The 55,954-nt window shown below is 60.5% G+C and carries 56 protein-coding genes and 1 other RNA gene (2 of these 57 cut by a window edge); 20 read left to right on the top strand and 37 right to left on the bottom strand.

The window, feature by feature from the left end; all coding sequences use genetic code 11:
* Both J3P89_RS01085 and J3P89_RS01080 read left to right on the top strand, forming a co-directional pair.
* Positions 1–835, top strand: the final stretch of a protein-coding gene (locus tag J3P89_RS01085; protein WP_434696490.1) for a penicillin acylase family protein. 1,574 nt of this gene lie to the left of the window's left edge; the window shows 835 of its 2,409 coding nt (coding positions 1,575–2,409); its start codon lies beyond the left edge, outside the window; the stop codon is at positions 833–835.
* Positions 836–925: 90 nt separating this feature from the next.
* Entirely contained in the window at positions 926–1,267 is a 342-nt protein-coding gene (locus tag J3P89_RS01080) for a carboxymuconolactone decarboxylase family protein (RefSeq protein ID WP_434696489.1), read from the top strand.
* 2 nt (positions 1,268–1,269) lie between these two features.
* Here the strand turns inward: J3P89_RS01080 and J3P89_RS01075 are convergent, their stop codons facing one another.
* Positions 1,270–2,235, bottom strand: a complete 966-nt coding sequence (locus tag J3P89_RS01075; protein WP_434696488.1) for a GlxA family transcriptional regulator — start codon at positions 2,233–2,235, stop codon at positions 1,270–1,272.
* A 186-nt stretch (positions 2,236–2,421) separates the two neighbouring features.
* Between J3P89_RS01075 and J3P89_RS01070 the strand changes: the two genes are divergently transcribed.
* Positions 2,422–3,060 (top strand): HD domain-containing protein, encoded by a 639-nt coding sequence (locus J3P89_RS01070; protein WP_434696487.1) that lies wholly within the window; start codon positions 2,422–2,424, stop codon positions 3,058–3,060.
* Positions 3,061–3,234: 174 nt separating this feature from the next.
* Here J3P89_RS01070 and J3P89_RS01065 read toward each other — a convergent pair whose 3' ends face one another.
* The 8 genes from J3P89_RS01065 to J3P89_RS01030 all read right to left on the bottom strand — a co-directional run bounded on the left by J3P89_RS01065 (position 3,235) and on the right by J3P89_RS01030 (position 12,425).
* Positions 3,235–4,122: an ABC transporter permease subunit gene (locus J3P89_RS01065; protein WP_305498066.1), complete on the bottom strand. Its 888-nt coding sequence runs from the start codon at positions 4,120–4,122 to the stop codon at positions 3,235–3,237.
* Complete coding sequence (locus J3P89_RS01060; RefSeq protein ID WP_434571068.1) at positions 4,119–5,039, bottom strand: ABC transporter permease subunit; 921 nt, start codon at positions 5,037–5,039, stop codon at positions 4,119–4,121. The genes J3P89_RS01065 and J3P89_RS01060 overlap by 4 nt, the downstream gene beginning before the upstream one ends.
* The gene (locus J3P89_RS01055; RefSeq protein ID WP_014340741.1) at positions 5,036–6,178 is read right to left on the bottom strand and encodes an ABC transporter ATP-binding protein; all 1,143 of its coding nucleotides are present in this window, start codon (positions 6,176–6,178) and stop codon (positions 5,036–5,038) included. Before J3P89_RS01055 ends, J3P89_RS01060 begins: the two co-directional genes overlap by 4 nt.
* 71 nt (positions 6,179–6,249) lie before the next feature.
* A complete protein-coding gene (locus J3P89_RS01050; protein ID WP_434696486.1) occupies positions 6,250–7,347 on the bottom strand; it encodes a polyamine ABC transporter substrate-binding protein in 1,098 nt (365 codons plus the stop codon).
* 184 nt (positions 7,348–7,531) lie between these two features.
* On the bottom strand, positions 7,532–8,629 hold the full coding sequence (locus tag J3P89_RS01045) for a polyamine ABC transporter substrate-binding protein (RefSeq protein ID WP_434697940.1): 1,098 nt from the start codon (positions 8,627–8,629) through the stop codon (positions 7,532–7,534).
* Between the two features lie 198 nt (positions 8,630–8,827).
* Entirely contained in the window at positions 8,828–10,192 is a 1,365-nt protein-coding gene (locus tag J3P89_RS01040; protein ID WP_434696485.1) for an aspartate aminotransferase family protein, read from the bottom strand.
* Positions 10,193–10,249: 57 nt separating this feature from the next.
* Positions 10,250–11,608, bottom strand: a complete 1,359-nt coding sequence (locus J3P89_RS01035) for a glutamine synthetase family protein (protein WP_434602179.1) — start codon at positions 11,606–11,608, stop codon at positions 10,250–10,252.
* A gap of 40 nt (positions 11,609–11,648) precedes the next feature.
* Complete coding sequence (locus J3P89_RS01030; protein ID WP_434602180.1) at positions 11,649–12,425, bottom strand: gamma-glutamyl-gamma-aminobutyrate hydrolase family protein; 777 nt, start codon at positions 12,423–12,425, stop codon at positions 11,649–11,651.
* A 278-nt stretch (positions 12,426–12,703) separates the two neighbouring features.
* On the opposite strand from J3P89_RS01030, the gene J3P89_RS01025 reads away from it, so the two are divergent.
* Both J3P89_RS01025 and J3P89_RS01020 read left to right on the top strand, forming a co-directional pair.
* The gene (locus J3P89_RS01025; protein WP_305498052.1) at positions 12,704–14,080 is read left to right on the top strand and encodes a glutamine synthetase family protein; all 1,377 of its coding nucleotides are present in this window, start codon (positions 12,704–12,706) and stop codon (positions 14,078–14,080) included.
* 227 nt (positions 14,081–14,307) lie between these two features.
* A complete protein-coding gene (locus J3P89_RS01020; RefSeq protein ID WP_434696484.1) occupies positions 14,308–14,940 on the top strand; it encodes a TetR/AcrR family transcriptional regulator in 633 nt (210 codons plus the stop codon).
* Between the two features lie 77 nt (positions 14,941–15,017).
* Here the strand turns inward: J3P89_RS01020 and J3P89_RS01015 are convergent, their stop codons facing one another.
* The 7 genes from J3P89_RS01015 to J3P89_RS00985 all read right to left on the bottom strand — a co-directional run bounded on the left by J3P89_RS01015 (position 15,018) and on the right by J3P89_RS00985 (position 20,624).
* Positions 15,018–15,233, bottom strand: a complete 216-nt coding sequence (locus J3P89_RS01015; RefSeq protein WP_003177394.1) for a TOBE domain-containing protein — start codon at positions 15,231–15,233, stop codon at positions 15,018–15,020.
* Positions 15,234–15,257: 24 nt separating this feature from the next.
* Complete coding sequence (gene ssuB / locus J3P89_RS01010) at positions 15,258–16,064, bottom strand: aliphatic sulfonates ABC transporter ATP-binding protein (RefSeq protein ID WP_434696483.1); 807 nt, start codon at positions 16,062–16,064, stop codon at positions 15,258–15,260.
* Positions 16,061–16,843: an aliphatic sulfonate ABC transporter permease SsuC gene (gene ssuC, locus J3P89_RS01005; protein WP_434696482.1), complete on the bottom strand. Its 783-nt coding sequence runs from the start codon at positions 16,841–16,843 to the stop codon at positions 16,061–16,063. The genes ssuB and ssuC overlap by 4 nt, the downstream gene beginning before the upstream one ends.
* 7 nt (positions 16,844–16,850) lie before the next feature.
* Positions 16,851–17,999, bottom strand: coding sequence for an FMNH2-dependent alkanesulfonate monooxygenase (gene ssuD, locus J3P89_RS01000; protein WP_434673077.1), 1,149 nt, complete (start codon positions 17,997–17,999; stop codon positions 16,851–16,853).
* A gap of 24 nt (positions 18,000–18,023) precedes the next feature.
* Positions 18,024–18,989 carry a sulfonate ABC transporter substrate-binding protein gene (locus tag J3P89_RS00995; RefSeq protein ID WP_434627240.1) on the bottom strand — a complete coding sequence of 322 codons (966 nt, stop codon included), beginning with the start codon at positions 18,987–18,989 and terminating at the stop codon, positions 18,024–18,026.
* 91 nt (positions 18,990–19,080) lie between these two features.
* Positions 19,081–19,674: an NADPH-dependent FMN reductase gene (ssuE, locus tag J3P89_RS00990; RefSeq protein ID WP_434696481.1), complete on the bottom strand. Its 594-nt coding sequence runs from the start codon at positions 19,672–19,674 to the stop codon at positions 19,081–19,083.
* 311 nt (positions 19,675–19,985) lie between these two features.
* Positions 19,986–20,624, bottom strand: coding sequence for a peroxiredoxin (locus tag J3P89_RS00985; RefSeq protein ID WP_434696480.1), 639 nt, complete (start codon positions 20,622–20,624; stop codon positions 19,986–19,988).
* Positions 20,625–20,959: 335 nt separating this feature from the next.
* Between J3P89_RS00985 and mntA the strand changes: the two genes are divergently transcribed.
* Together mntA and hepT are read left to right on the top strand one after the other, a co-directional pair.
* Entirely contained in the window at positions 20,960–21,355 is a 396-nt protein-coding gene (gene mntA / locus J3P89_RS00980) for a type VII toxin-antitoxin system MntA family adenylyltransferase antitoxin (RefSeq protein ID WP_305498043.1), read from the top strand.
* Positions 21,345–21,773 carry a type VII toxin-antitoxin system HepT family RNase toxin gene (gene hepT / locus J3P89_RS00975; protein ID WP_434627234.1) on the top strand — a complete coding sequence of 143 codons (429 nt, stop codon included), beginning with the start codon at positions 21,345–21,347 and terminating at the stop codon, positions 21,771–21,773. Before mntA ends, hepT begins: the two co-directional genes overlap by 11 nt.
* Before the next feature lie 84 nt (positions 21,774–21,857).
* Here hepT and J3P89_RS00970 read toward each other — a convergent pair whose 3' ends face one another.
* From J3P89_RS00970 to argE, 3 genes are all read right to left on the bottom strand, one after another.
* Positions 21,858–23,186: an OprD family outer membrane porin gene (locus J3P89_RS00970; RefSeq protein ID WP_434696479.1), complete on the bottom strand. Its 1,329-nt coding sequence runs from the start codon at positions 23,184–23,186 to the stop codon at positions 21,858–21,860.
* Positions 23,187–23,604: 418 nt separating this feature from the next.
* The gene (argA, locus tag J3P89_RS00965; RefSeq protein WP_434696478.1) at positions 23,605–24,903 is read right to left on the bottom strand and encodes an amino-acid N-acetyltransferase; all 1,299 of its coding nucleotides are present in this window, start codon (positions 24,901–24,903) and stop codon (positions 23,605–23,607) included.
* A 132-nt stretch (positions 24,904–25,035) separates the two neighbouring features.
* Positions 25,036–26,193, bottom strand: a complete 1,158-nt coding sequence (gene argE, locus J3P89_RS00960) for an acetylornithine deacetylase (protein WP_434627231.1) — start codon at positions 26,191–26,193, stop codon at positions 25,036–25,038.
* Between the two features lie 159 nt (positions 26,194–26,352).
* Between argE and J3P89_RS00955 the strand changes: the two genes are divergently transcribed.
* Positions 26,353–27,720 (top strand): inorganic triphosphatase, encoded by a 1,368-nt coding sequence (locus J3P89_RS00955; protein WP_434571045.1) that lies wholly within the window; start codon positions 26,353–26,355, stop codon positions 27,718–27,720.
* Between the two features lie 129 nt (positions 27,721–27,849).
* Here J3P89_RS00955 and J3P89_RS00950 read toward each other — a convergent pair whose 3' ends face one another.
* Positions 27,850–28,320: an Lrp/AsnC family transcriptional regulator gene (locus J3P89_RS00950; RefSeq protein ID WP_434571043.1), complete on the bottom strand. Its 471-nt coding sequence runs from the start codon at positions 28,318–28,320 to the stop codon at positions 27,850–27,852.
* A gap of 126 nt (positions 28,321–28,446) precedes the next feature.
* On the opposite strand from J3P89_RS00950, the gene J3P89_RS00945 reads away from it, so the two are divergent.
* The 3 genes from J3P89_RS00945 to J3P89_RS00935 all read left to right on the top strand — a co-directional run bounded on the left by J3P89_RS00945 (position 28,447) and on the right by J3P89_RS00935 (position 31,128).
* A complete protein-coding gene (locus tag J3P89_RS00945; protein ID WP_434602191.1) occupies positions 28,447–28,785 on the top strand; it encodes a hypothetical protein in 339 nt (112 codons plus the stop codon).
* Between the two features lie 151 nt (positions 28,786–28,936).
* Positions 28,937–30,721 (top strand): GspE/PulE family protein, encoded by a 1,785-nt coding sequence (locus J3P89_RS00940; RefSeq protein ID WP_305498037.1) that lies wholly within the window; start codon positions 28,937–28,939, stop codon positions 30,719–30,721.
* Between the two features lie 86 nt (positions 30,722–30,807).
* The gene (locus J3P89_RS00935; RefSeq protein WP_434697939.1) at positions 30,808–31,128 is read left to right on the top strand and encodes a DUF2388 domain-containing protein; all 321 of its coding nucleotides are present in this window, start codon (positions 30,808–30,810) and stop codon (positions 31,126–31,128) included.
* Between the two features lie 170 nt (positions 31,129–31,298).
* Here J3P89_RS00935 and gcvH read toward each other — a convergent pair whose 3' ends face one another.
* From gcvH to J3P89_RS00895, 8 genes are all read right to left on the bottom strand, one after another.
* On the bottom strand, positions 31,299–31,682 hold the full coding sequence (gene gcvH, locus J3P89_RS00930; protein WP_434696477.1) for a glycine cleavage system protein GcvH: 384 nt from the start codon (positions 31,680–31,682) through the stop codon (positions 31,299–31,301).
* Positions 31,683–31,734: 52 nt separating this feature from the next.
* Positions 31,735–32,817 (bottom strand): glycine cleavage system aminomethyltransferase GcvT, encoded by a 1,083-nt coding sequence (gene gcvT / locus J3P89_RS00925; RefSeq protein ID WP_305498035.1) that lies wholly within the window; start codon positions 32,815–32,817, stop codon positions 31,735–31,737.
* A 161-nt stretch (positions 32,818–32,978) separates the two neighbouring features.
* Positions 32,979–34,601: an ABC transporter permease gene (locus tag J3P89_RS00920; RefSeq protein ID WP_434696476.1), complete on the bottom strand. Its 1,623-nt coding sequence runs from the start codon at positions 34,599–34,601 to the stop codon at positions 32,979–32,981.
* A gap of 187 nt (positions 34,602–34,788) precedes the next feature.
* Entirely contained in the window at positions 34,789–35,793 is a 1,005-nt protein-coding gene (locus tag J3P89_RS00915; RefSeq protein ID WP_434696475.1) for an extracellular solute-binding protein, read from the bottom strand.
* A gap of 216 nt (positions 35,794–36,009) precedes the next feature.
* Positions 36,010–37,227: a 2-octaprenyl-3-methyl-6-methoxy-1,4-benzoquinol hydroxylase gene (locus J3P89_RS00910; protein WP_434697938.1), complete on the bottom strand. Its 1,218-nt coding sequence runs from the start codon at positions 37,225–37,227 to the stop codon at positions 36,010–36,012.
* A 61-nt stretch (positions 37,228–37,288) separates the two neighbouring features.
* Positions 37,289–38,476, bottom strand: coding sequence for a 2-octaprenyl-6-methoxyphenyl hydroxylase (gene ubiH, locus J3P89_RS00905; protein WP_434696474.1), 1,188 nt, complete (start codon positions 38,474–38,476; stop codon positions 37,289–37,291).
* On the bottom strand, positions 38,473–39,807 hold the full coding sequence (gene pepP / locus J3P89_RS00900; protein ID WP_434696473.1) for a Xaa-Pro aminopeptidase: 1,335 nt from the start codon (positions 39,805–39,807) through the stop codon (positions 38,473–38,475). Before pepP ends, ubiH begins: the two co-directional genes overlap by 4 nt.
* Before the next feature lie 27 nt (positions 39,808–39,834).
* Positions 39,835–40,389, bottom strand: coding sequence for a YecA family protein (locus J3P89_RS00895; RefSeq protein WP_047226083.1), 555 nt, complete (start codon positions 40,387–40,389; stop codon positions 39,835–39,837).
* Positions 40,390–40,519: 130 nt separating this feature from the next.
* On the opposite strand from J3P89_RS00895, the gene J3P89_RS00890 reads away from it, so the two are divergent.
* The 4 genes from J3P89_RS00890 (at position 40,520) to J3P89_RS00875 (ending at position 41,978) form a co-directional block, all read left to right on the top strand.
* The gene (locus J3P89_RS00890; protein ID WP_003177365.1) at positions 40,520–40,729 is read left to right on the top strand and encodes a TIGR02449 family protein; all 210 of its coding nucleotides are present in this window, start codon (positions 40,520–40,522) and stop codon (positions 40,727–40,729) included.
* On the top strand, positions 40,726–41,043 hold the full coding sequence (locus tag J3P89_RS00885) for a cell division protein ZapA (RefSeq protein ID WP_039590276.1): 318 nt from the start codon (positions 40,726–40,728) through the stop codon (positions 41,041–41,043). Before J3P89_RS00890 ends, J3P89_RS00885 begins: the two co-directional genes overlap by 4 nt.
* 30 nt (positions 41,044–41,073) lie before the next feature.
* Positions 41,074–41,253: non-coding RNA, 6S RNA (gene ssrS, locus J3P89_RS00880), on the top strand.
* Between the two features lie 119 nt (positions 41,254–41,372).
* A complete protein-coding gene (locus J3P89_RS00875) occupies positions 41,373–41,978 on the top strand; it encodes a 5-formyltetrahydrofolate cyclo-ligase (RefSeq protein ID WP_434696472.1) in 606 nt (201 codons plus the stop codon).
* Between the two features lie 32 nt (positions 41,979–42,010).
* Here J3P89_RS00875 and J3P89_RS00870 read toward each other — a convergent pair whose 3' ends face one another.
* Entirely contained in the window at positions 42,011–42,157 is a 147-nt protein-coding gene (locus J3P89_RS00870) for a hypothetical protein (RefSeq protein WP_434571028.1), read from the bottom strand.
* A gap of 195 nt (positions 42,158–42,352) precedes the next feature.
* On the opposite strand from J3P89_RS00870, the gene J3P89_RS00865 reads away from it, so the two are divergent.
* Positions 42,353–42,805: an EVE domain-containing protein gene (locus tag J3P89_RS00865; protein WP_434696470.1), complete on the top strand. Its 453-nt coding sequence runs from the start codon at positions 42,353–42,355 to the stop codon at positions 42,803–42,805.
* 119 nt (positions 42,806–42,924) lie between these two features.
* Here the strand turns inward: J3P89_RS00865 and J3P89_RS00860 are convergent, their stop codons facing one another.
* The gene (locus J3P89_RS00860; RefSeq protein WP_434571024.1) at positions 42,925–43,341 is read right to left on the bottom strand and encodes a flagellar basal body-associated protein FliL; all 417 of its coding nucleotides are present in this window, start codon (positions 43,339–43,341) and stop codon (positions 42,925–42,927) included.
* Between the two features lie 150 nt (positions 43,342–43,491).
* On the opposite strand from J3P89_RS00860, the gene J3P89_RS00855 reads away from it, so the two are divergent.
* From J3P89_RS00855 to J3P89_RS00845, 3 genes are all read left to right on the top strand, one after another.
* On the top strand, positions 43,492–44,469 hold the full coding sequence (locus J3P89_RS00855; protein WP_434571022.1) for an NADPH:quinone oxidoreductase family protein: 978 nt from the start codon (positions 43,492–43,494) through the stop codon (positions 44,467–44,469).
* A gap of 440 nt (positions 44,470–44,909) precedes the next feature.
* Positions 44,910–47,252: an S-type pyocin domain-containing protein gene (locus tag J3P89_RS00850; protein WP_434696469.1), complete on the top strand. Its 2,343-nt coding sequence runs from the start codon at positions 44,910–44,912 to the stop codon at positions 47,250–47,252.
* A complete protein-coding gene (locus J3P89_RS00845; protein WP_434696468.1) occupies positions 47,249–47,524 on the top strand; it encodes a bacteriocin immunity protein in 276 nt (91 codons plus the stop codon). Before J3P89_RS00850 ends, J3P89_RS00845 begins: the two co-directional genes overlap by 4 nt.
* 43 nt (positions 47,525–47,567) lie before the next feature.
* On the opposite strand, the gene J3P89_RS00840 is transcribed toward J3P89_RS00845, so the two are convergent.
* Positions 47,568–48,110: an energy transducer TonB gene (locus J3P89_RS00840; RefSeq protein WP_434696467.1), complete on the bottom strand. Its 543-nt coding sequence runs from the start codon at positions 48,108–48,110 to the stop codon at positions 47,568–47,570.
* Between the two features lie 368 nt (positions 48,111–48,478).
* On the opposite strand from J3P89_RS00840, the gene glpT reads away from it, so the two are divergent.
* On the top strand, positions 48,479–49,828 hold the full coding sequence (glpT, locus tag J3P89_RS00835) for a glycerol-3-phosphate transporter (protein ID WP_434627207.1): 1,350 nt from the start codon (positions 48,479–48,481) through the stop codon (positions 49,826–49,828).
* Here the strand turns inward: glpT and J3P89_RS00830 are convergent.
* From J3P89_RS00830 to J3P89_RS00805, 6 genes are all read right to left on the bottom strand, one after another.
* Positions 49,804–50,472 carry a gamma-glutamylcyclotransferase gene (locus tag J3P89_RS00830; RefSeq protein WP_434602199.1) on the bottom strand — a complete coding sequence of 223 codons (669 nt, stop codon included), beginning with the start codon at positions 50,470–50,472 and terminating at the stop codon, positions 49,804–49,806. The genes glpT and J3P89_RS00830 overlap by 25 nt on opposite strands.
* Positions 50,473–50,781: 309 nt before the next feature.
* A complete protein-coding gene (locus tag J3P89_RS00825) occupies positions 50,782–51,750 on the bottom strand; it encodes a CDP-6-deoxy-delta-3,4-glucoseen reductase (protein WP_434571016.1) in 969 nt (322 codons plus the stop codon).
* The gene (gene ubiD, locus J3P89_RS00820; RefSeq protein ID WP_434571014.1) at positions 51,750–53,216 is read right to left on the bottom strand and encodes a 4-hydroxy-3-polyprenylbenzoate decarboxylase; all 1,467 of its coding nucleotides are present in this window, start codon (positions 53,214–53,216) and stop codon (positions 51,750–51,752) included. Before ubiD ends, J3P89_RS00825 begins: the two co-directional genes overlap by 1 nt.
* A 119-nt stretch (positions 53,217–53,335) precedes the next feature.
* Positions 53,336–54,595, bottom strand: coding sequence for a transcription termination factor Rho (rho, locus tag J3P89_RS00815; protein WP_003206716.1), 1,260 nt, complete (start codon positions 54,593–54,595; stop codon positions 53,336–53,338).
* A gap of 241 nt (positions 54,596–54,836) precedes the next feature.
* Positions 54,837–55,166, bottom strand: coding sequence for a thioredoxin TrxA (gene trxA / locus J3P89_RS00810; protein ID WP_003206727.1), 330 nt, complete (start codon positions 55,164–55,166; stop codon positions 54,837–54,839).
* A 121-nt stretch (positions 55,167–55,287) separates the two neighbouring features.
* Positions 55,288–55,954, bottom strand: partial view of a FadR/GntR family transcriptional regulator gene (locus tag J3P89_RS00805; protein WP_434696465.1) — the 3' portion only. The gene runs 41 nt beyond the window's last position; 667 of the gene's 708 nt are visible here — the last part of the coding sequence; its start codon lies off the right edge, out of view; the stop codon is at positions 55,288–55,290.

The raw sequence follows: 55,954 nt of genomic DNA, 5'->3' as shown, positions 1-55,954 counted from the left end.
GAGCGAGAAACAGGCCAAATGGGATATCCAGACCACCCAGAAGCTGCAACTCGGCACCACCACTGCCTATGGCCCGCGCGTGCTTGCGCCGCTGTTGCCGATACTGCGCGAAGCGGTCAGCGACCCCCAGGAGCGCAAGTGGCTGGAACAACTGGCTGAATGGAAGGGCGACTACCCGCTGGACTCCATCAGCGCCACGCTGTTCAACCAGTTCCTGTTCGAGCTGGCCGACGCCGCCCTGGGCGATGAACTGGGCGACGGCTTTTTCGAAACGGCACTGTCGACCCGGGTGATCGACGCCGCGCTGCCACGCCTGGCCGCCGCAAAAGACTCGCCGTGGTGGGACGACCGCTCGACATTGGGCACCGAAACCCGTACCGATACGGTGATCAAGGCCTGGAACAAAAGCCTGGTGCACCTGAAAGCCACCTTGGGCGAGGACGCCAGCCAATGGCAATGGGGCAAGGCCCACACCCTGACCCACGGGCATCCTTTGGGCCAGCAAAAACCCCTGGACCGGGTCTTCAATGTCGGCCCGTTCGCCGCCCCCGGTACCCATGAAGTGCCCAACAACCTCTCGGCCAGGATCGGCCCGGCGCCCTGGCCGGTGACCTACGGCCCCTCCACTCGACGCATCATCGACTTCGCCGACCCGACCCACAGCGTCACCATCAATCCTGTCGGCCAGAGCGGCGTGCCGTTCGACAAGCACTATGAAGACCAGGCCGAAGCCTACATCGAAGGGCTGTATCACCAGGCCCACCTCGCGGAAGAGGAAGTCACGGCCAACACCCGCGGTACCTTGAAACTGTTGCCCGCCAGGGCGCAGCCCTGAATCCTTTCTTGACCGTCGGCAGGCTCGATCGCCATTGATGGTCAAGACTACAGGGGCCCAAACCCCGTTTACCTCAATGGAGTCCATGCAATGTTCAATAACTGGTCCGAGCTGCTGCCCACTATCAAGAGCGCCTTTGGCGCCCTGGGAAAAAGCAATCCGAAAATTGTCAAGGCCTACATGGCCTTGGATGAAGCAGCGGCCGAGAACAACGTGCTCGATGCCAAGACCCGCGAACTGATTTCCATCGCCGTGGCGATCACTACTCGCTGTGATGGTTGCATCGGCGTGCACACCGATGCCGCCATCAAGGCCGGCGCCACTCGCGAGGAAATCGCCGCGACCCTGGCGACGGCGGTGTCGCTGAACGCCGGCGCGGCTTACATTTACTCGTTGCGGGCGCTGGAGGCCCATGACGCGCTGAAGAAGTGAACTCAAACCATCGCGGCAAAATTCAGCCTGAACTGCTGCGGCGTCACGCCCAGCCTGCGATTGAATACGCTGCGCATGTGCTGGGCGTCGCGAAAGCCGCATTGGTACGCCACGGTCTTGAGCGGCGCCCGGGTGCTTTCCAGCATTACCCGCGCCGCGTCCACCCGGGCCTGCTCGACGAACTCCGCTGGCGTGACCTTCGCTTCCCGGGTGAACACCCTGGAGAAGTTGCGTTGGCTCATGTTCGCGGCGTTGGCGAGGTCGGCGATGCCCAGGTCACCGTTGAGGTTGGCCATCACGTATGACTGAACCTGAGCCACCGCGGAGGCAGGCTCGGCGTGCGGTACGAGGAACGGACTGAACTGCGACTGCCCGCCCGAACGCTGGGTGAACACCACCAGCCGCTTGGCGACATTCAGCGCCACGTCCGGCCCATGGTCCTGCGCCAGCAGGAACAGCGACAGATCAATCCCCGCCGTGACACCCGCCGAGGTGTAGAGCGCGCCGTCCTGCATGTACAGCCGATCGGCTTCGACCCGGGTCGAAGGACACATCCGCGCCAATGCCGACGCGTCGCCCCAATGGGTCGTGACGGTTCGCCCTTCGAGCAAGCCGGCCCGAGCCAGCATGAACGCGCCGTTGCAAATCGAACCGAAGCGTCGCGCACGGGCGCAGGCGTCGCGCAACCAGGCATTGAACGCCGGGCCAAATTCCATGAATGGCAACTGCGGACCACCCGCGACCAGCAACAGGTCATACGCACCTGACGCTTCGCTGAAATGTCGGTGCGGGTTGAGGGACATTCCGTTGGAGCAGGACATTGCGCCGGGCTCGATACCGATCACTTCCAAGCGATAGTGATCATGCGGGGCGAGAAAGCGATTGGCTTCGCAGAAGACATCCATGGGGCCGCTGATGTCCAGAGACTGGGCGCCTGTGAATACCACGATGGCGACGGTTTTTTCCATGGTCTGCGCTTACCTGTCCGGGTTGTCCAGCGAACCCTAGCCAATCCGGCGTGCAGAAGCCAGATGGCATGAAACCCGAGTTCATTGGCCGTAATCGCAGCCATGGCGCAATTGCCGCGTCGTACCCCGGCGAACAGACTGAAATTCTCAGCGCCGCCACGGCGCATCATCAAAGAGGAGAGCAGCATGAACAGCATCGCCGGCATCCGGATTCCCGACAGCGCCCTCGCCCGGGCCACCACCGAATATATCCGCGACATCGAATCAGACCTGCTTTATCACCATTCCCGCCGGGTGTTCCTGTTCGGCGCCTTGAGTGGCGAGCGCCGCCAATTGGCCTACGATCCGCAGCTGCTGTACGTCGGCGCGATGTTCCACGACCTCGGCCTGGTGGAAGGCTATCGCAGTGATGACGAGCGTTTCGAGGTGGACGGGGCAAACGCTGCCGCAGCATTTCTCAAACCCTACGGGCTGAGCGATGACGACATCGAACAGGTGTGGCTGTCGATTGCCCTGCACACCACCCCAGGCGTGCCGAAACACCTGCGCCCGACCGTCGCCCTGGTGACCGCCGGGGTGGAAATGGACGTGCTCGGCATGGACTACGCCGCGTTCCCCGCCGCGCAGCGCGAGGCCGTGGTGCATGCGCACCCGCGTGGAGAAGGTTTCAAGGAGTGCATCATCTGCGCCTTCGCCGACGGCTTGCGGCATCGTCCGCAGACCACTTTTGGCAACGTGAAGACCGATGTGCTGGTGGATCAGGAACCGGGGTTCAGGCCGATGAATTTCGTCGAGGTGATTCGCACGTCGCCCTGGGTTTCGTAGCCGGCAGGTGCTGTCGCCTTCGCGAGCAGGCTCGCTCCCACAGGTTTTTGTGGTGCTATCAATTCGCGACCTGGCTCGGACCCCCTGTGGGAGCGAGCCTGCTCGCGAACGCGGCCTGACAGTCACCCTTAAATCGACTGTCAAAGCGCTTTCGCGAGCAAGCCCGCTCCTGCATCAGGCCGAAGTGGTCTCGGGCCGGCGCACCTGCGGTTGTTTCCAGGAATCGGCGGCGCTTTCCTCGATGGCTTGCTGGATCGCTCGCTTGCGGTTTTCTTCGGCGCGGCGGCTGAAGTACCAGACCAGGAAGGTCACCAGCGACACCGCCAGCAGGATCAGGCTCGCCACCGCGTTGATTTCCGGCTTGACCCCCAGGCGTACCGCCGAGAAGACTTCCATCGGCAACGTCGTCGAGCCAGGACCGGAGACGAAACTTGCCAGCACCAGGTCGTCGAGGGACAACGCGAACGACATCATCGCGCCCGCCGCCAGCGATGGCGCGATCATCGGGATGGTGATCAAAAAGAATACCTTCCACGGCCGCGCACCGAGGTCCATGGCTGCCTCTTCGATGGACAGGTCCAGCTCACGCAAGCGCGCCGAGACCACCACCGCCACATAGGCCGCGCAGAACGTCGTATGGGCGATCCAGATCGTGACGATGCCACGCTCCTGTGGCCAGCCGATCATCTGCGCCATCGCCACGAACAACAGCAACAGCGACAGGCCGGTTATCACTTCCGGCATCACCAACGGCGCGGTGACCAGGCCGCCGAACAACGTGCGGCCCTTGAAGTGGGTGATGCGGGTCAACACGAAGGCCGCCAGCGTACCCAGCGCCACCGCGGCGATCGCGGTGTAGCAGGCGATCTCCAGCGAACGCACCACCGAGCCCATCAGTTGCGAGTTGTCCAGCAGGCCGACGTACCACTTGACCGACCAACCGCCCCACACCGTTACCAGTTTCGAGGCGTTGAACGAAAAGATCACCAGGATCAGCATCGGCGCATAGATGAACAACAGACCCAGCACCAGCATCAGGCTTGAAAAACTGAAGCGCTTCATTCCTTGCCCTCCATTTCCTTGGCCTGACTGCGGTTGAACAGGATGATGGGCACGATCAGGATCGCCAGCATCACTACCGCCAGGGCGGATGCCACCGGCCAGTCACGGTTATTGAAGAATTCCTGCCACAGCACCTTGCCGATCATCAGCGTTTCCGGACCGCCCAGCAGTTCCGGGATCACGAACTCACCCACTACCGGGATGAACACCAGCATGCAGCCTGCGACGATGCCGTTCTTGGACAGCGGCACGGTGATTTTCCAGAAGCTGTTGAACGTGCTCGAACCCAGGTCGGACGCGGCTTCCAACAGGCTCGGGTCGTGTTTGACCAGGTTGGCGTACAGCGGCAGGATCATGAACGGCAGGTAGGAATAAACCACGCCGATATAGACCGCCAGGTTGGTGTTGAGGATCTGCAAGGGCTCGCTGATCCAGCCCATGCTCATCAGGAAGCCATTGAGCAGGCCGTTGTTGCTGAGGATGCCCATCCACGCGTAGACGCGGATCAGGATCGCGGTCCAGGTCGGCATCATGATCAGCAATACCAGCACCGTCTGCATCTCTTTGCGGGCGTTGGCGATGCCGTAGGCCATCGGGTAGCCGATCAGCAGGCACAGCACGGTGCTGATCAAGGCCATCTTCAGCGAGCCGAGATAGGCGGCGATGTACAGTTCGTCCTCGCTGAGCATCGCGTAGTTGGCTAGGTTGAGCAGCACTTGCAGCTTCTGGTCGACGTAGCTATAGATCTCGGTGTACGGCGGAATGGCCACGTCGGCTTCGGCGAAGCTGATCTTCAGGACGATGAAGAACGGCAGCATGAAGAACAGGAACAGCCAGATGAAGGGCACCCCGATGACCAGCTGACGGCCACCGGGCGTTATTCGAGCGAGTCGGCGTTTGAGCTTGCGCATGTTCATGAGCGAAGCACCACGCCGCTGTCGTCTTCCCACCAGACGAACACCTGGTCGCCCCAGGTCGGGCGCTGGCCGCGGCGCTCGGCGTTGGCGACGAACGACTGCACCAGCTTGCCGCTTGGCAATTCGACGTAGAACACCGAGTGGCCGCCCAGGTAGGCAATGTCATGGACCTTGCCGCTGGACCAGTTGTGCTCGCAGGTTGGCTGCTCGGAGGTGACCAGCAGCTTCTCCGGGCGAATGGCGTAGGTCACGGACTTGTCCTGCACCGAAGTGCTGATGCCGTGGCCGACGTAGATATTGCGATCAAGGTCCTTGCAGGTCAGCACCGCGTGGCCCTCGGCGTCGTCCACCACTTCGGTCTCGAAGATGTTGACGTTGCCGATGAATTCGCAGACCAGGCGGCTGGTCGGGGTTTCGTAGATGTCGATCGGGCTGCCGATCTGGGCAATCCAGCCCAGGTGCATGATCGCGATGCGCTCGGCCATGGTCATGGCCTCTTCCTGGTCATGGGTCACCATTACACAGGTCACGCCGACCCGTTCGATGATCTCCACCAGCTCAAGCTGCATCTGCGAGCGCAGCTTCTTGTCCAGGGCGCCCATCGGCTCGTCGAGCAGCAGCAGCTTCGGCCGCTTGGCCAGGGAACGGGCCAGGGCGACGCGCTGGCGCTGGCCGCCGGAGAGCTGGTGCGGCTTGCGCTTGGCGTACTGGCTCATCTGCACGAGCTTGAGCATCTCGGCCACGCGGGCATCGACCTCGGCTTTCGGGATCTTGTCCTGTTGCAGGCCGAAGGCGATGTTCTGCGCCACCGTCATGTGGGGGAACAAGGCGTAGGACTGGAACATCATGTTGATCGGCCGCTCGTAGGGCGGCATGTCGGTGATGTCCACGCCATCGAGGAAGATCCGCCCCTCCGTGGGCCGCTCGAAACCTGCCAGCATGCGCAGCAAGGTGGATTTGCCTGATCCCGAACCGCCGAGCAAGGCGAAGATCTCGCCTTTCTTGATTTCCAGGGACACATCGTCCACGGCAATCGTCTCGTCGAACTTCTTCGTGACCCGGTCGATCTTGACCAGCACCTGCTTGGGTGTCTGGTCGCCCTCGAGGGCTTTCTTATAGGCGCCGGAGGCAACTGCCATTTACGAAACTCCCACAAAATTTGCAGCTCGCCCCAGGTGGGCGAACCTTGGAAAAGTTAGAGCGCTTGACGCTATTTACCCGACTTGACCTTGGTCCAGCTGCGGGTCATGAGTCGTTGGATCTTGGGCGGCAACTCGGAATTGACGTAGAGCTTGTCGACGACCGCTTGCGGTGGGTAGACCGCTTCGTCGGTGCGTACGTCCTGGCTCATCAGTTCGCCAGCCTTCGGGTTCGGGTTGGCGTAACCAACGACGTCGCTCACCTGGGCGATGACCTCAGGCTTGAGCAGGTAGTTGATGAACGCATGGGCCTGCTTGGCGTTGCTGGCGTCGCGCGGGATCGCCAGCATGTCGAACCAGAGGTTGCCGCCTTCCTTGGGAATCACGTAGGCGATATCGACGCCCTTGCCGGCCTCGCTGGCACGTTCGCGGGCCTGGAAAATGTCCCCGGAGAAACCGGCGGCCACGCAGATCTCGCCGTTGGCCAGATCCGAGATGTACTTGGAGGAATTGAAGTAGGTGACGTAAGGCCGGATCTTGAGGAGCTGGGCCTCGGCCTTCTTGTAGTCTTCGGGGTTCTGGCTGTTGGGGTCCAGGCCCAGGTAGTTGAGCATGGCCGGGATCATTTCGTCGCCCGAGTCGAGGAACGAAACGCCGCAGCTGGAGAGCTTCTTGATATTTTCCGGTTCGAACAGCATGGCCCACGAGTCGATTTTCTCGACGCCCAATACCGCCTTGACCTTCTCGACGTTGTAGCCGATGCCGTTGGTGCCCCACAGGTAAGGCACGGCATATTGGTTGCCCGGGTCGTTTTTCTCCAGGCGCTTGAGCAGCACGGGGTCGAGGTTGGCGTAGTTGGGCAATTGCGCCTTGTCGAGTTTCTGGAACGCACCGGCCTTGATCTGCTTGCCCAGGAAGTGGTTGGACGGCACAACCACGTCGTAACCGGTACGACCGGCCAACAACTTGCCTTCCAGGGTTTCGTTGGAATCGAACACGTCGTAGACCGGCTTGATCCCGGTGGCTTTCTCGAAGTCCGCCAGGGTGGTCTCGCCGATGTAGTCCGACCAGTTATAAATATGCACGGTGGAGGCGGCCTGGACACCGACGGCGAGCGTCAGGCCGGCACCGACCAGCAAAGCGTTGCGTAACAAAGAAAAGACAGGCACGTGGAGGTCCTCTTAAATAGTTGGGCCCAAGTTGCCCCCGTTACCGGGCAACGAAATGCCCTGCAACAAAACCGGCGCGCAACTTACCCTCGATAAACCGATCCAGCAAAACTTTTAGTTATTTAATTGCGCCTGTTGCCGCCGCCGTGACGACGCCGGCAACAGGAGATTGCTTCAAGCCGGCTTATTTACCGGATTTGATCTTGGTCCAGCTGCGGGTCAGGATCCGCTGGGTCGCGGCCGGCTGGTCGGCAATCGCGTAGAGCTTGGCCTTAACTTCGTCCGATGGATAAATGCTCGGGTCACCGGAAATTTCCTTGTCCACCAGTGGGGTGGCGGCCTTGTTGCCGTTAGGGAAGCGCACGTTGTCGGTGATCTCCGCCATGATTTCCGGCTGCATGATGAAGTTCATCCACTTGTAGGCGCCTTCGACGTTTTTGGCATCCTTGGGAATGGCGACCATGTCGTAGAACGAACCGGCACCTTCCTTCGGAATGGTGTAGGCCACTTTCACCTTGCCGCCAGCCTCGGCAGCACGGCTCTTGGATTGCTCGATATCACCCGAGTAACCCACGGCCACGCAGATGTTGCCGTTGGCCAGGTCCGAGATGTACTTGGAGGAGTGGAAGTAGCCGATCGATGGACGCAGCTTGAGGAACAACGCTTCGGCCTCGGCCAGTTGCTTCTTGTCCTGGCTGTCGGTCGGGTAGCCGAGGTAATGCAGGGCCACCGGAATCATTTCGGTCGGCGAATCGAGGAAGCTCACGCCGCAGCTCTTGAGCTTGGCGATGTTCTCCGGCTTGAGCAGGGTATCCCAGGAATCGATCTTGTCGACGCCCAATGCGGCCTTGACCTTCTCCGGGTTGTAACCGATGCCGATGGTGCCCCACATGTACGGGAAGGCGTGTTTGTTGCCCTGGTCGCTGGCATCACCAACGGCCTTGAGCAGGTCGGTATCGAGGTTTTTCCAGTTCGGCAGCTTGGACTTGTCCAGCTCCTGATAGACATCGGCCTTGATCTGCTTGGCGAGGAAATTGTTCGACGGCACCACGATGTCATAGCCGGATTTGCCCGCCAGCAGCTTGGCCTCCAGGGTCTCGTTGCTGTCGAAGACGTCGTAGACGACCTTGATCCCTGTCTCCTTCTCGAACTTGGCGACCGTGTCCGGCGCAATGTAGTCCGACCAGTTGTAGACGTGCAGCACTTTGTCGTCCGCCTGGACGGCGCCCGCCATCACACCCGCCAGGGACATGGCGAGGAGGGTCTTGCCAGCTATCTTCATACCTAATGTCTTCATGCCTATTGCCTTCATGAAAAAGTGCTCCAGTTATTCTTCTTGGCCACGGTTCAGTAGCCGGCTCTCTGGCAACTTGAACAGCAGGGGTAGTCTGGCAAGTTACAGGGCAGGCTTTCAACACAAGCCCAGCCTTTATTCACACCGGGCGAGGCCCATGTCGGCACCTCGCACAGAGCCTAGCACTCAGCCTTGCAGCGCACCGAGCGTCAGGTCCAGGCATTGCCGCGCCTTGGCCACCAATTCGTCGATCTCGGCCTTGCTGATCACCAGCGGCGGCGCAATGATCATGGTGTCGCCCACTGCGCGCATGATCAGCCCGTTATCGAAGCAGAACTGCCGGCAGATCATGCCCACGCCCTTGCCTTCGTAGCGCTTGCGCGTGGTCTTGTCCTGGACCAGTTCGATCGCCCCCAGCAAACCGACGCCGCGCACTTCACCCACCAGCGGATGGTCGTTCAGTTCCCGCAGGCGCTGCTGCAAATACGGTGCCGTTTCGCTGTGGACGCGCTCGATGATCTTTTCTTCGCGCAGGATACGGATATTTTCCAGGGCCACCGCAGCGGCCACCGGGTGACCGGAGTAGGTGAAGCCGTGGTTGAAGTCACCGCCTTCGTTGAGCACCGCGACCACATCGTCGCGCACGATCAGGCCGCCCATGGGGATGTAACCCGAGGTCAGGCCCTTGGCAATGGTCATCATGTGCGGTTTCAACCCGTAATGATCGGTACCGAACCACTCACCCGTGCGGCCAAAACCGCAGATGACCTCGTCGGCCACGAACAGGATGTCGTATTTGGCGAGGATTTCCTTCATGCGCGGCCAGTAGCTGTCCGGCGGCACGATCACGCCGCCGGCGCCCTGGATCGGCTCGGCAATGAACGCACCGACGTTGTCGACGCCGATCTCGAGGATCTTTTCTTCCAGCTGATTGGCGGCCCAGATGCCGAACTCTTCGGGGCTCATGTCGCCGCCTTCGCCAAACCAGTACGGTTGGGCGATGTGGACAATACCCGGGATCGGCAGGTCGCCCTGCTCATGCATGTAGGTCATGCCACCCAGGCTTGCGCCAGCCACGGTCGAACCGTGATAACCGTTCTTGCGGCTGATGATGACTTTCTTGTTCGGCTGCCCCTTGATCGCCCAGTAGTGGCGGACCATACGCAGCATGGTGTCGTTGCCTTCGGAGCCGGAGCCGGTGAAGAACACGTGGTTCATGCCTTCCGGGGCGATGTCGGCGATGGCCTTTGACAGTTCCAGCACCGGCGGGTGGGCGGTCTGGAAGAACAGGTTGTAGTACGGCAGCTCGCGCATCTGTTGGCTGGCGGCGTCCGCCAGCTCATCGCGGCCGTAGCCGACCGCCACGCACCAGAGGCCGGCCATGCCGTCGAGGATCTTGTTGCCTTCACTGTCCCAGAGGTACACGCCCTTGGCGTGGGTGATGATGCGCGGGCCTTTCTCTTTGAGCTGTTTGAAGTCGCTGAACGGTGCCAGATGGTGATCGCTGCTCAGGGCCTGCCATTCACGGGTTTGCGGGTTGTTGCGGGTCATGCGGATTCTCCTTTTATTCCATTGGGGGCGGGGCTTTCGGTGGCCCCGCCCGGCGCATCAGACGGCAAAGAGCAGGAATTCCCGCTCCCACGAACTGATGACGCGCTTGAAGTTTTCATGCTCGGCCCGCTTGACCGCGACGTAGCCCGTGATGAATTTCTTGCCCAGGTACTTCTCGATGGTGGAGCTGTTTTCCATGCGCTCCAGGGCATCTTCGATGGTCAGCGGCAAACGCAGGTTCCGGCGCTCATAACCACGGCCGACTACCGGCGCGCTCGGATCGATGCCCTCGACCATGCCGATGTAGCCGCACAGCAGGCTGGCGGCAATCGCCAGGTACGGGTTGGCGTCGGCGCCCGGCAAGCGATTTTCCACGCGACGGTTCTGCGGCCCGGCGTCCGGAACCCGCAAGCCCACGGTGCGGTTTTCTTCGCCCCATTCGACGTTCACCGGCGCCGAGGTGTCGGGCAGGAAGCGGCGGAACGAATTGACGTTGGGGGCGAACAGCGGCAGCAGCTCGGGGATGAATCTCTGCAGGCCACCGATGTGGTGCAGGAACAGTTCGCTCATGGTCCCGTCTTCGTTGGAGAAGACGTTCTTGCCGGTTTCCTTGTCGATGATGCTCTGGTGCAAGTGCATCGCACTGCCCGGCTCGCCGGTCATCGGTTTGGCCATGAAGGTGGCGGCCACATCGTGCTTGAGCGCCGCCTCGCGCATGGTGCGCTTGAACACCAGGATCTGGTCGGCCAGCGACAGTGCATCGCCATGACGGAAGTTGATTTCCATCTGCGCGGTGCCGTCTTCGTGAATCAGGGTATCGAGGTCCAGTTCCTGCAATTCGCACCAGTCATAGACGTCCTCGAACAACGGGTCGAATTCGTTCGCCGCTTCGATCGAGAAAGACTGGCGACCGGTTTCCGGGCGACCGGAACGGCCGATAGGCGGTTGCAGCGGAAAGTCCGGGTCGTCGCTGCGCTTGGTCAGGTAGAACTCCATCTCCGGCGCGACAATCGGCTGCCAGCCCTTGTCGGCGTACAGCTTGAGCACCTTCTTGAGCACGTTGCGCGGTGACAGCTCGATGGGGTTGCCTTGCTTGTCGTAGGAATCGTGGATCACCTGGGCGGTGGGCTCGATGGCCCAGGGCACCAGGAAGACTGCGTTTTCGTCCGGGCGGCAGATCATGTCGATGTCGGCGGGGTCGAGCAGTTCGTAATAGATGTCGTCTTCGACATAGTCGCCCGTTACGGTCTGGAGCAGAACGCTCTCGGGCAGGCGCATGCCTTTTTCGGCGATGAACTTGTTGGTCGGCGAGATCTTGCCCCGGGTAATGCCGGTCAGGTCGCCAATCATGCATTCGACTTCTGTGATCTTGTGGTCTTTCAACCAATCGGTGAGCTGGTCGAGGTTGTTACTCATAAATGCCTCTAGGCGTGAGTTTCCTGACTGCTATTAGTCGTCAGGCGTTGTTTGACGCATCGGCGTCGCGTTGTGTTGCCCTTGCTCGGCAGGCATCGCCAAATGCCTGGAAAATCGCAAGGTAGTGCGGGTTGGAGCCTACCGCCCATTCAGGGTGCCATTGCACTCCTAAAGCAAAAGCCTTGCCTTGTACCACCGAGACGGCTTCGATCAAGCCATCCGGCGCCAGCGCTTCGGCCCGCAGCCCCGAGGCCAGGCGCTCGATGCCCTGGCTGTGGATCGAGTTGACCTCGACCTGCGGCGGCAGCCCCAAAGACGCGAGGATACCGCCAGGCTGGACATGCACGGCATGGGCAGGACCATATTGGACCTCTACCGGCTGGGTGTCGTCTTCACGATGATCGATGAAGGTTCCGACTTCATGAACTTTCTGATGCAGGCTACCGCCAAAGGCAACGTTCATTTCCTGGAAACCGCGACAGATGCCCAACACCGGAACGCCCGCGTCGACCGCTGCGCGGATCAGCGGCAGGGTAATGGCGTCCCGTGCAGGATCATGAGCGGTGCCTGGCGCGCTGGCCGGGCCCTGGTAGTGAAAAGGTTCTACATTGGAAGGGGAGCCGGTAAAAAGAATACCGTCCAGGGCGTCCAGAATATCGGACGGGGAGAACAGATCCGCCAGGGACGGGATCAGCACCGGCAAGCCCTTGGCGGCCGTTGCGACAGCCCGCGCATATTTGTCGCCAGTGGTGTGATACGCATGCAGACCGATCTGCCTGGAGCAGGTGGTGATGCCGATTAACGGCAGGCGAGACATGAAGCACCCCGGTATTATTGCTGTTATGGGTTTGAATCGAGCTTAGCCTTGTTCATTTTTTTACACAACACCCCCGTAAAAAATACAACACGGCCCGCTCAAGCCTGCGGGGGACAAGCCCTTCAAAGGGAAAAAAACGCCCCAAATTGCCTCAAAAAAGCCCCGCAGGTGCTTTTTTAGGGCAAAAAAGGCCCTGCTTGACTTCGGCATGCCGTTCGGGTTGACTGGCTTTCGAAGAGATCAATGATTGATATTTTTAACAACAAAGGTGTTGCATCATGTCGGTACCCCCGCGTGCCGTTCAGCTTAACGAAGCGAACGCGTTCCTTAAGGAACATCCTGAGGTTCTGTACGTTGACCTTCTGATTGCGGATATGAATGGTGTGGTGCGCGGCAAGCGCATCGAACGCACCAGCCTCCACAAGGTTTACGAGAAAGGCATCAACCTGCCGGCCTCTCTATTTGCCCTGGATATCAATGGCTCGACGGTGGAAAGCACCGGGCTGGGCCTGGACATCGGCGATGCCGACCGCATCTGCTATCCAATCCCCGGCACTCTGAGCAACGAACCCTGGCAGAAGCGCCCCACCGCGCAACTGCTGATGACCATGCACGAGCTTGAAGGTGATCCGTTCTTCGCCGACCCTCGCGAAGTCCTGCGCCAGGTCGTGACCAAGTTCGATGAACTGGGCCTGACCATCTGCGCGGCATTCGAGCTGGAGTTCTACCTGATCGACCAGGAGAACGTGAACGGCCGTCCACAACCGCCCCGCTCGCCAATCTCCGGCAAACGCCCGCACTCGACACAGGTCTACCTGATCGATGACCTCGACGAATACGTCGACTGCCTCCAGGACATCCTGGAAGGGGCCAAGGAGCAAGGCATTCCCGCCGACGCCATCGTCAAGGAAAGTGCCCCGGCGCAGTTCGAAGTGAACCTGCACCATGTGGCCGACCCGATCAAGGCTTGCGACTACGCGGTACTGCTCAAGCGGCTGATCAAGAACATCGCCTACGACCATGAAATGGACACCACCTTCATGGCCAAGCCGTATCCAGGCCAGGCGGGCAACGGTCTGCACGTCCATATCTCGATCCTGGACAAAGAAGGCAAGAATATCTTTGCCAGCGAGGATCCCGAGCAGAACGCCGCGCTGCGTCACGCGATCGGCGGTGTGCTCGAGACCCTGCCCGCGCAGATGGCGTTCCTCTGCCCGAACGTCAACTCCTACCGTCGTTTCGGCGCACAGTTCTACGTGCCGAACTCGCCGACCTGGGGCCTGGACAACCGCACCGTGGCCTTGCGCGTGCCGACCGGCTCCGCCGATGCCGTACGCCTGGAACACCGTGTCGCCGGCGCCGATGCCAACCCGTACCTGTTGATGGCGGCGGTCCTGGCGGGCGTGCACCATGGCCTGACCAACAAGATCGAGCCCGGCGCGCCGGTCGAAGGCAACAGCTACGAGCAGAACGAGCAAAGCCTGCCGAACAACTTGCGCGATGCCCTGCGCGAACTGGACGACAGCGAAGTCATGGCCAAGTACATCGATCCCAAGTACATCGATATCTTCGTGGCCTGCAAGGAAAGCGAGCTGGAAGAGTTTGAACACTCCATCTCCGACCTTGAGTACAACTGGTACCTGCATACCGTTTAAGCGGTTGCGGTAGAAAGGAACGCCGCAGGCCTTCAGGGCTGCGGCGTTTTTTTATGGCCGCCTTCGGCGGATCGCGAGCAGGCTCGCTCCCACAATGAACAGTGCAACACATGGATGAGTTGATTGGCGCAAAATTTCTGTGGGAGCGAGTCTGCTCGCGAAGGCGTTCTGGCAGACAACACAAATCTCGACTCGTACAATGCCCGGCAGCCCCGCAGGAGAGCTTCATGACACGCAACGCCACCCCTCGCAAACCCCGCGCCCGCAGCCAGGCCCGGATCGACTCGATCCTCGATGCCGCCCGCACGCTGCTCGCCGCCGAAGGCGTGGCCAGCCTGTCGATCTACAGCGTCGCCGAGCGCGCCGGGATCCCGCCCTCCTCCGTCTATCACTTCTTCGCCAGCGTCCCGGCCCTGCTCGAAGCCCTGACCGCCGACGTCCATGCAGCCTTTCGTGCCTGCCTTCAAACACCGATCGATCATGCAGCGCTGAACCATTGGCACGATCTGTCGCGGCTGGTGGAGCAACGGATGCTGGTGATCTACAGCGAGGACGCCGCCGCTCGCCAACTGATCCTGGCCCAGCATGGCCTGACTGAAGTCACCCAGGCCGACCGCCAGCATGACCTGGAACTGAGCGAGCTGATGCACACCGTCTTCGCCCGCCATTTCCAACTGCCGCCCTTGCCTGCCGATGTCGACGTGTTCGCCTTGGCCATGGAACTGGGCGACCGCGTCTACGCCCGCTCGGTACACCAGCACGGCCAGATAACCCCGCGCATGGCCGAGGAAGGCATGCGTGTGTTCGATGCGTACCTGGGGCTCTATCTCCCTCCGTTTCTGCCCAAGCGCTCTGATTGAGTCGTTCCCACGCAGAGCGTGGGAACGAAAAAGCCCCGAAGGGCTCAAGCCATCCGGGGCTGCAGGTCAAGCATCGTTCACAACTTGGCGATAGACACCTCGGTGGATTTGACGAAGGCAATCACTTCGCTGCCAATCGCCAGTTCCAGCTCCTTGACCGAGCGGGTGGTGATGACCGAGGTAACGATGCCCGAGGCGGTCTGCACGTCGATTTCCGACAGCACGTCGCCTTCGACGATTTCCTTGATGGTGCCTTTGAACTGGTTGCGTACGTTGATGGCTTTGATAGTCATGATGTCGTTCCTGTCTGGATGAAGTTATTGCGCCCAACGCAGTTGCGTGGGCAAGGGTGAAACGGGTTCGGGTTCCGGCGGTTGGCCGGGCAAGGACAGCACGCGGTTGAGGACTTCGGTTTCCAGGCTCGCCAGGCGATGCGAGCCGCGGGCACGAGGGCGCGGCAAGTCGATGGCCAGGTCGAGGCCGATCTGGCCGTCTTCGATCAGGATCACCCGGTCGGCGATCGCCACCGCCTCGCTGACGTCGTGGGTCACCAACAGCACGGTGAAGCCGTGTTGCTGCCAGAGACGCCCGATCAGTTGCTGCATTTCGATCCGGGTCAGCGCATCGAGCGCGCCCAGAGGTTCGTCCAGCAACAGCAGGCGCGGTTGATGAATCAGCGCCCGGGCCAGGGCCACCCGCTGTTTCTGTCCGCCGGACAACGCCGCCGGCCACTCGTGTGCACGATCAGCCAGGCCCACGGCATCCAGCGCCTGCAACGCTTGTGGTCGCCAGTCGCCCTTGAGTCCGAGGCCAACGTTGTCGATGACTCTTTTCCAGGGCAGCAAACGCGCCTCCTGAAACATCAGGCGCGTGTCTTCCCGCGCAGCGCTCAACGATGCCGAACCGGCCAGCAACTCACCGCCCGAAGGCTGATCGAGGCCGGCCAGCAAGCGCAGCAAGGTACTTTTGCCGCAGCCGCTGCGACCGACCACCGCGACGAACTGCCCGGCCGGGATATGCAAGTCGATGTCACGCAACACCTGGCGCGAACCAAAGGTCTTCTGCAGATTGCGCACCGCCAGCGGGATACCTCGCAGCAGGCGCGGCGGTTGTTGGGCGGTCATGCGACACCTCCCTTGTTCACCTGATAGGCCGGATGCCAGCGCAGCCAGACGCGTTCAAGCCCGCGAGCAGCAAGGTCGGCCAGTTTGCCGAGCACGGCGTACAGCAGAATCGCCAGCACCACCACGTCGGTCTGCAGGAATTCCCGGGCATTCATCGCCAGATAACCGATACCGGAGCTGGCCGAGATGGTTTCCGCGACGATCAGCGTCAACCACATGAAACCCAGGGCAAAACGCACGCCCATCAGGATCGAAGGCAAGGCGCCCGGCAGGATCACCTGGCGAAACAGGCTGAAGCCGGATAAACCGTAGCTGCGGGACATCTCCACCAGCGCCGGGTCGACATTGCGAATCCCGTGGTAGGTGTTGAGGTAGATCGGAAACAGCGTGCCCAGCGCCACCAGGAAAATCTTCGCCGACTCGTCGATACCGAACCAGAGGATCACCAGTGGAATCAGCGCCAGGTGAGGCACGTTACGCACCATCTGCACGGAGCTGTCCAACAGCCGTTCGCCCCACTTCGACAGGCCGGTGATAAAGCCCAGGGCCAGGCCGATGCCGCCGCCAATCAGGAAGCCGACCGCCGCGCGCCAACCGCTGATAGCCAGGTGCGTCCAGATTTCACCGCTGCGCACCAGGTTCACTCCGGCCTCGATCACCGCCACCGGCGCCGGCAGGATCCGCGTGGATAACCAGCCGGCCGATACCGACAATTGCCACACCGCCAACAACAGCAGGGGCACCGCCCACGGCGCGAGGTTGTGGATAAGTTTTTTCATCGCCGCCTCAGCTCTGCGAAGCAGCTTTGGGCAGGATATCGTTGGCGACCATTTCACCGAACGGGCTCACATAGCCCTGGCTTTTCGGCAGTTCCGGGCGCTCCACATCGAGGTGCGGGAACAACAGTTCCGCCACCCGATAGGATTCTTCCAGGTGTGGATAACCCGAGAAAATGAACGTGTCGATACCCAGGTCGGCGTATTCCTTGACCCGCTCAGCCACGGTCGGGCCATCGCCCACCAGCGCCGTTCCGGCACCGCCGCGCACCAGGCCGACACCGGCCCAGAGGTTGGGGCTGACTTCCAGCTTGTCGCGCCGACCGCCGTGCAACGCGGCCATGCGTTGTTGGCCCACCGAGTCGAAACGCGCCAGGGACGCCTGGGCGCGAGCGATGGTTTCGTCGTCCAGGTGGGAGATCAAGCGGTCGGCCGCTTGCCAGGCTTCGGCGTTGGTTTCCCGCACGATCACATGCAGGCGAATGCCGAAACGCACGGTGCGCCCAAGCTTCTCGGCCTTGGCCCGCACCTGGGCGATTTTTTCCGCGACGGCGGCGGGCGGTTCGCCCCAGGTCAAAACCATTTCCACCTGCTCGGCGGCGAGATCCTGGGCAGCTTCCGACGAGCCGCCGAAGTACAATGCCGGACGCGGTTGCTGGATCGGCGGATAGAGCAGCTTGGCGCCCTTCACACTGATGTGTTCACCGTCGTAATCAACCGTCTCGCCTTCCAGCACCCGACGCCAGATCCGGGTGAATTCCACCGATGCCTGGTAGCGTTGCTCGTGGTCCAGAAACAGCCCGTCACCGGCCAGCTCGTCCGGATCGCCACCCGTCACCAGGTTGAACAGCGCCCGCCCGCCGGACAGCCGATCCAGCGTCGCGGCCTGACGCGCCGCCACCGTCGGGGAAATGATCCCGGGGCGCAGGGCAACCAGGAACTTCAGGCGCTGGGTCACCGGAATCAACGAAGCGGCTACCAGCCAGGAGTCTTCGCAGGAACGCCCGGTAGGAATCAACACCCCGCCAAAACCCAGCCGATCGGCAGCCTGGGCAATCTGTTGCAGGTAACCATGATCGACGGCGCGAGCGCCTTCAGCGGTGCCAAGGTAATGGCCGTCGCCGTGGGTGGGCAGGAACCAGAAAATATTGAGGCTCATGGAGTGGTCTCCTAAGGGATCGAATTACTGCGCGTTCGCAACGGCCGCCGGCGGCGTCCAGATCACGTCCTTGATGCTCAAGGGCTTGGGAATCAATTTGAGCTGATAGAAGCTGTCGGCGATTTTCTGCTGCGCCGCGACCACCTCCGGCGTCAGGAACAGAGCCCCATAGCCTTGGCGTTTCACCGACGTCAGGGTGATGTCCGCCGGCAGGCCGAGCAGCGGCGAGACCTGCCGGGTCACGTCTTCAGGGTTGGCCTTGGACCACTCCCCTACCGCACGGACCTCTTCCACCAGCGTCGTGATCACTTGCGGATTTTTTTGCGCGTAAGGTTTGGTGGCGAGGTAGAACTGGTGGTTATCGACGATGCCTTTGCCGTCACGCAGGGTGCGTGCCTGCAACTGTTGTTCGGCGGCTGCCTGGTACGGGTCCCAGATTACCCAGGCGTCCACGCTGCCGCGCTCGAACGCGGCACGGGCATCCGCCGGCGGCAGGAAAACCGTCTGGATGTCGGAATATTCGAGGCCGGCATCTTCCAGCGCGCGTACCAGCAGGTAGTGAACGTTAGAGCCTTTGTTCAGCGCGACTTTTTTGCCCTTGAGCTCCTGCACCGACTGGATCGGCGAGCCCTTGGGCACCAGGATCGCCTCGCTGTTCGGCGCCGGTGGCTCGTAGGCGACATAAAGCAAATCCGCGCCTGCCGCTTGGGCAAACACCGGCGGGGTTTCGCCAGTCACGCCAAAATCGATCGAGCCTACGTTCAGGCCTTCCAGCAGCTGCGGGCCGCCGGGAAATTCGGTCCATTGCACGTCGACGCCTTGGGCGGCGAGGCGTTTTTCCAAGGTGCCCTTGGCCTTGAGCAGCACCAGCGTGCCGTACTTCTGATAGCCGATCCGCAAGGTTTCGGCCTGAGCCTGGGTGATGGCGCCGAAGGACACAGCCGCAGCAAACAGAGCGACCAGCCCGCGACGCAAAATGACAGTGCGCATGGCGCCTCTCCTTTTTGCTGTGGGGTTTTGGCTGCACCTGCTTGGCCGTTGACGGCTGAGTAAGGTGGAGTTGAATCAGGGATGTAGCGAGTCAGATGCTCCAGCGAGCACTCAACAGACGTTCGTTCAATACGCTGGGATCTAGCGGCTTGGGCCGCCGGGCCATGGCGCTGTAGAACTGTCCAAGCGCCTCGTCCAGACGCTGCTGCAGGGCCGGCGCCAATTGCGCCTGGGCGCTGCCTTCGCCGTAAGCGATCTGGTTGTCCTCGGCGAAAATCCCATGCAGCATTTCCTGGGCCTTGAGCGCCGACAACACCGGCTTCAGGGCGTAGTCCACCGCCAGCATGTGGGCGATGCTGCCGCCTGTCGCCATGGGCAACACTACCTTATGGGCCAGCGCGCGTTCGGGCAGCAGGTCCAGTACCGTTTTCAACGCGCCGGAGAAAGACGCCTTGTAGACAGGCGTAGCGATCACCAGGCCGTCGACGTTTTCGATCTGGGCCAGCAGGTCCAGTACCTTGGGGCTATCGAAGCGGGCATGGAGCAGATCCTCGGCGGGAAAATCACGCACCTGATAGCTCACCACTTCCACACCTTGCTGCTGCAACCAACGTTGCGAGCGCTCCAGCAGCACTCCTGATCGGGAGCGCTGGCTGGGACTGCCGCCGAGCGAGACAACCAACATGCCAACCATTCCTTGAATTCACGTGCGATTCGCGGTGGGCGATCTCGCTGTATGGAGCAAACCATAACAGGGCATTCATATATCTTTAAATCATATTTGTTCATTTGGTCATGCATTTTGGATATATAAGATCAGCTTTCCTTGAGGCAATAAAAAAGGCCGTCGAAACGGCCAAAACCCTTGGTGCACAGAAGATCAACTGTGGGAGCGAGCCTGCTCGCGATAGCGGTGTGTCACTCGACCTCAATACTGGCTGATCGACCGCCTTCGCGAGCAGGCTCGCTCCCACAGGTTCTGGTTCTGGTTTTGCCTCAGCGATTGGGCTGCGGAGTCAGGCGCAGGTAAGGTTTGACGGCGCGATAGCCTTTGGGAAAGCGCTGCTTGAGTTCCTCCTCATCCTTGAGCGACGGCACGATCACCACTTCATCGCCATCCTGCCAGTTGGCCGGCGTGGCGACCTTGTGGTTGTCGGTCAGCTGCAAGGAATCGATCACCCGCAGGATTTCATTGAAGTTGCGTCCGGTGCTCGCCGGGTAGGTGATGGTCAGGCGGATCTTCTTGTTCGGGTCAATCACGAACAGGGAACGCACGGTCAACGTGTCGCTGGCGTTGGGGTGGATCAGGTCGTAGAGGTCGGATACCTTGCGGTCAGCGTCGGCCAGGATCGGAAAATTGACCACGGCATTCTGGGTTTCGTTGATGTCCTCGATCCACTTGTGATGCGAGTCCACCGGGTCTACCGAAAGGGCAATGGCCTTGACGCCGCGCTTGGCGAATTCATCCTTGAGCTTGGCGGTAAGGCCCAGCTCGGTGGTGCACACCGGGGTGAAATCCGCTGGATGAGAGAACAACACACCCCAGCTATCACCGAGCCATTCATGGAAGCGAATCTTGCCGGCGCTGGAATCCTGTTCGAAATCGGGGGCGATGTCGCCGAGTCTGAGGCTCATGGTGCAGCTCCTGGTTGAGTAGTTGTGGCCCAACTGTGCACCGCTTTTCATTGCTTGAAAAAGAATGAATACCCATTTGGCTAGATCTTGATGGAATATAAAAAACTGTTCATTGGCGCCTTGGCGTATATCGGACCAAGATCATTGTCGAGGTTTCGAGAAGGCCTCGAGTTGCTGGAAAGAGGAGAAACTTCGGGGAAGGCTACAGGGGTGGGCCAGACCCGAAACGCAAAAGCCCCCGCCCGGCGTGCTGCCGGGCGGGGCTTTTTTTGTTCTGCATCTGCACTCCGCAAATTATTGCGGCGATTTCAGAATGAGCGGCTAGGATAGGCAGCATGAACACTCAAGCCTTGTTGTCTTATCTGCATCACCATCTCCCTGGGCTGCTGGCGGTTTACCTGTTCGGTAGCCATGCACAGGGCACCGCGGGACCTGACAGCGACGTCGATCTGGCGGTGCTCTTGTCCGGCGAGGTCGATCCTGTTTCGCTGTGGCAGCTCTCAGGAGAGTTGGCCGATATCGCTGGCAGTCCCGTCGATCTGATCGATCTACGCGCGGCAACGACCGTCATGCAATACCAGATCGTGACCCGAGGCCAGCGGCTCTGGGCCAGAGACGTACAGGCGGGTTTGTATGAATGTTTCATTCTCAGCGAAAAAACCGCTCTGGATGAGGCTCGGGCAGGCTTGCTCAAGGATATTCAGGAAGAAGGCAGCGTGTATGGCCGATGATGTTTTGATCAACAAGGCAGCAAGTATCGAGCGTTGCGTCGCCAGGGTGCGGGAAGAATACGAGAAAGATCCCGCTACGTTTGCCACCGATTTCACTCGCCAGGACTCGGCAGTCCTGAACATCCAACGGGCGTGTGAAGCGGCACTGGACATGGGACAGCACTTGATTCGACGTGAGCGGCTGGGTGTTCCGCAAAGTGCTCGCGATACATTCGAGCTGCTTTTGCAAGGTGGCTGGCTGGAGGAAGGCCTGGTGAAAAACCTGAAGAACATGGTGGGCTTCAGGAACATCGCCGTGCATGACTATCAAGCCCTGCAACTGCCGATCATGATCGCAATCATTACCGGGCACTTGGACGATTTCCTCGGGTTCAGCGCGTACATCTTGCGCAAGGACGCGGCGCAGTCCAAGGGATAAAGACTCTATCCGGCTCGCTGAGCCAAAAACGCAAAAGCCCCGCCCGGCGTGCTGCCGGGCGGGGCTTTTTTACTTCGCTACGTCTTACATGAAGTTGTAAGTGTAGTTGAAGATCAGGCGGGTCTGATCCTGGTCGGCGATACCGGTGCTGCTGCCACGGTAGGAGCCATGACGCAGGGTGGTGCCGAAGCCCTTGAGCGGGCCCTGCTGGACGACGTAATCCAGGCGCATGTCGCGTTCCCACTCGGAAGTTTCGCTTCCGCCGGTAGCAGACTTGATGTCGTCACCGTGCAGGTAGGCAATCGCTGCCTTCAGGCCAGGAACGCCCAGGCCAGTGAAGTCGTACGAGTATTGACCGAAGGTGGTGTTCTCACCCGCACGAACGAACTGATGGATCATGCTATCGGTGAACAGGTAGAAGCTCGAGCCACCGGCGCCTTCGTTGCGGCCGCTGTCATTGAGCAGGTTGCCCTGGTTCAGGTAGACGAAACCACCGTCATCGCCGACTTGCTGATGACCCAACAGGAACGCGCTGCCACCCAGGGTGTAGGTGAACATGGCGCTCCAGGTCTTGTTATCGACCTCGCCCGGGGTCTTGGCGTAACCACCGTTGTTGTTGAAGAAATGGGTGGAATCGCCGTTACGGCCGTCCGAGCTGCTGTCGAAGTAACGCAGGTCAGTCTTGAACGACTGGCCTTCGGTGATCGGGAAAACGTGTACCGCACCCAGGAAGTGCTGTTTGTAGTAATCCTGCAGGTTGGCGTAGTAGTACTGCAGGGTCAGGTCCTTGGTGACCTTCCAGTCAGCACCGGCGTAACGGAACTGGTTGCTGTCTTCGGTACCACCTGCCACTGCCAAGCCAGTACTGTTGGTACCGGCACGGCCTACGGCGCGCTCCAGTTGACCGGCGTTGAACGTCACGTTGTCCAGGTCCTTGGAGGTGATAGTGCCACCTTCGAAGGTTTGCGGCAGCAGACGGCCATCATTGGCGACCAGGATCGGCAGGTTAGGCTGCAGAGCACCACCCAGGTGGGCCTCGGTCTTGGAGAAAAGCGCCTTCACGTTGGCCGACCCACGGCTCCAGCTGTGCTCCGCGGACCCGTCGGAGTCACTTGGCGAGAAGGAGTTATTGGCGTCTGGACGCTGACCTTTACCACCATCAAGGTGAAGACCAACCATTGCCTGGGCGTCGATACCAAAACCAACGACACCTTGAGTGAAGCCGGACTTGTAGTCGAACTTCAGGCCGGTCGCCGCTTCACGCTGGTCTTCAGCGCCTTCACGGTTGTCGTTGTCAAAGTACATGGTGCGAGAACTGACGGACGCCTTGCTGTCCTCGATGAAACCGGCGGCGCCTGCCTGCTGCGCCATTACCCCAACGGCCACAGCCAGGGCCAAGGTGGACTTCTTCATGTATCGCTCCTCTCGTTTTCTAATTCTTGTGTGTCTTTGGTTCCGGTTCGAACGCCCGGAATCCGCGGATGCGCGATTAGCGCCAGACCGTGACTGGCAAGTCAACCGTAACCCTTTCGGACTACGACCATGGTCTAACCCCGCGACACCGGCCGGAAGAATAATGGATTCTTTATAAATCCAAAAAGAATTGTTTCACTAGTTTTCAGCTCGTTTCGACATATGCTTGCCATCAAAGCGTCATCAAGCCCTGACTCGGCTTATCGGCGACGCCGCGGATTCCTGAATGGTGTTTCGTCGGGGCTCGCGCGCGACATGCCAATGCGTGCGCATGCCGCGATCTTGAGGCTCTCCAGACTAGTCGCTGATTGTCTGAAATCAAGAAAGTCGCGGCAGCGTGATTGGATAGGCGGGTCGTTTACAGCGATTTTTCGAAGATTTTCGAATTACGCTGATAGTTGTACAACGAAGCCCGCGCCGCCGGCAGGCGGTCGACACTGCTGGGCTCGAAACCGCGCTCGCGGAACCAGTGGGCGGTCCGGGTCGTCAGCACGAACAGAGTCTTGAGTCCCTGGGCGCGGGCCCGGGTTTCGATCCGCTCCAGCAGCTCATCGCCCCGGCCACCGTGGCGGTATTCCGGGTTCACCGCCAGGCAGGCGAGTTCCCCGGCATCCGAATCGGCGATCTGGTACAGCGCCGCGCAGGCGATGATCATGCCTTCGCGCTCGACCACGCTGAATTGCTCGATCTCGCGCTCCAGCACCTCGCGGGAACGCCGTACCAGAATGCCCTGTTCCTCCAAAGGACTGATCAGGTCCAGCAAGCCGCCGACATCCTCGATGGCGGCTTCGCGCACCACCTCGAATTGTTCCTGGGCCACGAGCGTGCCGCTGCCATCGCGGGTGAACAGTTCGGCCAGCAGCGCACCGTCCTCGGCATAGCTGACGATGTGGCTACGCGCCACGCCGCCCCGGCAGGCCTGCGCCGCCGCATCGAGCAGCTCGGCCTGGTAATCGCTGCCCAGGCGTTGCATATGAGCCGGGACCTGTTGCGGACGCAGCTCGCGAACCAGCCCCCCATCCTCGCCGATCAGGCCCTGCTCGGCGCCGAACAACAGGAGTTTGTCGGCGGCCAGATCGATGGCCGCCCGGGTCGCGACGTCTTCACACGCCAGGTTGAAAATCTCCCCGGTCGGTGAATAGCCCAACGGCGACAGCAGAACGATCGAGCGCTCATCCAACAGTCGGTTGATGCCCTTGCGGTCAACCCGACGCACTTCCCCGGTGTGGTGATAGTCCACGCCTTCGAGCACGCCGATCGGCCGCGCGGTAACCAGGTTGCCGCTGGCCACGCGCAACCGCGAGCCTTGCATCGGCGAAGAAGCCATGTCCATCGACAGGCGCGCCTCGATGGCAATGCGCAACTGACCGACCGCGTCGATCACGCACTCCAGGGTCGCGGCATCGGTGATGCGCATGCCATGGTGATAGTGCGGCGTCAGGCCGCGGGCAGCGAGGCGGGTCTCGATTTGCGGACGCGAACCGTGCACCAGCACCAGCCGCACGCCGAGGCTGTGCAGCAACACCAGGTCATGGACGATGTTGCCGAAGTTGGGGTGCTCCACCCCGTCGCCAGGCAGCATGACGATGAAGGTGCAATCGCGGTGGGCGTTGATATAGGGCGAAGCGTGACGAAGCCAATTGACGTATTCGGGCATGAACCTGGGCCTGTAATAAATAACAGCCTAAAAAAGACGAAGCGGAACGCACAGCGGGCTGGTGGTTATCGTCGGAACAGGCTTGGCGACACGCGCGCTCTCCTCATGAATACGGGTCCGCAAGCGGACAATTTAACCGGCGCTGGCCGGTGTCAGGCAGTAATGGCCGATCAACTGTCGCAACAGCTGCACGGTAGGCTGCAAACGTGACATTTCAAGGTATTCGCCAGGCTGGTGGGCGCAGGCGATATCGCCAGGCCCCAATACCACGGTTTCGCAACCGAGGCGCTGAAGATAAGGCGCTTCGGTGCCGAACGCCACTGCTTCGGCACGATGCCCGGTGAGCCGTTCGGCCACCCGCACCAGCTCGGCGTCCTCGGCCTGCTCGAACGGGGGCGCTTCGGGGAATAGCGGTGCGTAGTCGATCTTCACCTGATGGCGTTCGGCGATGGGGTCGAGCTTCTGCCGGATCGCCGCCCGCAGCACCTCTGGATCCATGCCTGGCAGTGGGCGCAGGTCGAACTCCATGGAGCATTGGCCGCAGATCCGGTTGGGATTGTCGCCGCCATGAATACAACCGAAATTCAGGGTCGGCTGCGGCACGGTGAACTGTGGATTGCGGAACTCACGCTGCCATTGCAGGCGCAGGCCACGCAGCTCGCCCATGGCGTCGTGCATCGCTTCGAGCGCGCTGCGGCCCAGGCTCGGGTCGGAGGAATGGCCGCTGCGCCCGAGGATGTCGATACGCTCCATCATCACGCCCTTGTGCATGCGGATCGGCTTCAGCCCCGTCGGTTCGCCTATCACCGCCGCGCGTCCGAGCGGCCGCCCGGCCTCGGCCAGGGCACGGGCGCCCGCCATGGAGCTTTCTTCATCGCAGGTGGCGAGGATCAGCAACGGCTGCTTGAACGGCTGGTCCAGCAACGGCCGCACCGCTTCGATGGCCAGGGCGAAAAAACCTTTCATGTCACAACTGCCCAGGCCCACCCAGCGCCCGCCGACCTCGGTGAGCTTGAGCGGGTCGGTCTGCCACAACGCGCCATCGAACGGCACCGTGTCGCTGTGCCCGGCCAGCACCAGCCCGCCGGGCCCCGTGCCGAAGCTGGCGAGAAGGTTGAACTTGCCGGGGCTGACCTGCTGGATATCACAGGAGAATCCGAGTTCCGACAGCCAGCCTGCCAGCAGCTCGATCACGGCGCTGTTGGACTGGTCCAGCTTGGGCTGGGTACAACTGACCGAAGGCGCGGCGATCAGGGCAGCGAACTGATCTTTCATGGACGGCAAAGGCATCGCTGGCTCCCGGGGCTTACAAAATGGGGTCCATCATAGAACCATCGAGAGCAAGGATGGAACCGTTCGGCGCGGAGGACCGACGAGTCCTGTACACTGCACGACCCTGGCAGCCACATCTTCCCCCGGCTGCGCACCCGATTCCTGGATTTTCCGGCCATGCAGAAAGAAACCGAAATCAAACTCCGCGTCAGCCGCGAGACCCTGGCAGCCTTGCGCGAGCATCCGCTGTTGAAAAAACGCAACAAGAGTGGCTGGGAACGCCACGAATTGATGAACCAGTACTTCGACACGCCGGAACGTGACCTCGCCCGGGCCAAGGTTGCCCTGCGCCTGCGCCGCGACGGCGAAGAAGTCATCCAGACCCTCAAGACCCGTGGCCAGAGCGTTGCCGGCCTGTCCGAGCGCAACGAATACGACTGGCACCTGCCCAAGGCCAAGCTCGACCTGAAGAAGCTCGACGGCGAATGCTGGCCCGAGGCACTGGCGGACCTGGACAAAAAAACCCTCAAGGCGATTTTCACCACCGATTTCGTTCGCGAGCGCGCCGAAATTGCCTGGGGCCGCGGCAAAGCCAAGGTGGTCATCGAGGCCGCCCTGGACCTGGGCCACGTGGTGGTCGGCAAGCAGAAGGAAGAAATCTGCGAGCTGGAACTGGAACTGCGCGAAGGCGAACCCGCCGCCCTGCTGGAACTGGCCGCCGAACTGGCCGCGACCCTGCCCTTGATGCCTTGCGACATCAGCAAGGCTGAACGTGGCTATCGCCTGCATGATGCGAGCAGTTACGCCCTGAGCCTGCCGGCTCCGCAACTGACGGCCGAAACGCCGCTGGACGATGCTTTTGGCGCATTGAGCTGGCATTTGCTGGGCAGCAGCCAGCGCCTGGCCGAACAATATCGTTTCAACGGCCACTGGCGCCTGTTGCAGGACTGGGTGGAAAACCTCGCCGAACTGCGCGCGTTGCTCAGCAGCCTCGGCCAGGCCGCGCCGCGCCAATCGACCCATGATCTGCGCGTCGCTCTGGATGCGCTGCTGGAAGACTGGCGTCCGCTGGTCCAGGCCGGCCTCGACGACGAAGACGTGCGCAAGGCGGCGCCGGAGCAATTCCTCGAAGAGCTGCAGGACCCGCGCTGGGGCCTCTTCTCCCTTGAAGCTTCGCGTTGGTTGCTCGCCCGCAGCTGGACCGCCGACCGCAACACCCGCGGCAATCGCCAGGGCGCGGCGCAACTGGGCAGCTGGCTGCCGCGCCTGCTCAGCGAAGAAGCTTCGTCGCTGCAACTGCAACGCTACCAGCAACAGCCGGAAGACCTGGCCGAGCAACTGCCGCGCATCGAACGTATCCAGGCCTGGCTGCATCATGCCCGCCAGGTGCTGGAAATTCCTGAGATGGACCGGCTCTACGGCGAATTGAACAAGCTGGCGCAACTGGCCAACGAACCGATCACCGACGAACTCCTGGATGCGCGCAAGCAGCAGGCGATTGCGGTTTACCAGAATCGGGCCTGGAAGACTTTGCTGCGCCTGTAAGATCGCCATCGCGAGCAAGCTCGCTCCCACAGGGTCCAGCGTTGCACACAGATTTTGTGGCCGCTGAAGATCAACTGTGGGAGCGAGCTTGCTCGCGATGAGGCCAGCCCAAACATCGCAAAAACAAGCTCAGCGCACCACCGGCAAACTCGTCGTCGACTTGATCTCCGACAGCGCCACGATCGAGTTCACCTCCTGAATCCCCGGCACCATCGACAGCTTTTCGAAAAAGAATCGCTCATACGCCTCGATGTCCGCCGTGACGATGCGCAGCAGAAAATCCACCGACCCCATCAGCACGTAGCACTCCAGCACCTCGGGAAACCCGCGGATCGCCTCGGTGAACTCGGTGAAATTCGAGCGACCGTGGGCGTTGAGCTTGATTTCGGCGAAGATCTGCGTGTTCAGGCCGATTTTCTTGCGGTCCAGCAGCGTCACCTGTCCCCGAATGATCCCCTCCTCCTTCATCCGCTGAATCCGACGCCAACAGGGCGACTGGGACAAGCCAACCTGCTCGGCGATCTGCGCGCTGGACAGCGAAGCATCTTCTTGCAGCAACGCCAGTATCCTGCGGTCGAAGCTATCCAGCTCATTGTGCATAAATAAACCTGTAGTTTTCCGATATGCGAATCAGTTTATTCAACATAGGTTCGAAATAGCTCATCTTAGGTAAGAAATACCCTCCGGCGCATGTAAATATTTCTCCCGACCTCCAGGAGACCGAACATGCACTCACTCGCAACCGTATCCACCGCCCCGACCCGCGCCGACGCCTGGCACGCCGCCAACGCCCATTGCCGCGTGCATTATCAGATGCAGGCCGAAGCCGAGCCGGACGTGCTGTGTCGAGCATTGAATCTGTTCGCCTTGCAGGGCCTGACGCCACAGCAGGTCCACGTCGAGCGTCAAGACGATCTGCTGACGCTGGACATTGTCCTGGATGGGCTGAGCTGGCACCGCGCCCAGGTCATTGCTGAAAAATTACGTAACCTGATCAGCATGTGCTCTGTGGACCTGCAGGACGCCGATATCACGCGGGCCGGACGGGTTCTGGCGGCCGGTTGAGGGGGGCGCAGGCAAGAATTGGAAACGCATTGGTCGGGTAGTGGCCCAACGGTCCATAAGGTCGGGACTATTCTTTTGCACAACAAGCCGGGACGCCGAAGCGTCTGCATCGCGGCTTTGCTGCAACTGTCCAATAGGAACCCGAACGCCCATGTCCACCAAACACGCCACTCAGGACCGCTGGCTGGACCTTAACGATCTGCTCCGCCAACTGGTCGCCCAGGGCCTCATCAGCCAGGATTCAGCCGAAACCGCGCTCAACGCCCGGCGGCGGCATAACGCCAACAGCCAGTTGCACCCGCTGGAGTTCATCGCCAACCAGCACCTGGACGACCTCAGCCGACCCGGCAAGCGCCTGGACCTTGAGAACCTGACGCTGTGGCTGGCCCAGCAGGCCGACCAACCCTACATGCGCATCGACCCGTTGAAGATCAACGTGGCGGCCGTTACGCCGCTGATGTCCTATGCCTTTGCGCAACGTCACAAGATTCTCGCAGTGGCGGTTGACCGTGACGCCGTCACCGTCGCCAGTGCCCAGCCTTACGTCAGCAGTTGGGAAGCCGACCTGACCCACGTGCTCAAGCTGCCGGTCAGGCGGGTGGTTGCCAACCCGGTGGATATCCAGCGCCTGAGCGTGGAATTCTATCGCCTGGCCAAATCCGTCAGCGGCGCTACTACCGTCGATCAGCAACCGAGCAACCTGACCAACTTCGAACAACTGCTCAACCTCGGCGCCAGCGACCAGGAGCCGGACGCCAACGACGCCCATATCGTCAACATCGTCGATTGGCTGTTCCAGTACGCCTTCCAGCAGCGGGCCAGCGATATCCACATCGAACCGCGCCGGGAGCAGGGCACCGTACGCTTTCGCATCGACGGGGTGCTGCACACCGTCTATCAGTTCCCGCCGCAGGTGACGATGGCGATCATCAGTCGCCTGAAAAGCCTGGGGCGCATGAACGTCGCGGAAAAGCGCAAGCCCCAGGATGGTCGCGTCAAAACCAAGACTCCCGACGGCAACGAAGTGGAGTTGCGCTTGTCGACCTTGCCGACCGCGTTCGGCGAAAAAATGGTGATGCGGATCTTCGATCCGGAAGTATTGCTCAAGGATTTCGACCAGCTGGGCTTCTCCGCCGATGACCTGCGTCGCTGGCAGGACATGACCCGCCAGCCCAACGGCATCATTCTGGTCACGGGCCCCACCGGGTCCGGCAAGACCACGACGCTCTACACGACGTTGAAAAAACTGGCGACGCCGGAAGTGAACCTCTGCACCATCGAGGATCCGATCGAGATGGTCGAGGCCTCGTTCAACCAGATGCAGGTCCAGCACAACATCGAGCTGTCTTTCGCGGCGGGCGTACGTGCGTTGATGCGGCAGGACCCGGACATCATCATGATCGGCGAGATCCGTGACCTGGAAACCGCCGAAATGGCAATCCAGGCAGCACTCACCGGACACCTCGTCCTCTCGACCCTGCACACCAACGACGCGCCGAGCGCCATCAGCCGCCTGCTGGAGCTCGGCGTGCCGCATTACCTGATCAAGGCCACAGTGCTCGGAGTCATGGCCCAGCGCCTGGTGCGTACGTTGTGCCCACATTGCAAGGCGCCCATCACCCTGGATGAAGACGACTGGCAAACCCTGACGAGGCCCTGGCAGGCCCCGCTGCCGACCAACGCCCAGCAGGCTGTCGGCTGCTCGGAATGCCGCGATACCGGCTATCGGGGGCGGGCCGGGGTGTACGAGATCATGCAGTTGAGCGACAGCGTCAAAGGCCTGATCCACCCAGACACCGACCTGCTCGCCGTGCGCCGCCAGGCCTTCAAGGAAGGCATGCGCAGCCTGCGGCTCTCGGGCGCACAAAAGGTAGCGGCGGGCCTGACCACGGTCGAAGAAGTGCTGCGGGTGACGCCACAGAGTGAACAGAAGTAGCGTGTGGCGAGGGCTGACTGACGGGTCATGGAACTGAATCAAGGCTGCGGCAATCCAAAGTCATAGTTAACCCTGTGGAGTCACCTATCATGCGTCTCAAACTTGCTGTCGCGACCCTGGCCTTGCTTTCTCTTCCTGTTGGCTCGGCAATGGCCGACACGTTTTGGCGTAACGTCATCTCATCCGGTGCGACCACCGGTTCTACCTACCTGACCTTCAAGGACAACAAGCTGATCGTCGCCGCCCAGGACGACGCCGGCAGCTTCGTCGCCAGTGACGGCGGCATCCGTGGCCCCTACCTGGAAGCCGCGATGCAGAAAGTCCGTGCCGACAACCCAAGCCTGCAAGCCACCGACATGGAACTGGCCAACGCGATCCTGGCGAAAAACGCCGTCGCCCAGGAATGATTTCCGGCCGATAAAAAATGCCGCTCGATTGAGCGGCATTTTTTTGCCCGACGGACATCTCACAAACCAACGTGGGAGCGAGCCTGCTCGCGAAAGCGGTGTGTCAGCCAACCTCGATGTTGCTGATTTATCGCCTTCGCGAGCAGGCTCGCTCCCACAGGTATAAAGTATTACTCGCCGATAGCAGTCTTGTAGCCGGCAGCATCGAGCAACTTGTCCAACTCGGCCTTGTCGCTTGGCTTGAGCTTGAAGATCCAGGCGCCGTACGGATCGGAGTTCAGTAACTCCGGCGAGCCGCTCAACTCTTCATTGATCGCAATCACTTCGCCGGAAATGGGGGCGTAGATGTCGGAAGCGGCCTTGACCGACTCCACCACTCCAGCCTGATCACCAGCAGCAAAAACCTTACCGACCTCGGTCAGCTCGACAAACACCACATCGCCCAAAGCTTCCTGCGCATGGTCGCTGATGCCTACGGTGACGGTACCGTCGGCTTCCAGGCGGGCCCACTCGTGGCTTTCGGCAAAACGCAGTTCGGCGGGGATATCACTCATATTCTGTGTCCTCAAGAGAAAGTGTCAGCGGCCGGCGGCCCGCCGCAAAAGGTTAGATCAGGGTTTTGCCATGGCGGACGAAGGTCGGCTTGACCACCCGTACCGGGTACCACTTGCCACGAATTTCCACCTCGGCACGGTCGGCGGTAGCCATCGGAACACGTGCCAAGGCAATCGACTTGCTAAGCGTAGGAGAAAAACTACCACTGGTGATCTCTCCTTCGCCAACATTGGCGATGCGGACCACCTGATGAGCGCGCAGAACACCGCGCTCCTCAAGTACCAGCCCGACCAGTTTGTGCTGCACGCCAGCCGCCAGTTCGGCTTCCAGCGCCGAGCGGCCGATGAACTGGCGACTCGCAGGTTCCCAGGCGATGCTCCAGGCCATGTTGGAGGCCAGCGGCGAAACATCCTGGTGAATGTCCTGGCCATAGAGATTCATGCCCGCCTCCAGGCGCAAGGTATCGCGAGCCCCAAGGCCGATGGGAGGAATGCCAGCGCCCACCAGATCGTTGAAAAAGCTCGGGGCTTCATGGGCCGGCAGGACGATTTCCAAACCATCTTCACCGGTGTAGCCGGTACGGGCAATGAACCAGTCACCGTCGGCACGACCTTCGAAGGGCTTGAGCTGCTGGATCAATTGGCCGCGTGATTGCGTGACCAGTTCGGCAATCTTGTGCCGGGCCTGCGGCCCCTGGATGGCCAGCATCGCCAGTTCGGGACGCTCGTGCAGTTGCACATCATATTCACCGAGCTGTGCCTGCATCCAAGCCAGGTCCTGGTCGCGGGTCGAGGCATTGAACACCAGCCGGTAACCGTACTCGACCCGGTAGATGATCATGTCATCGACGATGCCACCGCGCTCATTGAGCATCGTGCTGTATAGCGCACGGCCGGTGTCCTGGAGGCGATCGACGTCATTGGCCAGCAAGCGCTGCAGCCAGGCCTTGGCCTGGGGGCCGGCAACGTCGATCACGGTCATGTGGGACACATCGAACACACCGCAATCGCGGCGCACCTGGTGGTGTTCCTCGACCTGCGAGCCGTAGTGCAAAGGCATATCCCAACCGCCAAAATCGACCATCTTCGCGCCAAGGGCGAGATGCAGGTCATACAGAGGCGTACGCTGTCCCATGGGTTTCTCCTTCCGGGCGTGGCGAAGGTGCGGACGGGTACTGCACAGCACGAACGCCTGAAAAAAAGCGCCCTCAGCTACCCGGTCCGACGGACGGACCGCACCGAATGCCGCGCATTGTATCCGCATGCCATGGCACTGGCACCTGGAGCCGCTCTCAATTAATTCAGAACGCGTCGATGAGCCGAGCGCCGTATCAATCCGATGACCGGCAACAGCCCGACCAGCACCAGGGTCAGCGCCGGCAATGCAGCCCGTGCCCACTCCCCCTCGCTGGTCATCTCAAAGACCCGCACTGCCAGCGTGTCCCAGCCGAACGGGCGCATCAGCAGGGTGGCGGGCATTTCCTTGAGCACATCGACAAACACCAGCAACGCCGCGCTCAACGTGCCAGGGAGTAGCAACGGCAGATACACTTTGAAAAACAGTCGTGGCCCACTGACGCCAAGGCTTCGTGCGGCCTCGGGCAATGACGGACGAATCCGCGCCAGGCTGCTTTCCAGCGGACCGTAGGCCACGGCCAGGAAACGTATCAGGTAGGCCAGCAGCAACGCCGACAAACTGCCCAACAGTAACGGCTTGCCCGCCCCGCCGAGCAAGGTCGATAGCGGAATGACCAACTCACGGTCCAGATAGCTGAACGCAAGCATGATCGACACCGCCAGCACTGAACCCGGCAAGGCATAACCCAGGTTCGCCAGGCCGACACCGGCGCGGATCGGGCGGGTCGGCGCCAAGCGACGGGCGAACGCCAGCAGCAAGGCCACGCAGACGGTGACCAGGGCCGCCAGGCCGCCCAGATAGAGGGTATGGATGATCAACCCGGCATAACGCTCGTCCAAGTCAAACCGACCGCGCTGCCAGAACCACACCACCAGTTGCAGCACCGGAATGACGAACGCGCACGCGAAAACCAACAGGCACCAGCTGCTGGCCGCCGCCGCCTTGAAACCGCGCAAATGGTAAAGCGCCTTGACCCGGGGCCGTTCGTTGCTGGCCCGCTGTGCTCCTCGGGCACGGCGTTCACCGTAGAGCACCACCATCACCGCCAGCAGCAAGAGACTGGCCAGTTGGGCGGCGCTGGAAAGACTGAAGAAGCCGTACCAGGTTTTATAGATGGCGGTGGTAAAGGTGTCGAAGTTGAACACCGACACCGCGCCAAAATCCGCCAGGGTTTCCATCAGCGCCAGCGCCACGCCCGCGCCAATGGCCGGTCGGGCCATCGGCAGTGCCACCCGCCAGAACGCCTGCCAGGGCGATTGGCCGAGTACCCGGGCCGCTTCCATCAATCCCTTGCCTTGGGCCAGGAAGGCGCTACGCGCGAGCAGATAGACATACGGATAGAACACCAGCACCAACACCAGGATAACCCCACCGGTCGACCGCACCCGGGGCAGGCGCAAGCCGCTGCCGAACCATTCGCGCATCAGGGTCTGCACCGGGCCGGCAAAATCCAGCAGGCCGACGAAAACAAACGCCAGCACATAGGCGGGAATCGCGAACGGCAACATCAACGCCCAATCGAGCCAGCGCCGACCGGGGAATTCGCAAAGGCTGGTAAGCCACGCCAGACTGACCCCCAACAACGTCACGCCGACACCCACACCCAGGATCAGCGTCAGGGTATTACCCAGCAGGCGCGGCATCTGGGTCTCCCACAAGTGGGACCAGATCTGCGCGTCGATGCTCTGCCAGGACAGCAACAGCACGCTCAACGGCAACAGGACCAGCGCAGCGACGGCGAAGACCAGGGGATACCAGCGGCGTTGGGCGGGGTGGGTCAAGGAAAACTCTCGTAAGACAAACGGTCATGTGGCGAGGGAGCTTGCTCCCGCTGGAGGGCGAAGCCCTCCCGGGATATCTGCCAGGACCTATATGCCGGGGCATGATCTGGGGCTTTGGGGCTACTGCGTAGCCCAGCGGGAGCAAGCTCCCTCGCCACGGGTCGTCAATGAGCTGAAAGGGATCGTCTCAGTTCCAGCCGGCACGATCCATCAGGCGAATGGCTTCGGCCTGGCGTTTGCCCGCGACTTCCACCGGCAGCGTATCGGCCTTGAACTGGCCCCAGGCGGCGACTTCCTTGGACGGCTGGACTTTCGGGTTGGCCGGGAATTCCTGGTTCACGTCGGCGAAGATGCTTTGCGCTTCAGGCGTGGTCATCCATTCCACCAGTTTTTTCGCGGCGTCCGGGTGCGGCGCGTGCTTGGTCAGGCCGATACCCGAGAGGTTGATGTGCACGCCACGGTCCGCCTGGTTCGGCCAGAACAGCTTGACCTTCAAGTCTGGCTTCTGCTGGTGCAGGCGGCCGTAGTAATAGGTGTTGACGATGCCAACGTCGCACTGGCCGGCATTGATCGCCTCAAGCAGCGCGGTGTCGTCGGAGAATACGTCGGTGGACAGGTTCCTGACCCAGCCTTTGAGGATCTCCTCGGTTTTTTCAGCACCATGGGTTTCGATCAGGGTCGCGGTCAGCGACTGGTTGTAGACCTTTTTCGAGGTCCGCAGGCACAAGCGGCCTTCCCATTCCTTGCCGGCCAGCGCTTCGTAAGTAGTCAGCTCACCCGGTTTGACCCGGTCAGTCGAGTAGGCAATGGTCCGCGCACGCAGGCTCAGGCCGGTCCAGGCGTGGGACGACGCCCGATACTGAGGGGGAATGTTGGCATCGATTATCGGCGAGGTGAACGGCTGCAGAATGCCCATCTGCTCGGCTTGCCAGAGGTTGCCGGCGTCGACGGTCAGCAGCAGGTCGGCGGTGGCATTTTTGTCTTCGGCCTTGATCCGCTGCATCAGGGGCGCTTCCTTGTCGGTGATGAACTTCACCGCGACGCCGGTCTTCTTGGTGTAGGCATCGAAAACCGGTTTGATCAGCTCATCGATGCGCGACGAATAGACCACCACCTCATCGGCAGCCTGGGCGACGGAAGTGCCGATCAGGGTCAGTGCGAGGGCGGACAGCAGGCGTTTGGTGGCCGACATGGTAGCGGTCTCTAGATTGTGAACAGAGCGCAAATGATAAGGACTCACATTTAGCACCACAATCGAACAGTGGGTAGACACGTTTCCAAATGTTGCACAGGTGGAAGAGGTGGCTGTTCCGGCCCCATCGCGAGCAAGCTCGCTCCCACAGGACAGCACTGGACAAATGTGGGAGCGAGCTTGCTCGCGATGAGGCCATAAGCTCCAAAACAACTTTCAGATCTTGGCCAGATCCGGCAGATCCCCGGTCAGCCCCAACGCCTCGCGTACGAACAGCGCCTTGGCTTCCGGCATGCGGTCTACCAGCTTCAGACCGGTATTACGCAACCAGCGCACCGGCAATGGATCGGCCTGGAACAGCCGCTCGAAGCCTTCCATCGCCGCCATCAGCGCCAGGTTATGGGGCATGCGCCGCCGCTCATAGCGGCTCAACACCTTGAGATCGGCCAACCGCTCGCCACGCCCGGCGGACTGCAACAGCACCTCGGCCAACACCGCGGCATCCAGGAAACCCAGGTTGACGCCCTGCCCGGCCAGGGGATGGATGGTATGCGCCGCATCGCCGATCAGCGCCAGCCCTTCGGCCACGTAACGCTTGGCGTGGCGTTGGCGCAGCGGTACGCAGACGCGAGGATCGGCGCCGAGCACCGCGCCTAGCCGGCCCTCGAAAGCCCGCTCCAGTTCGGCGCAGAAAGCGCCGTCATCCAGTGTCATCAAGCGCTGCGCTTCGCCAGGCGTGGTCGACCAGACGATCGAGCACCAGTCCTGCTCGCCATCGCGCGCCAGAGGCAGGAATGCCAGCGGACCATTGTCGGTGAAGCGTTGCCAAGCGGTCTGGCGATGAGGTCCGGCGCAGCGCACGCTGGTGACGATCGCGTGATGCAGGTAGTCCCACTCGCGAGTGGCGACCCCCGTCAGTCGGCGCACGGCGGAGTTCGCCCCGTCGGCGGCAATCACCAGTGGCGCGCGCAAGGTGCGCCCGTCAGCCAGGGTCAGCAGCCAGTCGTCGCCGGAGCGGCGCATCTGCTCCAGGCGCGCATTGGCCAGCAGGCCCAGGTCGCAGTCATGCAACCGGTCCAGCAGTGCATCCTGAACGACGCGGTTCTCGACGATGTGGCCAAGCACTTCGGCATGCAGGCTGGCGGCGGAAAAATGAATCTGCCCCGTGCCGCTACCGTCCCAGACATGCATGTCGGTGTAGGGACTGGTGCGTCGGGCGACGATACCGTCCCAGACGCCCAGACGATCGAGAATCCGCTGGCTGGCCGCCGACAGGGCGCTGACCCGGGGTTCGAACGCTGCCAGGGAATCAAAGGGTTTGACGCTCAGCGGGCTGCCGTCGAGCAACAATACCTGCAATCCGCTGCCCTGCAACGCAAGCGCCAGGGCGCTGCCGACCATGCCGGCACCGACAATCAACAGATCTGCGCGCAATTCCATGCTTTAAGCCTGTGCTGCTGGCGACATGAGCCGCCGGTGAAAGGAATGAGCCGTATCAAGCATCGGGGCGAGTCCCCAAGCCCATGGCCTGGCGAGCGAACCAGCGCTTGGCCGGGGGCAGCAGGTCAAGGCCCAGCAGGCCGAGATTGCGGCCCACGGATACCAGCGGCAGATCGCTGCTGAACAGCCGCGTGACCTGGTCGGAGAAGCCGACGGTCAGGGCCTGGTCCATCCGCTGGCGCTCGCGATAGGCTTGCAATACAGAGAAGTCGCCAGGCGTGCTCTCACTCCCGAGCAACGCATCGGCCAACGCCTGCGCGTCACGCAAGGACAGGTTGAAGCCCTGGCCCGCTATCGGATGCAGGCTATGGGCAGCATTGCCGAGGATCGCCAGGTGCGGACGTACCTGCTCTTCGGCTTCTACCAGCGCCAGCGGATAAAGGTGTCGCGCACCCACCTGCTTCAACGTGCCGAGGCGATAGCCGAACACACTCTGCAGCTCACTGAGAAAACTACGCTCGTCGAGGGCCGCCAGCCGTTGCGCATCCATGCCCTGGCGAGTCCAGACCAACGCACAACGATTTTCCGGCAGCGGCAACAAGGCCATCGGGCCGTCGTCGGTAAAGCGTTCGAAAGCCACGCCGTTGTGGGCTTCGCTGGGTGTGAGGTTGGCAATCAACGCGCTCTGGTCGTAAGGGCGATTGCGCACACCGACGCCCAACTGCTCACGCAATCCGGAGCGCCCACCGTCGGCCAGTACGGCGAGGTCGCATTCCAGCGTGGTTTCGTCATCCAGCGTCAAACGATAACCACCGACTAGCGGCTCCATCCGGGTGACTTGCGCCGGGCAGCGCCAACTGACCACATCCTTGTCCAGCCCTTGCCACAGGCACTGGCCGAGCCAGGCATTTTCCACCACGTAGCCGAGGGCCGGCACGCCCTCCTCCATGGCGGACAACCGTGCGGTGGAAAACCGTCCGCGGTCGGAAACATGAATCTGTTTGATCGGTTCTGCGCGGCGGGAAATTTCCTGCCAGAGGCCCAGGCGCTGATAAATCTGTCGAGCACCGAAGGAGAGCGCCGATGAGCGCGCGTCATAGCTCGGCTGCCAAGTGTCGCCGGGGGCGAACGGCTCGATCAGCATGATCTTCCACCCCCTGGCCTTGGCGCCTGCCTGCAAGGCGAGCGCCAGGCTCGCGCCGACCAGGCCGCCACCTATGATCGCCACGTTGACCCGGCTCATGCCGCTTGAGTCCGTGCGGCGGCCATCAGGGCCTCGATCTCGGCGACCGTTTTCGGCACGCCGCGGGTCAGGATTTCACAACCGGTCTTGGTCACTACCACGTCATCCTCGATGCGCACGCCAATGCCGCGCCATCTCTTCGCTACGCTGCGATTGTCCGGAGCAATATAGATGCCCGGCTCCACGGTCAAGGCCATGCCAACCTCCAGCACGCGCCATTCGCCACCGACCCGGTATTCACCGACGTCGTGCACGTCCATGCCCAGCCAGTGACCGGCACGGTGCATGTAGAACGCCCGGTAGGCTTCGCTGGCGATCAACTGGTCCACCTCGCCGTCCAGCAGCCCGAGACGCACCAGCCCCTCGGTAATGACCCGGACCGTAGCTTCATGGGCCTGGTTCCAATGCTTGTTCGGGCCAATTTCAGCGAACGCCGCTTCCTGGGCCGCCAGCACGACCTCATAGATCGCCTTCTGCTCGGGCGAAAACTTGCCGCTGACCGGCCAGGTACGGGTGATATCGCTGGCATAGCAGTCGATTTCGCAACCGGCGTCGATCAGCACCAGGTCGCCATCCTTGAGCGGCGCGTCGTTCTGCTGGTAATGCAGGATGCAACTGTTACGCCCCGCCGCGACGATGGAGCCGTAGGCCGGCATCTTTGCGCCGCCCTTGCGAAATTCGTAGTCGAGCTCGGCTTCCAGGCTGTATTCGTAAAGCCCCGGACGTGCCGCTTGCATGGCGCGGATGTGCGCCTGGGCGGAAATCCGCGCCGCTTCGCGCATCACTTTCACTTCCGCCGCCGATTTATACAGGCGCATATCGTGCAGCAGATGATCCAGGGCAACAAATTCGTTCGGCGGCTGGGCACCAAGGTGGGCCTTGGAGCGAATCACGTTGATCCACTCCATCAGGTGCCGGTCGAATTCGGGGTTGCTGCCCATGGCCGAATAGACCCGGTCGCGACCTTCGATCAGGCCCGGCAGGATGTCGTCGATGTCGGTGATGGGAAACGCGTCGTCGGCGCCGTAGTCCCGGATCGCCCCTTCCTGGCCGGCGCGCAAGCCATCCCACAGTTCACGTTCGGCGTTGCGCTCGCGGCAAAACAGGATGTACTCGCCGTGAGCGCGACCGGGCATCAGCACCAGCACCGCTTGCGGCTCGGGGAAGCCGCTGAGGTACTGGAAGTCGCTGTCCTGGCGATAGACGTGCTCGACGTCGCGGTTGCGGATCGCAACGGCGGCGGCGGGCAGGATTGCGATGCTGTTGGGTTCCATCTGCGCCATCAAGGCCTTGCGGCGACGACTGTATTCCGACTTCGGGATATGAATCATGGGCAGACGGTGTTCCCTTTCAAGCGATCAGTGCAGGGACGGCTTGGCAGCCGGTTCAGCGGTTTTTTTGGTCTCGGTAAACAGCAGCAACGGCGCGACCCGCAGGTACTCCATCACTTCCATGTAGTCGCTCTCGCCGTCGTCGGATTCTTCCAGGGCGTCCTGCACCTGGGAGATGGCCGCCAGGTCTTGCAACACTTCCTTGGCTTCATCGCTCAAGGCGTATTCGCGGCGGGTCAGGCCGAAGCCTGCCAGGAAACCCTGGCACCACTGACCCAGCGCAGCGGCGCGTTCAGCCAGCGGCGCGTCATCGGTGGGCAGCAACAGGACGACGGTCATGTCGTCACTGGTCAATTCACCCTTGACCATTTCCTGCAGGCCGATGAGCGCGTTGCGCACGTTGTCCGCCGGCTCGCCTTCAAGCAGTTCGGCGGCGTCGGCCAACCAGCCGTCAGCATCAAAACCGGCGCCGGCACAGCTGCGGCCGAGCAGCAGGCCATGCAGCTCGGCGGGCGAGACAGGGTGGCCGCTGGTGCTCAGCAGGGTGGCAAAGGCTTGGTACGGAGAATTCTGAATGGGCATGGGCAGCTAGGCGCCAGACGGCGCTATGTCTAGAATGGAGGCCTTGTATCCTACATCGACAGACTCGCCAAGACCATTAAAGGCTGTGCGACCCAAATCCCTCCATCAGACACATTCTTCAGTGGACACAATGGAAGACACCGACCTGCAAGCGCTGATGGCCAGACTCGAGCTGCTAATTGACCGGGTCGAGCAACTTAAGAGCCAAAACGGACTCCTATTAGCTCAGGAAAAAACCTGGCGCGAGGAACGCGCGCACCTCATTGAAAAAAACGAAATCGCCCGGCGTAAGGTCGAATCGATGATTTCGCGCCTCAAGGCCCTGGAGCAAGACTCATGAGTTCAAGCAATAGCGTTACCGTGCAGATCCTCGATAAAGAGTATTCGATCATCTGCCCCCAGGAAGAGCGCAGCAACCTGGTGAGCGCCGCCCGTTACCTGGATGGCAAGATGCGCGAGATCCGCAGCAGCGGCAAAGTCATCGGCGCCGATCGCATCGCCGTGATGGCCGCCTTGAACATTACCCACGACCTGCTCCACCGCCAGGATACGCCGGACGTACAGGTCAGCGGCTCGACCCGCGAACAGGTCCGCGACCTGCTCGATCGGGTGGATCTGGTACTGGCTACTGATCCGGACGTCAGCAAGGGCTGATTCGCGAGGCAGCCTGGGGTATACTTGCGTCACTCCCTGGGGTGCTTGCCAGTTGGTGATGTCCCTGAGCCGATACGCACAACCACGGGGGTTGCACGTTGGGGCCGGTGTGCATGTCCGCTTGACGGAAAGCCTTAACGCCTCCTGCAACTTCCACCTTGAACTTTCGGGTTCAAGGGCTAAGCCGACAGCGGTTCATCCGGGGAGCCTGATTCTTGAAACAATGCCAGTCATCATGACTGGCATTGTCGTTTCTGGCGTTTGGCGTTTTCTGGTCCCGCCGTTTGCGGTTACGCTGTGCCGATGTCACCGTCTCGCGAAGCATCGATATGACCGAACCTGCGTTGCCGCCCCGCCCACAACTTCGCCGCCTGCTACGCCAGGCCCGTCGTGCCTTGACCCCGGCCCAGCAACGGCGAGCCGCACACGGGCTATATCGGCAACTGGCACAGCATCCGCTGTTTCGCCGCGCAAGACACATCGCCCTGTACCTGCCCAACGACGGTGAAATCGACCCACGCCTGCTGCTGCGCGCCGCTCAACGTCGGGGCAAGGCGATTTATCTGCCAGTACTCAGTCCCTGGCCGCAGACCAGGATGGTGTTCCAGCGGATCCATCCCGGCGAAAAAATGCGCCCTAATCGTTTCCGCATCCCGGAACCACGCAAGAATATCGCCCGGCAGCGCAAAGTCTGGACATTGGACCTGGTATTGCTGCCGTTGGTGGGGTTTGACGATGCCGGCGGACGCCTGGGCATGGGCGGCGGCTTCTATGACCGCAGCCTGGCGTATCTGTCGCGACGCAAACAATGGCGCAAGCCGACGTTGCTGGGCCTGGCCCATGAGTGTCAGAAGGTCGAACGATTGGCGCAGGCAAGCTGGGATGTACCGTTACAGGGAACGGTCAGTGACAGGCGTTGGTATCTGGCGAGCTAGACGCCGCGAAACAGCGGCGTCCAGAAGACGGCTCAGCGCTTGAGTGCCGGCGCGGGCTGGGTGATTTCCATCGGTGCATCATTTTTGTTGGCCCATAAGCTCTGGGCATAACCCGTGGTGACGACACCCAGGCCGAACAGAATGACCAAGATCCACAACAAATCCGGTTTGCGTTTCATCGATTGCCCCCCTCAAGGCATATCACACACGATGACAGCAGCGGTTTTCTTATCTGGCCGTGCAGCAGCGTCAAGCTTGGAAGGCCGGCATTTTGCGGCAACGTGAACCGACACGCAAATGCTGGCGTCAACCGACTGTCGGTTTGTCATAAAATCGCTGAACCTTTTTATCGCCACCACCCAGGAGTAGAAATCATGGCCTACTGGCTGATGAAATCCGAGCCCGACGAATTGTCCATCCAGGGCCTGGAAAAGCTCGGCCAAGCGCGCTGGGACGGGGTTCGCAACTACCAGGCGCGCAATTTCCTGCGAGCCATGGCGGTAGGCGACTCATTCCTCTTTTATCACTCCAGTTGCCCGGAGCCAGGCATTGCCGGAATTGGCAAAATCATCAAGGCCGCCTATCCCGACCCAACGGCCCTGGAACCTGACAGTCATTACTTCGACGCCAAGGCCAGCCCGGAGAAAAACCCCTGGACCGCCCTCGACGTCGCCCATGTCGAGACATTCCCACGGGTGCTGAAGCTCGACTACCTCAAACAGCAGGCCGCCCTGGCCGAAATGCCGCTGGTGCAAAAAGGCTCGCGACTGTCAGTGATGCCGGTGACAGCTGAGCAGTGGGCGGCGGTCATTGCCTTGAAATCCTGACCAATGCAGTGCCCTGTCGGCCGCTTTCGCGAGCAGGCTCGCTCCCACAGGGGACTGGTGTTACCCACAAAACTCCTGTGGGAGCGAGCCTGCTCGCGAAGGGGCCCGCCCGGACAAACCTACTGAATGATCAGGTTGTTGAACAACAGATCATCCACCATCGGCTTGCCCGTCTCGTCGTTCATCACCTGCTGGGTCTGCTTCAACGCTTCCTGCCGCAGCTTTTCCTTGGCTTCAAGGTTGTTCATGGTTTCGGTCGTCTGCTGGGCGAACAGCGCCACCAACTGATTGCGAATCAACGGCTCGTTAGCCTTCACCGCCGCAGCGGCGGCGTCACCGGTCACGCGCAGGGCAACGTCGGCCTTGTAGACCTTCAGCTTGGTCGTTCCGTCCAGGCCATAGTTGCCCACGAATGGCGGGCTGAGCGTGATGTAACTGACCTTCGGCGCCTCGCCTTCTTTGGCTTCCTTGGCTTCTTCGGCCATCGCCGCCACAGGCAACGACAGGGCCAGCATCAACATGATCCACGCTTTCACATTCGACTCCTCATTCGATTTGCGGCCCAGCATACCGCCCTCTCGTCCCAGCACAAGCTTATGGCCGGCTATCAGGGCGGGGCATGCTCGTTGACCCCTTCACTCTCACACCTACACTTATCGGCCATCACTCCCAAAGGAATAGCCCTGATGAAAGCCGTGCTGTGCAAAGAATTCGGCCCCGCCGAATCGCTGGTGCTGGAAGACGTCGCCAGCCCCGTCGTGAAGAAGAACGAAGTGCTGCTGGACGTGCACGCCGCCGGGGTGAATTTTCCTGATACGTTGATCATCGAAGGCAAATATCAATTCAAGCCGCCCTTCCCGTTTTCCCCCGGCGGCGAAGCAGCGGGCGTCGTCCGCGAGGTGGGAGAAAAGGTCAGTCACCTGAAAGTCGGTGACCGAGTCATGGCGCTGACCGGCTGGGGCAGTTTCGCCGAACAGGTGGCAGTCCCGGGCTACAACGTGCTGCCCATTCCCGCCGCCATGGAATTCAACACCGCCGCCGCTTTCAGCATGACCTACGGCACCTCGATGCATGCCCTCAAGCAACGTGCCAACCTGCAACCGGGTGAAACCCTGCTGGTGCTCGGTGCCTCCGGCGGCGTCGGCCTGGCGGCGGTGGAAATCGGCAAGGCCATGGGCGCCCGGGTGATCGCCGCCGCCAGCAGCGCGGAAAAACTCGCGGTAGCCAAGGCCGCCGGCGCCGACGAACTGATCAACTACACCGAAACCAGCCTCAAGGATGAAATCAAGCGCCTCACCGACGGCCAGGGCGCCGACGTGATCTACGACCCGGTGGGCGGCGACCTGTTCGACCAGGCGGTCCGCGCCATCGCCTGGAACGGCCGGCTGCTGGTGGTCGGCTTCGCCAGCGGGCGCATTCCCGAGCTGCCGGTGAACCTGGCCTTGCTCAAGGGCGCTGCCGTGGTAGGCGTGTTCTGGGGCTCGTTCGCCCAACGCCAGCCGCAGGACAACGCCGCCAACTTCCAACAACTGTTTGGCTGGTTCGCCGAAGGCAAGTTGAAACCGTTGGTGTCGCAGGTCTATCCGTTGAGCAACGCCGCCCAGGCGATCAATGACCTGGGGCAGCGCAAGGCGGTGGGCAAGGTGGTTGTGCAGGTTCGCTGAAACCCCTACGGGTAAAAAGGGCCAGAGCCACCGATGAGGTGGCTCTGGCCCTTTTTCTTTGTGACTGCTCTGCTCCGTTCTGCAATGCCCATCAGCCATAAATACAAGCCGGCCGGGTAGTAGATAGTTACCGCACTCCCGTCGAAAAATTAGGGGAACCTGTTTCGCCTGCACAGCACGCGCAGCAGCGAGTGCTTTTTACTAGCGACACCAATCGGACATGGATAAGTCATATGGATAACGCGGATACATATTTGGGACCGCATATACAGTTAGGCCCAGGCTCATACGAAATACCGCCCATCCCGATAACAGGGCGAAGGTTACCGGACTTCAACACTGGAGGTTTTATAGCGTGGGGGCTGAACGATGGGCCTCATAGAGGGACCGGTAGAAGCTCAAAAAGACACAACGCGTCTATTCCCTACGCATGGGATGACATGTTGAGAGAACGGATAGCCAATAGTGAATCCATCGATGCAGAATATAGCAACACTTTTATAAAACTGACCGAAACCACCACACAAGAACTCGATCAGATAAAAAGATCCGCATTAGGTGATCGCCAGCTTTCGCCGTTTGAAAAAGTAATTACAGAACAGCAGGCGACGGCAAGAGCCCTTCAAGCCAAAGAGTCGGACTATCAAGCACGCACCACAAGCGCCTACTCGCTCTACGGCCAGAATCCATTTTTTCTAATGAAGGAATTGTCCTTCAAGAAAATAATGGACAGCCTACAGACCTCCCCTCCGAATATTGCAGTCGCTTACGCCGCCATAGATGATGCGTACCGATCGGCGTTAGAGTTAAAGCGACTTTCCCTGCAAAAAGACATTCTCGCTGGACAATTGGAGCAGTCATCCCAGACAGCCGAGCAGTTCCTCACTGGCACCCAAGCTGAAAAAAACAACTCAACAACCACCCTTGATGCCAAGCTCAGATTTATCAACCAAGAAAAAAACATCCATCTCCAACTTCTGCCTGAATTTCTGCTGAAGAAAGTTTCATCGCTGCTGGGGGTAACAACCGGCTTGCCCCTTTCTCAACTGTTAAGAAATCACAAGACAATCGTAACCCAAATCATCACAACCGAGCGGGCAGCTATCGCTGCCTATGCAAAAGCCAATCCGAACATCAAGCCGCCACTCAGCAAGCCCGAACTCGAAGCACTTAATAACCTGGTTGTTCTACAAGAAAAGACAAAGCTGGGAAAGCGATGGCAGGACTACCATGCCTCCCTTCTGCATTCAGAATCCGTTCAACATCTAACAAGAACAGCAAATACATTTGCCAGCCTTATAGACCGCGCTCAATCGGCCGAACGCGTGAAAGAACAGCTTCGTGTTGCAGCCGAGCAGATAGAACAGGCACGAAAGCAAGCGCAAGCCCGAGCGATGGCGCAACAAGCTGAACAAGAACGAAAACAGAAAATTGCGTCCGCATTGGCGGGGCATTTCAACGAATTGCTCCATCAGTTCAACCACGCCCAGCCCCAAGACGTCGACCAACAATTGACCTCGATGCGACAAAAACACCGGGAACTGGCCGCCGCGCATCAAGACGCAACCAAGGCTGCGCTTTCGGCGGGGGACCTTTCCGATTCATCAAGGAGTAGCTCTCGCGAGGCCTCGCTGCGTAAGGAACAAGCAGATATCGATGCAGTCTTTCGGTCGAAATACCGTATCGAAAATATTTCGCTACCCACCTTCAACGGTGCGATGACTTCGGCGCGACCGCTGATCACTGCTCCTGACGGCCTGATTGCCGGATATGAAGATTCCCCTTTCTCCCTACAAGGCGCCATTGATCTACTTCAAAAAGCGAGAGTCGCCGTATCGGGAGGACCTCTGGCGGCACTCGGAGTAGCAGTGTCTTACTCCACGCCAATTGCCAACGGTGAACTGCAGCGCAATCCGGTGGTGATCAGCATTCCTTTATCTCAAGTGGCGGAGGAACTCCAGTTAATTTCAGGCGCTAGCGTCGCGCATCTACCGTTTCGGGTTGTGTCATCGGTTAGAGGAGAACACAGCCAATTTTACCTTTCACCCACCGGCAAAAATCTATCCGATAAAATCAGGATCAGGAACGTATCACTTGATCCGCAAACAAATCTCTACACATTCATAACAGAAGGCGCTCTTCCCCGAACGCTGACCTGGACGCCGGATGTCCCTCCAGGAAACAATCATCTGGGCTCAACCGAATCGCCTGCAACGCAGCCGGAGATCAGGATTCTTCCCGGGGCCAGGATTACTCAGATAGAAGGGAGAGCAGACGATCACCCGGCCTGTGATGACGCCGACATTGATGATTATGTGCTGGTTTTCCCGATGGAATCGGGGATCAAGCCAGTCTATGTCATGGCGAGTCGGACCGGGCCGCGATATGAACCGGGTACGGTGACTGGATCAGGTCAGGAGGTAGGAAGGAACTGGCTAGGGAGTACTGAGCAAGGCCTTGGTGCTCCCATACCTGGTGAGATAGCTAGTCTCCTTCGGGGCCAGGACTTCAAAGACTTTGGCAGCTTTCGAGAAGAATTTTGGAGGTCAGTAGCAAATGATGAAAAATTGGCAGTGCAGTTCAGTCGATCTAATTTAAGATTAATGCGTAACGGCGCTGCACCTTTTACTCGCCCTGACGACCACGTAGGAGAACGGAACAAATTCGAAATTCATCACATACAATCAATTTCCCAGGGTGGCGCAGTATACGACCTTGACAATCTAAGCATCACGACACCCAAAGAGCACATTGAGATCCACAAAAAAGGAACTAACCTATGATACTCAAAGAAAGAATCGAGGATTATACAGAAGCAGAGTTTCTATCATTCCTTCACGAATTTTTTGACGACAACAGCGAGCTTACCGGCGACCAGCTGGGTGAATATATCAGCAGACTTTCAAAGCATTTTGAGCAAATTACTGAGCACCCAGAAAAATCGGCACTTATTTTCTATCCTCAACAAGGTAGGGAAGATAGCCCGGAAGGAATCTTAAGTGAAGTTAAGAGATGGCGAAAACAAAACGGTAAACCCGGCTTCAAGCCCGAATGAGCAAAGGCGTCATCGCCACCGGCAATGACGCGCCATAACTCGGCTAAAGCAACGCACGAATCTCCTCCGGCAACATTTTCACATATCGCGATGCGGGAAACGTTCCGCAGCGCTGCAGGATCGAGGGCAGCAGCCGGTTGAATCGAGCGATCATTGCCAGGCGCTCGGCTTCGGGCAGTTGTTTGACAAAAAATACGTTGGACAGGTAGCTGCGCGTGTAATGGAAGGGAAGCAGGTCCTGCACATGCAGATCGCTGGCATAGGAGGTGATGACCGAGCATCGCCAGGTCTTGATCCATTTATTGGTATCAATCGGTGCGTCGTCCAGACGAAATTCGAACGGTGCCACGACATTGACTTGGGCGGGATGCTTGTCATCAACCGTCCAGGGCTTGAACCGCCAATCAATCAGCGCTTCTCGAACGGCCTCGGCAAACTCCGGATGGTCGCTGTGCAGAATCGCGACCTCATTGACACGACCATCGGCGTGTACCGTGAAGCCGGCCCTGACCGCTCCCATGACCCCTGCCCGGCTCAGAGCTGTCGGATATCCTGGCTTGGGGTTGTTCTCTGGCACCAATACCATTCCCTCCGCCCAGCTCGACCCAGACAGACACAATAACAACATCGCAGCAAACCACCTCATAACCCACCCTTTTGAATGCCTGACCCGGCAAAACGTAAAGGGTAAAGGCCGCGCCTTTTGGGTTGAATGGCGATACCTCTCATTTGGTTGAAGGACGTTTCCCTACTTTCCTGTCATGAAAGCATCGGGAGAACACCAGCCATGAAGATTCCTACAGCGCCCCCAACGTATGCCTGAGCGACATGTTCACTTAAGAACACCATCCATCGAAATTTCCGCTGTTTATGCGACAACGAGCGATGCTATTTTCGGTAATGAAACTGTAACATTCGCATCCGCAGTCAAAACAAGAAATCTGGAGCCCTTGAATGTTTGCTTTCTTTCGTCCCGCCGCACATCAGGCTCCATTGCCTGAAGAAAAAATAGACAGCACCTATCGGCGCCTTCGCTGGCAGATCTTCGCCGGCATTTTTATTGGTTATGCCGGTTACTACCTGCTGCGCAAAAATTTTACCTTGGCATTTCCGGATCTGATCGCCCAAGGCTATACAAAGGGCCAGCTGGGGGTGGCGATATCGGCAATCGCGATCGCCTACGGTCTTTCCAAGTTCCTGATGGGCATCGTGTCCGACCGCTCCAACCCGCGTTATTTCCTGCCTTTTGGCCTGATAGTGTCAGCCGGAGTGATGTTCATTTTCGGTTTCGCACCGTGGGCAACCTCAAGCGTGACCATGATGTTCATCCTGTTGTTCATCAACGGCTGGGCGCAAGGCATGGGCTGGCCACCAAGCGGACGCACCATGGTGCACTGGTGGTCGCAGAAAGAACGCGGCGGTGTGGTTTCGGTATGGAACACCGCCCATAACGTCGGCGGCGGCTTGATCGGCCCGCTGGCAATACTTGGCATGGGCTGGTTCAACGACTGGCACAGCAAGTTCTACGTACCGGCAGCGGTGGCTTTGCTGGTCGCTGTATTTGCCTTCATCGTCATGCGCGATACGCCCCAATCGACAGGCTTGCCGCCCATCGAGAAATACAAAAACGATTACCCGGAAGGCTACGATGCCAGCCACGAAGAAGAATTCAGCGCCAGGGACATCTTCGTCAAATACGTGCTGCGCAACAAAATGCTCTGGTTCATCGCGCTGGCCAACGTTTTCGTCTACCTGTTGCGCTATGGCATTCTGGACTGGGCACCGACCTATCTCAAAGAGGTCAAGCACTTCGATTTCGACAAGACGTCCTGGGCTTACTTCCTGTACGAGTGGGCCGGCATTCCCGGCACGCTGCTATGCGGGTGGATGTCGGACAAGGTCTTCCGGGGCAACCGCGGCCTGACGGGCATGGTATTCATGGCATTGGTGACCGTCGCAACAATCATCTACTGGCTGAATCCGCCGGGTAACCCGATGGTCGACATGATCTCGCTGTTCGCGATTGGCTTCCTGATTTATGGCCCGGTCATGCTGGTAGGTCTGCAGGCCTTGGAACTGGTGCCCAAGAAAGCAGCAGGTACGGCTGCCGGCTTCACCGGTCTGTTTGGTTATCTGGGTGGCTCAGTCGCAGCCAGCGCCATGATGGGCTACACGGTGGACTATTTCGGCTGGGATGGCGGCTTCATCCTGCTGGTCGGTGCCTGCCTGCTGGCCATGGCATTCCTCGCGCCAACCTTGCGGCACAAGCAAATCGCCAGTCAGAGCCGCGACGCGATCGCCTGATCCAGCGCTGATTTGCAGCGCTTGAGCCGCGCCTCCAGATTACGGTCTGGCATGGCGTGGCTGCGCAGGGCGTGGATGGTCTGCTCGACATAATCGCGAGTCGTGCCATAACGCCCGCAGGCGCTTTCGAACACCTGGCTCAGCACATGATCCGGCAGATTGCCGGCATAGCTGGGCAGGTGTCGCTCCAAGACAAAACCCAAGGCCTGAACCCGATTGCCATCTTCCAGCCGACAGCTGAGCCAGTGCGGCCGATAGGACGGCACGGGCATCTCGCGCTGCCACAGGGCCAACAGCGAATCCTGCAGGTTTTCTTCCGGCAACCGGTAGGCGAAACCGCTGCACGAGCCGCCGCGATCCAGCCCGAACACCAGCCCTGGCAATTCCGGGGTGCCACGGTGTTCATGGGACCACAGATACAACCCGCGATGATAACCGTGCACTCGCCCGCGCATACGCTCCACCGCCGTGCATTCGGGCCGCCAGATCAACGAGCCGTAGGCGAACAGCCAGACTGGGCCGCCCTGGTGCAGGCTCATCGTCGAGTGCATCGATGCAAGCAGTTGTTCCCGGGTCAGCTGTGGCCCCAACTCGAGTCTTGGCGGATACAGCGCGCAGGTGATGGCGGATTCGATAGCGGTCATGGCCGGTAGCGGATGGCTCCTCGTTGATTGTGAATGGCTTGGCAACGCCAAGGTGCTGGCGCTTCATGGAACGAAGGCAAGTTAGATGCCATCGGGCTTCCATATACGTTATCGGTATCTAGCTGACAGAACTAAATACCGAAACGAAATATGGGCCGTTATATCGATCGGCATTCGTTCTTGTGGCGAGGCAGCTTGCTCCCGCTGGACTGCGCAGCAGTCCCAGATGAGGCGGTCGCTGCGCAACCGAGCGGGAGCAAGCTCCCTCGCCACAAAGAGCTCACCGAGTCTGGTTTGGACGAACGCGGTTCAAGCCCGCGGCGCGTACGCAAACACATCGGCACGCATCTGATGAGCATCCATCCCGGCCTCCACCAGCGCATCAAGCGTGGCGTAGATCATCGCTGGTGAGCCGCTGGCGTAGACGTGGACGCTGGAAAGATCGCTGATGTCTTCGCACACGGCTTCATGGAGCATCCCGCAGCGCCCTTCCCAGCCGCACAAGTCGCTGACGACTTTGTGCAGGAACAGGTTCGGCAGTTTTTTCCACTCCTCCCAATGCTCGATTTCATAGAAATCCTCCGGCCGCCGCACGCCCCAATACAAATGCACCGGGTATTTGAAACCGGCGGCCCGGCAGTGCTCGATCAGGCTGTGCATCTGCGCCATGCCGGTTCCAGCGGCGATCAGCACCAGCGGGCCATCCGGCAACTCGGACAAGTGGGTATCACCGAACGGCATTTCGATGCGCACGGTAGGATTGCGCCGCAGTTGCTCCAGCAGCGCCAGCGCACTGCTTTCGCGCGCCAGTACATGTAGCTGCAGGTCCCGCCCCGAATGCGGCGCCGAGGCCAGGGAGAACGCCGATTTTTCGCCGTTCTCGCGCTCGATCATCAAGTATTGCCCAGCGTGATAGCGCGGCGGCTTGCCCGCCGGCGCCCGCAGGCGCACCCGCCAGACATCGCCGCCGACGTCACTGCATTCGGTAACCTGGCACGCCAGGTTGCGCACCGGCAGTTCACCCGGCGCCAGCACGCCATCCCAGAGCACCACGCAATCCTCCAGCGGCTCGGCAATGCAGGTGAAGATCTCGCCGTGATCACGCACCTCACCGGCCTGCGTCACGCGACCTTCTACCAGGAGCGCGCCACAGACGTGGCAATTGCCATTGCGGCAGCTCTGCGGACATTCGTAGCCCAGGCGCCGGGCGCCATCGAGAATCCGCTCCGCCGGCTGTATCTCCAGCACCGCGCCGGAAGGCTGCAAGGTTACACGCATCAATCTATTCCTAACTGATTCCAGATGGCATCGATCCGTTGGGTAACGGCTTCATCCTTGACGATAACCCGGCCCCATTCACGGGTGGTTTCACCGGGCCATTTATGCGTGGCATCGAGCCCCATCTTCGACCCCAGGCCGGACACCGGCGAGGCGAAGTCGAGGTAGTCGATCGGCGTATTCTCGATCATCACCGTGTCGCGCTTGGGGTCCATGCGCGTAGTGATGGCCCAGATCACGTCGTTCCAGTCCCGTGCGTTGATATCGTCATCAGTGACAATAACGAACTTGGTGTACATGAATTGTCGTAAAAACGACCAGACGCCCAACATCACCCGCTTGGCATGCCCCGGATACGACTTCTTCATGGTCACCACGGCCATGCGGTACGAGCAGCCTTCCGGTGGCAGGTAGAAGTCGGTGATCTCCGGGAACTGCTTTTGCAGGATCGGCACGAACACTTCGTTCAGCGCCACGCCGAGGATAGCCGGCTCATCGGGTGGACGTCCGGTGTAGGTGCTGTGGTAGATCGGCTTGATCCGATGGGTGATGCGCTCGACGGTGAACACCGGGAAGCTGTCCACCTCGTTGTAATAACCGGTGTGGTCGCCGTAAGGACCTTCATCGGCCATTTCGCCGGGGTGGATCACGCCTTCGAGAATGATCTCGGCGGTGGCCGGCACTTGCAGGTCGTTGCCACGGCATTTCACCAGCTCGGTGCGGTTGCCCCGCAGCAGGCCGGCGAAGGCATATTCGGAAAGGCTGTCCGGCACGGGCGTGACGGCGCCAAGGATAGTCGCCGGATCCGCGCCCAGGGCCACCGAAACCGGGAACGGCTGGCCAGGGTGTTTTTCGCACCACTCACGATAATCCAGCGCGCCACCCCGATGGCTCAGCCAGCGCATGATGACCTTGTTGCGGCCAATCACCTGCTGGCGGTAGATACCGAGGTTCTGGCGATCCTTGTTCGGCCCTTTGGTGACGGTCAGGCCCCAGGTGATCAGCGGCCCCACGTCGCCCGGCCAGCAGGTCTGCACCGGCAGCATGGCGAGGTCGACAGCGTCGCCCTCGATCACCACTTCCTGGCAGATCGCGTCCTTGACGACTTTCGGCGCCATGGAAATGATCTTGCGGAAAATCGGCAGCTTCGACCAGGCGTCCTTCAGGCCCTTCGGCGGCTCCGGCTCCTTGAGGAACGCCAGCAGCTTGCCGATCTCGCGCAGTTCGCTGACAGCTTCGGCCCCCATGCCCAGGGCTACACGCTCCGGTGTGCCGAACAGATTGCCCAGCACCGGGATGTCATAGCCGGTCGGATTTTCGAACAGCAGCGCCGGGCCCTTTGCCCGCAGGGTGCGGTCGCAGACCTCGGTCATCTCCAGCACTGGGGACACCGGCACCTGGATGCGCTTGAGTTCGCCGCGCTGTTCCAGACCGCTGATAAAGTCGCGCAAGTCGCGATACTGCATGCAAAGCCTCATGGTGACCGTGGCGTTCGGGGGCCCGAGTTTAACGCCGCCCGTTCGCAATAGTGAATGCACAGACAGCAAAAAGCCGGGTTTCCCCGGCTCTTGCTGGCCTGCTCGACTTACTTGCGCTTCATCGACAGGAAGAACTCATCGTTGGTCTTGGTCGTTTTCAGCTTGTCGACCAGGAACTCGATGGCCGCCACTTCATCCATCGGATGCAGCAGCTTGCGCAGGATCCACATGCGCTGCAACTCGTCATCGGCCGTCAGCAATTCTTCGCGACGGGTACCGGAACGGTTGATGTTGATGGCCGGGAACACACGTTTCTCGGCGATGCGACGGTCCAGGGGCAGTTCCATGTTGCCGGTACCCTTGAACTCCTCGTAGATCACTTCGTCCATCTTCGAGCCGGTTTCAACCAGCGCAGTGGCGATGATGGTCAGCGAGCCGCCTTCTTCGATGTTCCGTGCGGCACCGAAGAAACGCTTCGGTTTCTCCAGGGCGTGGGCATCGACACCACCGGTCAATACCTTGCCGGAGCTCGGGATCACGGTGTTGTAGGCACGGGCCAGACGGGTGATGGAATCGAGCAGGATCACCACGTCCTTCTTGTGTTCGACCAGGCGCTTGGCCTTCTCGATCACCATTTCGGCAACCTGCACGTGACGGGTCGGCGGCTCGTCGAACGTCGAGGCGACCACCTCGCCGCGCACGGTGCGCTGCATCTCGGTCACTTCTTCCGGACGCTCGTCGATCAGCAGCACGATCAGATGAACTTCAGGATTGTTACGGGCGATGTTGGCCGCGATGTTCTGCAGCATGATCGTCTTGCCCGCTTTCGGCGGCGCCACGATCAGACCGCGCTGGCCTTTGCCGATAGGTGCGCACAGGTCGATGACACGACCGGTGAGGTCTTCGGTGGAACCGTTGCCGGCTTCCATCTTCATGCGCACGGTCGGGAACAGCGGGGTCAGGTTCTCGAAGAGAATCTTGTTCTTCGCGTTTTCCGGACGGTCAAAGTTGATCGTATCGACCTTGAGCAGCGCGAAGTAACGCTCGCCTTCCTTTGGAGGGCGGATCTTGCCAACGATGGTGTCACCGGTGCGCAAGTTGAAGCGACGGATCTGGCTCGGCGAGACGTAGATATCGTCCGGGCCGGCGAGGTAGGAAGCGTCCGCGGAGCGGAGGAAGCCGAAGCCGTCCTGGAGAATCTCCAGCACGCCATCACCGGAGATTTCCTCGCCGCTTTTTGCGTGCTTCTTGAGCAGGGAGAAAATCACGTCCTGCTTGCGCGAACGGGCCATATTTTCTATGCCCATCTGTTCGGCCAATTCGAGCAGTTCGGTAATCGGCTTTTGCTTGAGTTCAGTCAGATTCATATAGGAATGACGTAATCATTTATGGAGGGGGGAAATTAAGCTTTTGGCTTAATGAGGCCGCGCCGCAGAGAAGGCGACAGGATCGCGTACTTGTTCGAAAGGAGAGCGTCGGCGACGGCTTGCAGGGGGCAATGGAGAAACCAGTGCGGGGCCGAATGTAACACCTCGATTTACGAGCGTCTAGCCCTGGATAACGAAAAAGCCCCGCGATTTGCGGGGCTTTTGGCAGAACATTCGACGCTTAGATGTTGGCGTCGAGGAAAGCTGCCAGTTGCGACTTCGACAGCGCGCCGACCTTGGTGGCCTCGACGTTGCCGTTTTTGAACAGCATCAGGGTCGGGATACCACGCACGCCGTGCTTGGCCGGGGTTTCCTGGTTTTCGTCGATGTTCAGCTTGGCGACGGTCAGTTTGCCCTTGTAGGTCTCGGCAATTTCGTCCAGGACCGGAGCGATCATTTTGCAAGGACCGCACCACTCAGCCCAATAGTCGACCAGCACTGCGCCTTCGGCCTTGAGTACGTCAGCTTCGAAGCTAGCGTCGCTAACGTGTTTGATCAGATCGCTGCTCATGGAAATCTCCGGGGTAATCAGCAAAAAAACGTGGCCCATCATAGCTGCCCTTCCCAGGTTCAGGAAGCCGCAGTTGATTGAGTCTCGCTATGGAGATTGATGGCTTTGGGTATGGCCCGCTTCATGAAGCGGCCGGTGCGATGAATGAGATACCGGTACGCAACGCCGCATTACGTACATGTTCCTGCATGGTTTTTTGCGCCGAAACCGATGCCCGGCGGGCCAGGGCGCGAAGGATCTTGCGATGTTCCTGCCACGTCTCCATCGCCCGCTCCGCCCTGATGAACGGTAGTTTCTGGCTTTCCAGGAAGATATCGGCGCTGGCGGTGAGAATGCCCAGCATCGCCTGGTTGCCACTGGCCAGCAGGATCCGCCGGTGGAACTCGAAATCGAGCCGCGCCGCCGCGTCGAAATCCCCCGCTTTCAACTCTCGGCGCATGGCCTCGACATTGTCATCCAGGTCATCGAGCTCATCGGCGCTCAACGTGACGGCCGCCAACCCGGCCGCGAACCCCTCAAGGGCATAACGCAACTGAAAGATATCCACCGGCGAGGCCTGCGCGGCGAAGGGCCAACCCGGCGTTGGTTCGCTGCGTGGGGCTTGCGCCGGCGATTGCACGAATACCCCCCTGCCCGGCTGCACGCTGATCATGCCCAAGGCACTGAGCGATGAAAGCGCCTCGCGCAGTGAGGCCCGGCTCACCCCCAGCTGCAAGGCCAGGTCCCGTTGTGACGGCAGCGCATCCCCCGGGCCGAAACCTTGATCGGCGATCAGCTTGCGGATGCCT

It is taken from the genome of Pseudomonas sp. Z1-14 (genome assembly GCF_051132005.1).
GTDB lineage: Bacteria > Pseudomonadota > Gammaproteobacteria > Pseudomonadales > Pseudomonadaceae > Aquipseudomonas.
This window is presented reverse-complemented; position numbering and strand designations above follow the sequence as displayed.

Excerpts from the sequence above, each read along its gene's own strand:
- glpT (WP_434627207.1), top strand. The coding sequence starts at position 48,479 with ATGTTTGCTTTCTTTCGTCCCGCCGCACATCAGGCTCCATTGCCTGAA.
- J3P89_RS01030 (WP_434602180.1), bottom strand. The coding sequence starts at position 12,425 with ATGTCTCGCCTGCCGTTAATCGGCATCACCACCTGCTCCAGGCAGATC.
- ssuE (WP_434696481.1), bottom strand. The coding sequence starts at position 19,674 with ATGTTGGTTGTCTCGCTCGGCGGCAGTCCCAGCCAGCGCTCCCGATCA.
- J3P89_RS01080 (WP_434696489.1), top strand. The coding sequence starts at position 926 with ATGTTCAATAACTGGTCCGAGCTGCTGCCCACTATCAAGAGCGCCTTT.
- J3P89_RS01055 (WP_014340741.1), bottom strand. The coding sequence starts at position 6,178 with ATGGCAGTTGCCTCCGGCGCCTATAAGAAAGCCCTCGAGGGCGACCAG.
- J3P89_RS00995 (WP_434627240.1), bottom strand. The coding sequence starts at position 18,989 with ATGCGCACTGTCATTTTGCGTCGCGGGCTGGTCGCTCTGTTTGCTGCG.
- ubiH (WP_434696474.1), bottom strand. The coding sequence starts at position 38,476 with ATGAGCCGGGTCAACGTGGCGATCATAGGTGGCGGCCTGGTCGGCGCG.
- J3P89_RS00915 (WP_434696475.1), bottom strand. The coding sequence starts at position 35,793 with ATGTCGGCCACCAAACGCCTGCTGTCCGCCCTCGCACTGACCCTGATC.
- argE (WP_434627231.1), bottom strand. The coding sequence starts at position 26,193 with ATGCCTTTGCCGTCCATGAAAGATCAGTTCGCTGCCCTGATCGCCGCG.
- J3P89_RS00855 (WP_434571022.1), top strand. The coding sequence starts at position 43,492 with ATGAAAGCCGTGCTGTGCAAAGAATTCGGCCCCGCCGAATCGCTGGTG.
- J3P89_RS01020 (WP_434696484.1), top strand. The coding sequence starts at position 14,308 with ATGACACGCAACGCCACCCCTCGCAAACCCCGCGCCCGCAGCCAGGCC.
- J3P89_RS00970 (WP_434696479.1), bottom strand. The coding sequence starts at position 23,186 with ATGAAGAAGTCCACCTTGGCCCTGGCTGTGGCCGTTGGGGTAATGGCG.
- trxA (WP_003206727.1), bottom strand. The coding sequence starts at position 55,166 with ATGAGCAGCGATCTGATCAAACACGTTAGCGACGCTAGCTTCGAAGCT.
- J3P89_RS00865 (WP_434696470.1), top strand. The coding sequence starts at position 42,353 with ATGGCCTACTGGCTGATGAAATCCGAGCCCGACGAATTGTCCATCCAG.
- ssuB (WP_434696483.1), bottom strand. The coding sequence starts at position 16,064 with ATGACCGCCCAACAACCGCCGCGCCTGCTGCGAGGTATCCCGCTGGCG.
- J3P89_RS00840 (WP_434696467.1), bottom strand. The coding sequence starts at position 48,110 with ATGGTATTGGTGCCAGAGAACAACCCCAAGCCAGGATATCCGACAGCT.
- J3P89_RS00895 (WP_047226083.1), bottom strand. The coding sequence starts at position 40,389 with ATGCCCATTCAGAATTCTCCGTACCAAGCCTTTGCCACCCTGCTGAGC.
- ssuC (WP_434696482.1), bottom strand. The coding sequence starts at position 16,843 with ATGAAAAAACTTATCCACAACCTCGCGCCGTGGGCGGTGCCCCTGCTG.
- J3P89_RS01045 (WP_434697940.1), bottom strand. The coding sequence starts at position 8,629 with ATGAAGATAGCTGGCAAGACCCTCCTCGCCATGTCCCTGGCGGGTGTG.
- J3P89_RS00945 (WP_434602191.1), top strand. The coding sequence starts at position 28,447 with ATGCACTCACTCGCAACCGTATCCACCGCCCCGACCCGCGCCGACGCC.
- hepT (WP_434627234.1), top strand. The coding sequence starts at position 21,345 with ATGGCCGATGATGTTTTGATCAACAAGGCAGCAAGTATCGAGCGTTGC.
- J3P89_RS00875 (WP_434696472.1), top strand. The coding sequence starts at position 41,373 with ATGACCGAACCTGCGTTGCCGCCCCGCCCACAACTTCGCCGCCTGCTA.
- J3P89_RS01025 (WP_305498052.1), top strand. The coding sequence starts at position 12,704 with ATGTCGGTACCCCCGCGTGCCGTTCAGCTTAACGAAGCGAACGCGTTC.
- J3P89_RS01060 (WP_434571068.1), bottom strand. The coding sequence starts at position 5,039 with ATGAACATGCGCAAGCTCAAACGCCGACTCGCTCGAATAACGCCCGGT.
- J3P89_RS00885 (WP_039590276.1), top strand. The coding sequence starts at position 40,726 with ATGAGTTCAAGCAATAGCGTTACCGTGCAGATCCTCGATAAAGAGTAT.
- J3P89_RS00985 (WP_434696480.1), bottom strand. The coding sequence starts at position 20,624 with ATGAGCCTCAGACTCGGCGACATCGCCCCCGATTTCGAACAGGATTCC.
- J3P89_RS01015 (WP_003177394.1), bottom strand. The coding sequence starts at position 15,233 with ATGACTATCAAAGCCATCAACGTACGCAACCAGTTCAAAGGCACCATC.
- J3P89_RS01070 (WP_434696487.1), top strand. The coding sequence starts at position 2,422 with ATGAACAGCATCGCCGGCATCCGGATTCCCGACAGCGCCCTCGCCCGG.
- gcvH (WP_434696477.1), bottom strand. The coding sequence starts at position 31,682 with ATGAGTGATATCCCCGCCGAACTGCGTTTTGCCGAAAGCCACGAGTGG.
- gcvT (WP_305498035.1), bottom strand. The coding sequence starts at position 32,817 with ATGGGACAGCGTACGCCTCTGTATGACCTGCATCTCGCCCTTGGCGCG.
- argA (WP_434696478.1), bottom strand. The coding sequence starts at position 24,903 with ATGCCCGAATACGTCAATTGGCTTCGTCACGCTTCGCCCTATATCAAC.
- J3P89_RS01075 (WP_434696488.1), bottom strand. The coding sequence starts at position 2,235 with ATGGAAAAAACCGTCGCCATCGTGGTATTCACAGGCGCCCAGTCTCTG.
- J3P89_RS00845 (WP_434696468.1), top strand. The coding sequence starts at position 47,249 with ATGATACTCAAAGAAAGAATCGAGGATTATACAGAAGCAGAGTTTCTA.
- J3P89_RS00955 (WP_434571045.1), top strand. The coding sequence starts at position 26,353 with ATGCAGAAAGAAACCGAAATCAAACTCCGCGTCAGCCGCGAGACCCTG.
- J3P89_RS00870 (WP_434571028.1), bottom strand. The coding sequence starts at position 42,157 with ATGAAACGCAAACCGGATTTGTTGTGGATCTTGGTCATTCTGTTCGGC.
- pepP (WP_434696473.1), bottom strand. The coding sequence starts at position 39,807 with ATGATTCATATCCCGAAGTCGGAATACAGTCGTCGCCGCAAGGCCTTG.
- J3P89_RS00940 (WP_305498037.1), top strand. The coding sequence starts at position 28,937 with ATGTCCACCAAACACGCCACTCAGGACCGCTGGCTGGACCTTAACGAT.
- J3P89_RS01040 (WP_434696485.1), bottom strand. The coding sequence starts at position 10,192 with ATGACCCGCAACAACCCGCAAACCCGTGAATGGCAGGCCCTGAGCAGC.
- ubiD (WP_434571014.1), bottom strand. The coding sequence starts at position 53,216 with ATGCAGTATCGCGACTTGCGCGACTTTATCAGCGGTCTGGAACAGCGC.
- J3P89_RS01065 (WP_305498066.1), bottom strand. The coding sequence starts at position 4,122 with ATGAAGCGCTTCAGTTTTTCAAGCCTGATGCTGGTGCTGGGTCTGTTG.
- J3P89_RS00825 (WP_434571016.1), bottom strand. The coding sequence starts at position 51,750 with ATGCGTGTAACCTTGCAGCCTTCCGGCGCGGTGCTGGAGATACAGCCG.
- J3P89_RS00830 (WP_434602199.1), bottom strand. The coding sequence starts at position 50,472 with ATGACCGCTATCGAATCCGCCATCACCTGCGCGCTGTATCCGCCAAGA.
- mntA (WP_305498043.1), top strand. The coding sequence starts at position 20,960 with ATGAACACTCAAGCCTTGTTGTCTTATCTGCATCACCATCTCCCTGGG.
- J3P89_RS00950 (WP_434571043.1), bottom strand. The coding sequence starts at position 28,320 with ATGCACAATGAGCTGGATAGCTTCGACCGCAGGATACTGGCGTTGCTG.
- J3P89_RS00890 (WP_003177365.1), top strand. The coding sequence starts at position 40,520 with ATGGAAGACACCGACCTGCAAGCGCTGATGGCCAGACTCGAGCTGCTA.
- J3P89_RS01035 (WP_434602179.1), bottom strand. The coding sequence starts at position 11,608 with ATGAGTAACAACCTCGACCAGCTCACCGATTGGTTGAAAGACCACAAG.
- rho (WP_003206716.1), bottom strand. The coding sequence starts at position 54,595 with ATGAATCTGACTGAACTCAAGCAAAAGCCGATTACCGAACTGCTCGAA.
- J3P89_RS00850 (WP_434696469.1), top strand. The coding sequence starts at position 44,910 with ATGTTGAGAGAACGGATAGCCAATAGTGAATCCATCGATGCAGAATAT.
- ssuD (WP_434673077.1), bottom strand. The coding sequence starts at position 17,999 with ATGAGCCTCAATATTTTCTGGTTCCTGCCCACCCACGGCGACGGCCAT.